Genomic DNA, 50,115 nt, shown 5'->3' on the forward strand with positions numbered 1-50,115 from the left:
CCGGGTCGGGGCGGCCGGCAACGGCGGCGCGGCAGGTGCGGTGCCGTGCGGTCAGCCGAGCAGCAGCGCGGGCACGCCGTCCGCGTCCGGCAGGTCGTCCGGCCCGGAGAGCACGGTCAGCCGCTGGGTGGCCCGGGTCAGCGCCACGTACAGCACCCGCAGGCCCGCCTCGGACTCGCCGGCGATGCCGGTCGGGTCGGCGACCACCGTGGCGTCGTACTCCAGGCCCTTCGCCTCCAGGCTGCCCAGCGCCACCGCCCGCCCGCCGAGCCCCTCGATCCACCCGGCGGCCTCCGCCCGGCGGTCCATCGGCACCACCACGGCCACCGTGCCGTCCACCTCGCCGAGCAGCCGGACCAGCTCGGCCCGCGCCGCGGCCGCGAAGGCCTCCGGCGCGGGGTCGGTGACGGCCGCGAAGCGGGGCTCCACCCCGGTCGAGCGGACCGCGCTGGGCGAGGGGGTGCCCGGCGCGGCCAGCTCCAGCACCTTGGCCGCCACCTCGGCGATCTCGGCCGGGTTGCGGTAGTTCACCGTCAGCGTGTGCCGGCGGCGCGGCTTGCCCGACAGCACCTCGTCCAGCGCCTCCTGGGCCTCCTTCGGGTGCGGCCAGGAGCTCTGGGCCGGGTCGCCGACGATGGTCCAGGTCGCCGTCCGGGCCCGGCGCCCGATCATGCGCCACTGCATCGGGGTGAGGTCCTGGGCCTCGTCCACGATGATGTGCGCGTACTCGGTGCGCTCCACCGGCAGCCGCTCGCGCTGGCGCGAGTTGCGGTCGGCGTAGGTGGTCACCTCGTCCAGCCCGCTCAGCAGGTCGACCGCGTCCACCTCGCGCACCTTCGGCCGGGCCGGCTCGCCGAGCAGCAGCTGCAGCTCGTCCACCAGCGCCACGTCGTGCGGGGAGAGCGGCCCCTCGCCGCGGTCGGTCAGCCCCCGCCAGGAGGCGGCCAGCACCCGGGCCTCCTCCGGGGTGACCGCCCGGCGGGCGATCCGGTTGGTGTGCCGGGACTGCTTGAGGGTGGCCAGCACCCGACGCGGCGTCAGCGCGGGCCACCAGGCGTCCAGGAAGTCCAGGAAGGAGGCCTCGTCCGAGACGTACTCGTCGAAGGACTCCTTCTCCTCCTGGCGCTGCTCGCGCGCGTAGTGGTCCGTCGGCCGGGGCAGGTGCCGGGTCAGCTCGGACCACAGGGCGTCCAGCAGCAGCCTGCGGGCCCGCGGGCGCAGCAGGTTGAGCGGGGTGCCGCCGGCGCCGACGACGTTGCCCCGGACGGCCTTCAGGCGGCCCGCGTCCAGCCGCAGCACCTCGCCGCGCGCGACCACCTTCAGCTCGGTCGGGGCGCCCAGCTCCAGGGCCGCCCTGGCGGCCCTGCGGAGCAGCTGGACCATCCGGGCCGAGCCCTTGATCCGGGCCGCCTCCGGCGTGTCGTAGGTGTCCGCCTCGATGCCGTCGACCAGCGAGCCGACCGCGCGGATCGCGACCTGCCCCTCCTCGCCCAGCGAGGGCAGCACGCCCTCGGTGTACGAGACCAGCAGGGCGGTCGGGCTGACCACCAGGATGCCCCCGGCGTACCGGCGGCGGTCCTGGTAGAGCAGGAAGGCCGCCCGGTGCAGGGCGACCGCGGTCTTGCCGGTGCCCGGGCCGCCGGTGACCAGGGTGGCGCCCGCGGCGGGCGCCCTGATCACCTCGTCCTGCTCCTTCTGGATCGAGGAGACGATGTCCCGCATGGAGTGGCTGCGGGCCCGGCCCAGCGAGGCCATCAGCGCGCCGTCGCCGACCACCGCGAGTTCCTCGCCGGCCAGGGTCGGGGTCAGGTCGGGACGCAACAGGTCGTCCTCGACGCCGATCACCTTGCGGCCCTTGGACCGGATCACCCGGCGGCGGATCACCCGGCCCGGCTCCAGCGGGGTGGAGCGGTAGAACGGCGCGGCGGCCGGGGCACGCCAGTCGATCACCAGCGGGCCGTACTCGGCGTCCAGCACCCCGAGCCGCCCGATGTGCAGCGTCTCGGCGACGGCCGGGTCGGCCGGGTCGAGCGGGGTGTTGGAGGGGATGCCGTGTTCCTCCGGGGCGTCCGGCCGCTGGAGGTCGATGCGCCCGAAGAGGAAGTCCTCGAACTCGTTGTTCAGCCGCTGGAGGTGCGCCCCGGCCCGGTAGACCTGGGCGTCGCGCTCGGCGAGCGCGCCGGGAGTACCGACCTGGACCCGCTTGGCGGCGTCCTCAAGGATGTACTCGGCCTCGGCGAGCTTCTCCTCCAACCGGTGGTAGACGTTGTCCAGGTGGCGCTGTTCCCCGGCGATCTCGCGGTCGCGGACGGTGTCGATCTCAGTGTTGCTCTGCATGGCCTCGGTGGTTGCGGCGGTGTACTGGGTTGAGCCGTGCGCGCCCAAGGAGCCCCCTGACGTACATCCTGCGGTGGTCGTCCGCCTCGGGAATGAGCGGACAGAAGATCCTACGCCCGAGGCACCCGTCACCGCCGCACCACCTGCCGTTCAGACCCGTACGGCGGCCACCCCGTACTTCCCCTCCGGGTCGGGCGCGGGGCCCGCCGCGGGGTCGACCGCCAGCCGGTAGCCGCGTTTGACCACGGTCGCGACCAGCCTGGGCGCCCCCAGCGCGGCCCGCAGCCGGGCCATCGCCGTCTCCACCGCGTGCTCGTCGTCGCCGCTGCCGGGCAGCGCCCGCAGCAGTTCGGCGCGCGGGACGACCCAGCCGGGGCGGCGGGCCAGCGCCCGCAGCAGGGCCATCCCGGCCGGCGAGACCGGCCGCAGGCCGCCGTCGACCAGCGCGGCCTGGCCGCGCAGCTCCAGCCGGTGCCCGGCCACGGACAGCTGCCGGGAGCGCTCGGGCAGCTCGGCGGTGAGGGTCTGCACCATGGCGCCGAGCCGCATCCGCTCGGGCCACACGGTGGGGACGTCCAGCTCCTCCAGCGGCACGGCGGTGATCGGGCCGACGCAGACCGGCAGGACGTCCCGGCGCAGGGCGTGCAGCAGGTCGGCGGTCAGGCCGCGCTGCTCGGCCCGGCCGAGCAGGCCCAGCACGGCCGGGGCACTGGTGAAGGTGACGGCGTCGAGGGCGCCGCCGCAGCAGGCGTCCAGCAGCCGGTCCAGCGGGGCCAGGTCGGCGGGCGGCAGCCAGCGGTAGACGGGCACCTCGACCACCTCGGCGCCGGCCGCCCGCAGCGAGTCCACGAAGTCCCGCAGCGGGGCGCCGTGCAGCTGGACGGCGATCCGGCGGCCCTCCACGCCCTGGTCCAGCAGGCGCTCCAGCACCTCGACCGAGGACTCGGAGCGGGCCGACCACTCCTCGCGCAGGCCGGCCGCCCGGATCGCGCCCTTGGCCTTGGGCCCGCGGGCCAGCAGGGCGGCCTTGCCGAGGCACTCGGTGAGCTCGTCGAACAGGCCCCAGCCCTCGGCGGCCTCGATCCAGCCGCGGAAGCCGATGCCGGTGGTGGCGACCGCGATGTCGGGCGGGTCGTTGATCAGGGTGTGGGTGGCGGCTAGCAGGTCCGCGTCGTCGGGCAGCGGCACGATCCGCAGGGCGGGGGCCCGCACGACGGCGGCCCCCCTGCGCTGGAGCAGGGCGGCGAGTTCGTCGGCCCGGCGGGCCGCGGTGATGCCGATGGTGAAGCCTGCCAGGGGCGGTACGGCTGCCGGCGGCGACTCGGTCTCGTCGTCCGGCCCGCGGCCGGTCGTCTGGTCGTCCATGGTGCAGGTCCTTCGTCGGGTGGACCAAAATCGTCCCCCGGGGCGGTGTCGCCCCGGGGTCCGGGTGGTTTCCGCAGCGTTTCCTCGTCCGCGGGCTACTGTCGGGTTGTCGGGTTCGCGTCGGTCCTGACCAGGTCAGACTTCGGCGAGGGCGGGGCGCTTGGCCTCGGTGGGGGCGGCCGAGGGGCGGCGCAGGTACACCGCCCAGGTGAGGGCGAAGCAGACCCCGTACGCCGCCAGGAAGGAGACGAAGGCGGGCGTTCCGCTCTTGGCGGTCAGGAAGGACTGACGGAAGGCCAGGTTGATCAGGAGGCCGCCGAGGGCGCCGACCGCCCCGATGACGCCGATCGCGGCGCCGGACATCCGCCGCGACCACGCGGCGGCCTGCTCCGCGGTGTCGCCGTGGACGGCGATCCGGTCCTGGGCCTTGGCGTCGAAGATGCCGGGGATCATCTTGTAGGTGGAGCCGTTGCCGAGCCCGGCGAAGACGAAGAGGCCGATGAAGCCGACCAGGAAGACCGGCAGCGACTTCACGGACGAGGCGTAGACGACCACGCAGGTGGCGGCGGCCATCGCGACGAAGTTCCAGAAGGTGATCCGGGAGCCTCCGAAGCGGTCGGCCAGCTTTCCGCCGATCGGCCGGATCAGCGAGCCGAGCAGCGGGCCGATGAAGGTCAGCTGGGCGGCCTGCAGCGGGGTGCGGCCGAACTGGTTCTGCAGGACCAGGCCGAAGGCGAAGCTGAAGCCGATGAAGGACCCGAAGCTGCCGATGTACAGGACGGACATCAGCCAGGTGTGCTTCTCCTTGATCACCGCGGCGAGCGCGCCGGTGTCGGACTTCATCGGCGCCAGGTTGTCCATGAAGAGGGCGGCGCAGACCGCGGCGACGATGATCAGCGGCAGGTAGATGCCGAGCACGATCCGCGGGTGCGTGGCGCCGGCCCAGGTGATCACGGCGAGCGCGATCAGCTGGATCACCGGGACGCCGATGTTGCCGCCGCCCGCGTTGAGGCCCAGCGCCCAGCCCTTGCGGCGCATCGGGAAGAAGGCGTTGATGTTGGTCATCGAGGAGGCGAAGTTGCCGCCGCCGAGGCCGGTGAGCGCCGCGACGAGCATGAAGGTGGTGTAGGAGGTGCCCGGGTGCATGACGTACGCGGCCGCGAGGGTCGGCAGCAGCAGCAGGAGGGCGGAGACCACCGTCCAGTTGCGGCCGCCGAAGCGGGCCACCGCGACGGTGTACGGGATCCGGACGAAGGCGCCGACCAGGGTCGGCATCGCCACCAGGAAGAACTTTCCGGCCGGGTCCACGTGGTACTTGGGACCCATGAAGAGGACCATGACCGACCAGAGGCTCCAGATCGAGAAGCCGATGTGTTCGGAAAGGACCGAGAAGATCAGGTTGCGGTTGGCGGTGCGCTTTCCGGTGCTCTCCCAGAAGCCCTCGTCCTCCGGGTCCCACTGCTGGATCCAGCGGCCGCCAGTTCTCGACGTACCTGCCGTGCTCGTGCTCATCGCTCTCCCCTTGCCTGCCGGCTCCTGTCCCAACTGACGCTAGGAGGCGGTAGTTTCCGCCTCGTTGTCTCCTGTGACGGCTACGGAACCGTCCTCTCACCCAGTCCGCGGGGTAGGTGTGAGGGATCCGGAACACACGAAAGCCGCCCTCCGCTGGGCGGAGAACGGCTTTCGGGCTGGATCTTCAACATGGGGTGGTGGAGATGCCGGGAATCGAACCCGGGTCCAGTGGAGTGGATTCAGGACTTCTCCGAGCGCAGTCCGCTGTGCTTTTCTCGGCCCTGGCGGTCACGCGGACAAGCCGCCAACAGGCCCAGCTACTGTTTGATTTCCCGTCCGCCCTCGTAGCCCGGGCGGACGGTTGAGTTCCCTAGATTATGCCAGGATCCGGGTCGGGAACTCCCCGGGCTGACACCCTTGCGCTATCGCTGCTTAATTAGGCAGCGAGAGCGAACTGGGAATCGCGCTTAGTGTTGGCGATTATTTTTTTGCGACAGATGGTTAACGAGATCATTGCCGCGTTCCTCGGCTCGCTTCTCCTGTTTCGACGTCCCCTGTCGAAACCGATCATCCCCATGTTTATTTGACAAACATCTACTACGACGAGCAGCTTCCTGCTCCGCAGTGCCCGGTCGGTCGCCCTCCCGGTGATGCAGGAGCCATGGTACGCGGTCGGTCTGTCGGCGGTCCAGCTCATTACGGCCGGGTGGCCCGCGGGGGCGGCGGACGGGTCAGCGCTGGCGCCGGCGGGCCGCCGCCACCGCGCGGGCCGTCTCCCGGGTGTCCTGCTTCTCCCGCAGGGTCTGCCGCTTGTCGTACAGCTTCTTGCCGATCGCGAGCGCGACCTCGATCTTCACCCGCCCGTCCTTGAAGTAGAGCGAGAGCGGGACGAGGGTGTGGCCCGCGTCGCTGAGCTTCGACTCGATCTTCCGGATCTCCATCCGGTGCAGCAGCAGCTTGCGCTTGCGCCGCGCCGAGTGGTTGGTCCAGGTCCCCTGGGTGTACTCGGGGATGAAGACGTTGTCGACCCAGACCTCGTGGTTCTGGATGTAGGCGTACCCGTCGACCAGGTTCGCCCGGCCCTCCCGCAGTGACTTCACCTCGGTGCCGGTGAGCACCATGCCGCACTCGTAGGTGTCGAGAATCGTGTACTCGTGCCGCGCCTTCTTGTTCTGCGCGATCAGCTTGTTTCCGGTTTCCTTTGCCATAGCGCCGATCATTCTCGCACTCCGCGGCCGCGCCCGGCAGCCCCTTTACGCCCGACGGCGGGTCACACCCCGGCCGCGGGTCGCGCCGGCGCCGGTGCCCGCGGCGCCGGCGGGCGTCACGCCTGCCGGCCCAGCCCGGCCAGCACCCGCAGGGCCAGCGCGGGGGCGCCCTCGGCGTCCGGGGCCGGCACGTCGGGGGTCAGGCCGGTGCCCTCCGGGGAGCGGCCGGACGGCGTGTAGTACCGGCCGACGGTGAGTTCCAGCACGGAGCCGTCGGCGAGCCGGCTGGGCTGCTGCACGGTGCCCTTGCCGAAGGTGCGGGCGCCCACCACGACGGCGCGGCAGCGGTCCTGCAGCGCGCCGGTGAGCAGTTCCGCGGCGCTCATGGTGCCGCCGTCCACCAGGACGACCAGCGGGGTGCGGGTGTCGCCGCCGCGGCCGGCGGTCAGCTCCCGCCGCTCGGCGCGGTCCTGGTAGGAGGCGACCGGGCCACCGTCCAGGAAGACCGAGGCGGTGCCGACGGCCTCCTCGACCAGCCCGCCCGAGTTGCCGCGCAGGTCGAGCACCACACCGGCGCGCGCGCCGCGCACGGCGGCGCGCACCTGCTCGGCCACGCCGCTGGTGAAGGCCCGCACCGCGATCCGCACGACCCCGTCGGCGGTCCGGTCCACGGCGACCTGCCGGCTCTCCAGCAGGGCCCGGCGCAGGGCCACCTCCCGGACCTCGCCGTCCCGGCGCTGGACGGCGACGGTGACGCTGGAGCCGACCCGGCGGTCCCCCTCCAGCCCGCGCAGCCGGGCCACCACCTCGGTGACCGGCAGGCGGTCGGCCTGCTCCGGGCCGATCTTCAGCAGCCGGTCGCCGGGGGCGATCCCGGCCGCCGCGGCGGGCCCCTCGGCCTGCACCTGGGACACCGCGGTCACGCCGTCCTGGCCGCGGCCCACCGAGAGGCCCACCCCGAGGTAGCGGCCGTCCAGGCCCTGGCTGAAGTCGGCGTACTCCTGCGCGCTGTAGTAGGCCCCCCAGCGGTCGCCGTTGGCACCGAGCAGGCCCTCGGCCTGCTGCGGGGAGAGCGCCGCGCCGGCCGGGTCCTGGCCGGCCGCCGGCACGGGGGCGGCGTCGGCCGAGACCGGCGGCGGGGCGGCGGGCGGGTCGCCCCACGCCCCGGTCGCGGCACCGGCCAGCAGCACCGCGCCCAGCACCAGGCTGAGCGTGCTCGAATGCCGCAGCACGGTACCGCTGTGGCGGCGCGGAGTTTCTGACATGGCATCGGAGTCTAGGCGCAGCTTCGCCGGCCGGGGGCGGAACCGGCCGCCCGGCCGGGTCGCCGGGAACGGGACGACCCCGGACGGCGCAGTGCCGTCCGGGGTCGTCCGGGGTGGTGCAGTGATCCGCGTCTCAGACCTTGAGGTACTTGCGCAGGGTGAAGAAGGCAGCGATGGCGGCCATCCCCATACCGACCACCACCAGCAGCGGGATCACCGCCAGCACCGAGGAGAGCCCGATGAAGTGGATGAACTGCACCCGGTCGGCGAGCCAGTTCTGGACGAAGAAGTGCCCGCCCAGCAGCAGGCCGGAGGCCATCGCCGCACCGAGCAGCGCGGCGAACGCGGCCTCGGCGATGAACGGCATCTGGACGTAGAAGTTCGAGGCACCGACCAGGCGCATGATGCCGGTCTCGCGCCGTCGGCTGAAGGCCGACACCCGGACGGTGTTGACGATCAGCAGCAGGGCCACGAAGAGCATCAGCACCATGATCACGAACGCGGCCGTCTGCAGGCCGTTGAGCAGCCCGAAGAGGTTCTCCAGGATCTTGCGCTGGTCCTCGACCGACTTCACGCCGGGCTTGCCGGCGAAGGCGCTCTGGATCACGTCGTACTTGGTCGGGTCGACCAGCTTCACCCGCCAGGACTGCGGGATGGCCTCCGGCCCGAGGACGGAGATGAGCGGGTTGTCCGGGTTCATCTCCTTCCAGTGCTTGTAGGCGTCGGCGGAGTTCTCGAACGCCGAGGTCTGCACCACCTGCATCTTGTCCAACGCCGTCTTGACGTCGGCGATCTGCTGGTCGGTGGCGGCGCCGTTCACGCACTGCGGCGAGTGCGCGGCGTCGGCCTTGGTGCAGAAGTAGATGCTCACCTCGACCTTGTCGTACCAGTAACCCTTCATCGAGTTGACCTGGTCACGGACGAGGAGGCTGGCTCCGGCGAGGGCGAGCGAGAGCGCGACGCTGACGACGACGGCGATGGTCATCGTCAGGTTGCGGCGGAGACCGACGCCGATCTCCGACAGGACGAACTGGGCGCGCATGCGTTTCCAACTCCAGGGTCAAGGCTGGTCGGGCGACTTGGGCCGGCGGCCTACGGGATCAGTGCTGGTACCCGTAGACGCCGCGGGCCTGGTCGCGGACCAGCAGCCCCTTGTCGAGTTCGATGACGCGCTTGCGCATCTGGTCGACGATGGCCTGGTCGTGCGTGGCCATCAGCACCGTCGTGCCGGTCCGGTTGATCCGGTCGAGCAGCTTCATGATGCCGACGGAGTTCTGCGGGTCGAGGTTTCCGGTCGGCTCGTCCGCGATGAGCAGCATCGGACGGTTGACGAAGGCCCGGGCGATCGCCACCCGCTGCTGCTCACCGCCGGAGAGCTCGCCGGGCATGCGGTCCTCCTTGCCGCCGAGGCCGACCAGGTCCAGCACCTCGGGCACCACCTTGTTGATGGCGCTCTTGGGCTTGCCGATCACCTCAAGGGCGAAGGCCACGTTCTGCGCGACCGTCTTGTTGGGGAGCAGGCGGAAGTCCTGGAAGACGGTGCCCAGCTGGCGGCGCATGTGCGGCACCTTCCAGTTGGACAGCTTGCCGAGGTCCTTGCCCAGGACGTGCACCTCGCCGGTGCTCGGCCGCTCCTCGCGCAGGCACAGGCGCAGGAAGGTGGACTTCCCCGAGCCGGAGGAGCCGACCAGGAAGACGAACTCGCCCTTCTCGATCTCTAGCGAGACGTCCGACAGGGCGGGACGGTTCTGCTTGGGATAGGTCTTGGAGACGTTGTCGAATCGGATCACGGCTGCATCACGGAGGCCATCCTAGGTGGAATGACGACCTGCTCTGCCGGGCCTCCGGATCCCGGGCTGCGGGGCCGGAGGACGCGACCCTGCGGCGCCGTTCCTCGGTCGGTACCACCCCCGGCGTCCGGCCCGGGGCGGGCGGCGGGAGTGCGGTACGCCACTCCCTCGGCTTGGGACCATACGCGAAGCGCCCGCGGGCCCGCAGGGCAGCCCGGGACACAGCCGGAGAATTGGTGGAGAATGTCCGGCTATACCCCGAAAATTGCGAGCGATCTCACAGCCCGGGGGCCTTCCCGCCAGGAACCTGGCAGAGTGGAGGCAGCGGCCGCGGTTGGCCGCTACCCCGTACAGGGCACGATGAGGAACCAAAGCCCCGTCCGGCGCGTTGGCTGTAGCAGCGAGGAGGAGATCGCATGACCTGCGACCATCTGGTGTGCGCCAACTGCAACGGCCGCGTGAGCGACGGCCGCTGCCCGGTCTGCCGCGCCAACCGGGCCCGGCTGCAGGAGCAGCAGGGGCCGCTGGCCGCGCTCTCCCCGGCGATGCTGCTCGCCCTGATCGCGGGCCTGCTCGCGGTGGCTTTCATCGCCCGGCAGGCACTGGCCTGACCGGTCCGGCCGCGACCGGACGGCCCGGAAGGCCGGGACATCCCGCCCGAAGGGGCCGCCGGACCCGGCCCGGACGGGCAGCACGGCACCGGGACGGCACCGGCACCGCTACGACGAGAGGGCCCCGACGGCATCGCCGTCGGGGCCCTCTCGTCGGCCGCGGACCCGGTCCGCGGCCGGAGGTCACCGCTCCGCGGTCTACTCCGCGGTCTCCCGCTGCTTGCGCCAGCGGATGCCGGCCTCGATGAAGCCGTCGATGTCACCGTCCAGGACGGCCTGCGGGTTGCCGACCTCGAACTCGGTCCGGACGTCCTTGACCATCTGGTACGGGTGCAGCACGTACGAGCGCATCTGGTTGCCCCAGGAGCTGCCGCTGTCCTTGAGGGCGTCCATCGCGGCCCGCTCCTCCTTGCGGCGCAGCTCCAGCAGCTTGGCCTGGAGGACGTTCATCGCCGAGGCCTTGTTCTGGATCTGCGAGCGCTCGTTCTGGCAGGAGACCACGGTGCCGGTCGGCAGGTGGGTGATGCGCACCGCCGAGTCGGTGGTGTTGACGCCCTGGCCGCCGGGGCCGGACGCGCGGTACACGTCCACCCGCAGCTCGGTCTCGTCGATCTCCACGTGGTCGCTCGTCTCGACGACCGGCAGCACCTCGACGCCCGCGAAGGAGGTCTGGCGGCGGCCCTGGTTGTCGAACGGCGAGATGCGCACCAGGCGGTGGGTGCCCTGCTCGACCGAGAGGGTGCCGTAGGCGTACGGCGCCTTCACGGTGAAGGTCGCGGACTTGATGCCGGCCTCCTCCGCGTACGAGGTGTCGTAGACCTCGGTCGGGTAGCCGTGCCGCTCGGCCCAGCGCAGGTACATCCGCATCAGCTGCTCGGCGAAGTCGGCGGCGTCCACGCCACCGGCCTCGGCCCGGATGTTGATCAGCGCCTCACGGGCGTCGTACTCGCCGGACAGGAGGGTGCGGACCTCCAGCTCCTCGACGGCCTTCTTCACCGAGGCGAGCTCGGCCTCGGCCTCGGTGCGGGTGTCCGCGTCGTTCTCGGCCTCGGCCAGCTCGAACAGCACCGCCAGGTCGTCGACCCGGCTGTGCAGGCTGTCCACCCGGCGCAGCTCGCCCTGGAGGAAGGAGAGCCGGCTGGTGATCTTCTGCGCGTTGGCCAGGTCGTCCCACAGGTTCGGGGCGGCTGCCTCCTCCTCCAGACGCGCGATGTCGGCCCGGATCTTCTCCAGGTCGAGGACGGCCTCGATGGACCCCATGGTCGTTTCGAGGGACTTGATTTCTTCGGAAGGATCGACGGCTGCCACGCCACCAGCCTAATGGTTAGCGGGGGGCGTTCGACGACACCGGGGGCTGCGGGCCTCCCGGCCGCGCTCCGGCATGCGTCCCGGCGCCCCCGCCCGCACCCGCGCCGGGCCCCGCGGGGGGCTCGGCGGCGAAGGCCGTCCAGGCCGCCGCGGCGCCGGCCAGCAGCAGGACCACGGCCAGCAGCACGGCCAGCAGCCGGCGCCGGCGCACCAGCGCGCGGCGGCCCTTGCGGTGCCCGGCGGGGACGGCCGCGGTGCGCTGGGCCCGGGACTCGGCGGCGTACGAGGCGAGCTCCTGCGGGGACGGCCGGCGCAGGCTGGTGTGGGTGTCCCGGGTGGAGTCGGGGGACGGGCCGGGCACCAGCGGGACGGCCGGGCCGCGCCGGCGCTTGTGGGTGCCGGGGCCGGCGTCCACCTCCGCGTACACCGCCTCGGCGGGCGTCAGCGCCTCCTCGGCCGGCGCCCGGCCCTGGGCGGGCACCACGATGCCGGGCAGGCCGGCCAGCGCGGGCAGCTGCTCGCGCAGCCGCTCGGCCAGCTCGGCGGCGCGCAGCCGGGAGGCCGGGGCCTTGGCCAGGCACTCGGCGATGATCCGCCACAGGCCGTCCGGCAGGCCCGGGACGGGCGGCACGCTCTCGGTGACGTGCCGGCGCAGCACCGCGCCGGTGTGCCCGCCGCCGAACGGCGTGAAGCCGGCCAGCAGCTCGTACAGGACGGTCGCCAGGGCGTAGATGTCGACGGCGGCGCGCGGTTCCAGGCCCTCGATGATCTCCGGGGCGAGGTAGTCCGGGGTGCCGATGATCCGGGTCGCCCTGGTCCGGCGCGGGGCGTCGACCAGCCGGGCGATGCCGAAGTCGGTGAGCTTGGCGCGCGGGGCGCCGCCGGGGCCGGGCGGGGCGGCGAGGTCGAGCAGCACGTTCTCCGGCTTGACGTCCCGGTGGACGATCCCGGCGGCGTGGGCGGCGGCCAGGCCGTCGGCCACGTCCGCGATCACCGAGACGGCGGCCTGCGGCGGCAGCACGCCGTCGCGCTCCAGCCGGGAGCGCAGGTCGGTGCCCTGGACGAGTTCCATCACCAGGGCCAGGTCGTCGCCGTCCACGACCATGTCGCGCACGCCGACCACCCGGGGGTGGTCGAGGCCGGTGAGGGCGGCCCGCTCCTGGACGAAGCGGCCGACCAGCACCTGGTCGGAGGCCAGGTCCTCGCGCAGCAGCTTGACCGCCACCGGGCCGTCCGGGCCTTCGCCGAGCCAGACCGTCCCGGCCGAGCCCCGGCCGATCACCTGGTGGACGGTGTACCGGCTGCCGATCTTGCGTGCCAATGCTGCTCCGTGGGCGGCGGGAGCGCACGGAGGGACGCTGTGCGCTCGGTAGGTCGGTGCGTCAGCGACCAACCTACGCGTCCGGACCGCCGCCGGGGGACGCCGCGGGCGTTCCGGCAGGCGGTACTTGGCGGGAAATATCGTGAAGTGTCGACATGTCGGCATTGCCGGCTCTTTCCCGGACGGTCCACGAACCGCTCCCCGCCGTTGTCCGGGGCGCCTCGCGGAGCCCGTCCCGGCACCGCCGGCGGGCCCGGGACGGACGGCGGCAGCGGGCCCGGGACGGCCGGCGGCGGGACGGTCCGGCTGGTCCGGCGGACCCGGGCGCTCGGGTCCGCCGGACCAGCCGGATCAGCCGGACCAGCCGGATCAGCCGGATCCGCCGCCGAGCGACTTCCAGGTGGTGCTGACCCAGTCGCTGGCGTCCCCGAACCAGGTCTGGACGTTCGCCCAGTAGTCGGGCAGCGGGGTGAAGTTCCACAGCGCGGCCGCCCCCAGGGCGAGCACCACCAGCACCATCAGACAGCCCTTGAGGCAGCCGAGGCCCGGGATGTACATCCGGTTGCGGCTGCGCCGGCGCGGCTCCCGCTCCGGCGCCGGCTCGCGGACCGGGGGCTCGCGCCGGGCCGGCGGCTGCTCCCGCCGCTGCGGGGCCGGCGGCTCGGCCCGGCGCGGCACCGCGGGCGGGGCCGGCGGCTGCGCGCCCTGGCCGCCCTGCGGCGGGGCCTGGTAGCCGCCCTGCGGCGCCCGGGACTGCTGCTGTCCGGCGTCCGGCCGGCCGTACCCCTGCGGCCGGCCCTGCTGGGGGCCCTGCGGCTGCTGGTACTGCGAAGGCTGTTGGTACTGCTGAGGCTGCTGGTACTGCTGGGGCTGTTGGTACTGCGGCTGACCGCCCTGCGGCGGGCGGCCCGGCTGGTACGCCTGGTAGGGCGGGGGCGCCACCGGCGGGCGCTGGGCATAACCGCCCTGGGGACGGCCCTGCCCGCCGCCCTGGCGCGGGTCCTGCCCGTGGCCCGGCTGCTGCCCCTGGCCCGGCGGTGGGCCGTACTGGCCGCCCGGCGGCGGCTGCTGCCCGCGGCCCGCCTGGTACGGCTGCGGCGCGACCTGGGGCGCCTGCAGCTCCTCCGGGTCCAGGTAGCCGATCTCGGTCTGCTGGTTGCGGTCGCGGGCGGCGCGCAGCTGGGTCTGCCACGGGTGCGGGTTCTCCGGCCCCTGGCCGGGCGCGGGCGGCCCGGCCGGCGGCTCCAGCGGCGGCATCATCCGGGTCCGGTCGGCCGACCCGTACCCGCCGGCGGGCGGCAGCACCTGGGTCGCGGCCGAACCGCCGTCGCCGGCGCCGAACGCCCCGGCCGGCAGCACCTGGGTGGCGTCGGCCGACCCGGCCGGCACCGGCGGCGGCAGGAAGGGCGCGGCGGGGGCGCCCGGCAGGCCGGGCACCGTGACGTCCCCGCCGGTCACCGGGGCGGGCTGCGGGTCCGGCAGCAGCAGGGCGCCGACCGCGAGGGCCTGGTCCACCGCCGCCGGGGAGGCGTGCACGCCGATCCCGGCCGCGACCACCCGCAGCGCGCGGGCCAGCGAGGTGGCGCTCGGCCGCTGCGCGGGGTCCTTGCGCAGGCAGCGCTCGATCACCGTCCAGAGCGGCTCGGGCATGGTCGAGGGGCGCTGCGGCTCCTGGGCGAGGTGCGCCTGCAGGATCGCCAGCGGGCCGTCGCCCTGGAACGGCGGACGGCCGGTGACCAGCTCGAACAGCATGATCCCGGCGCCGTAGACGTCCACCGCCGAGGTCTGCGGGCGGCCCCCGGCGGACTCCGGCGCGACGTACGCCGGGGTCCCGACGAACTCGTGGGTCCGGGTGATCCCCGGGGAGTCCGCGAGCCGGGCGATGCCGAAGTCGGTGAGCATCGGGTGCATCTGCTCGGCGCCGTCGACCCGGACGGTGGCCAGCAGGACGTTCGCGGGCTTGAGGTCGCGGTGCACCACGCCGTCGGCGTGGCTGGCCGCCAGCGCGTCGGCGATCTGGGCCATCAGGAGCGCGCCGGCGATCGGGCTGAAGGGCCCGTTGCCGCGCAGGTAGTGGAACAGGTCCGGGCCCTCGACCAGGTCCATCACCAGGGCCAGCAGCTCGCCCTCCACCACCAGGTCGCGGACCCGGACGATGTTGGGGTGGCTGAGCCGCACCAGGACGGACCGCTCCCGCAGGAAGCGCATCACGACGTCCGGGTCGGCCGCCAGCTCCTCCCGGAGCACCTTGATCGCGACCAGCTGGCCCGGCTCGCTGCCGGGCACCACGGCGTCCTCGCGCACCCGGGCACGCCACACGGTTCCGGTGGCCCCCCGTCCGAGGGTCTCCTCAAGCAGATACTTGCTGCCGACTGGCCGCACCTGTCGCACTCCTCGCCGTGCCGCTCGCCGCGGGGCGCTCCCCGCCGGTGCGGTGAGCCTGCCGGGCCCGTGTTCCGGCCACTCTAACGGTGTCCGATCGTGTTTCCGATGTGTCCGGACCGCCCGCCACGCGGGGCCCGGGGACATCCCGTGGGGGTCGTCCCGCGGGCCCGCCGACGGGCGCCTCCACCGGTGAGGACGCCCCGGGGGCCCCGGCGGTTGACCTGACTGCCCGTCGCCTCCACCATGGCGATGATCGCAAGATCGTCAAATCCGGTACCGTGCGCGGACTGTCGGTGATGGATGGCAGGATGAGCTGACCACTCTTGTGGCCCAAAGGCCGGCGCGGCCGCCCGTACCGACGGCGGCGGCGCCACCGGGACCGGCCCACGGCCGGGACCAGGCACGACGGCACCGGGCGGGTCAGCACGACAGCAGGCAGGCAGCAGACCTCCGGCGGCCCGCCGGGCGGACGGCAGCCCGCATTCGGCACCAGGCGTCAGTACCAGCAGAAGGGACCGCGGGCGAGATGCAGATCCGGCTGACCGTCCTCCGACCGCGCAGCGGCCCGGCAGTCGCCGGGTCCGCCATTCCCTCCGTGGACGTGCTGGTCACCGCCCCCGTCGGCACGGCGCTCGGCGCCGTCGCGGGCGCTCTCGCGGGCGCCGTGGGCGTACGCGGCCCGCGCGCCGCCACCCATGTGCACCTGTACGCCGGGGCGCGCCGGGTGGACGAGCACGCCCTGATCGGCCACCCCCCGCTGCTCGACGGCGCCGTCCTCAGCCTGGGCGAACCCGACCCGACCGCCGACGACGACGCGCCCGACCCGGCCGCCGCCGAGCTGCGGGTCACCGGCGGCCCGGACGCCGGCGGCGTCCACCGGCTGCACGGCCGCGAGATCACGGTGGGCCGCTCCAGCGAGGCCGACGTCCCGCTCGACGACCCGGACGTCTCCCGGCTGCACCTCGCCCTGCACCTGGAGACCGACGGCACGGTCACCGTCCGCGACCTCGGCTCCACCAACGGCACCACCCTGGACGGCCGCTTCATCAGCCCCGAGGAGGCCGTCCCGCTGGGCGAGCCCGGCCTGCTGCGGCTCGGCGAGTCCACCCTCCAGGTCAGCACCGCCGGGGCGGACACCGGGGAAGGCCCCGGCCTCCCCGCCCGGTCCGCCCTCCCGGACGGCCTCGGGCACCTCCAGCTCTCCGCGCCGATGGCCGCCCAACCCGTGCAGCCCGCCCCCGAGCCGCCGGCCGCCCCCGAGGCGCCCGCCGCCGGCCGGGCCCGCGCCCTGCTCTCCCGCCGCCTCGGCCTCGGCTCCGCCCCCGCCGACGCCGGCCGCGACAGCGCCGCCCAGCAGCACAGCGCCGCCCGCACCCGGCAGGCCGCCAACCAGCGCGAACGCTGGCCCGACCCGGCCACCCTGCTGCTCAACGCGCTCGGCCCGGGCCCCCGGCTCTGGGAGCGCGGCCCGACCCACCCCGACGCGCTCACGCTGCGCCTGGGCACCGGCGACCGGCCGGGCGGCCCCGGCACCGCGCCCGGCACCCTGCTGCCCGCCGTCCCCGTCACCCTCGACCTGCAGACGGCCGGCAGCCTCGGCCTGGCCGGCCCGCGCGCCCGCCTCGACGCGCTCACCCGGGCCGTGGTCGCCCAGCTCGCCGCGCTGCACCCGCCGACCGGCCTCAGCCTGGTGGTGGTCGACGCCGACGCCGCCCGCCCGCCGCAGGAGCGCGCCGACACCTGGGCCTGGTCCCTGTGGCTGCCGCACCTGCGCCCCCAGCACGGACAGGACTGCCGGCTGCTGCTCGGCCTCGACGACGACCAGGCCACCGCCCGCCTGACCGAGCTGACCGCCCGCCTCTCCGCCCCCGACAGCGCCGCCGGCCTGCCCGCCACCGTCGTGCTGGTGGACGGCCGGCCCGGCACCGAGGCCGCCCGGCAGGCCCTGGAGCTGCTGCTGCGGCAGGGCCCCGGCGTCGGCGTGTTCCCGGTCTGCCTGGCCGAGCGGCCCGAGCTGCTGCCCGCCGGCCTGGGCGCCACCGCGGTGATCACCGGCGAGGTCGGCACCCACCTGACCGTCGACCGGCCGGTGGCCGGCGGCCGCGAGAGCGTCCAGGACGTCTCCTTGGACGCCGTCTCCGACCCGTGGGCGGAGCGCCTCGCCCGCGTCCTCGCCCCGCTGCGGGAGGCCACCCCCGCCACCCGCGGCCCGCTCCCCGAGTCCCTGCGGCTGCTGGACCTGCTCCAGCTCGACAGCGTCACCCCCGCCAAGCTCTCCGCCCGCTGGCAGGCGCTGCCCACCGGCATCGCCACCGCGACCGCCCTGATCGGCACCACCCGCGACGAGCTCTGCGCCGTCGACCTCGCCGACCCGGAGCTGACCCTGCCCTCCCCCGACCCGGGCGGCCCGCACCTGCTGGCCGGCGGTGCCAGGGGCGCGGGCAAGACGGAGCTGCTGCGCTCCCTGATCGCCTCGCTCGCGGTCTCCGAGCGCCCCGACCGGCTCACCGTGACGGTGATCGAGGGCCGCGCCCCCGCCGACGGCGACGAGCAGTCCGGACTGCGCGGCTGCACCGAGCTGCCGCACGTCACGGCCCATGTGAACGCGGCCGCCGACCCCCGGCAGGCGCTGCTGACCGCCGAGGCGCTGCTCGACGAGCTGAGCCTGCGCGAGCAGCTCTTCGACGGCCTCGACTTCGCCTCCTGGCACGCCGCCCGCATCCTGGACGCCCGTGCCCTGGAGGCCGAGGTCCTGACCGGGCAGGGCGCGGGCGGGCCCAGCGGGCACGAGCACGGGGCCGGCCCGGACGAGGACACCGACCGGACCGCCCCCGTCCCCGCCCTGAGCACCGCCGCCCTGAGCGGCGCGGCCCTGAGCCCCGCCGCCGTCGGCGCCGCCACCTCCCCCGCGTCCTTCCCGGCCGGCGGCGAGCCCGGCGTCAAGGTCGGCCGCCCCCGCAACGGCTCGGCCCGGCCCGCCGCCGGCGGGCCCGCCGCACCGCCGGCCCGGCTGATCGTCGCGGTCGACGACTACGACGCGCTGCTCGCCCCCACCTCCCCCGCCGGCCGGCCGCTCGCCCGGGCCCTGGCCGCGGTCGCCCGGCGCGGCGGCCCGCTCGGCGTCCACCTGGTGGTCACCACCGGGCAGCCCGAGGAGACGGCGGGCACCGAGGTGGACGAGGCCGCACTGCTGCGGATCGCCCTGCGCACCGAGTACCCGTCCGACTCCGACCTGCTGATCCACCTCGGCGACGCCGCCGCGCTCGACGAGGACACCCCGGGCCGGGGCTACCTGCGGCTGCCGGACGGCGGGGTGTCGGCCTTCCAGACCGCCCGGATCAGCGGCCGCATCCCCCGGACGGCCACCCTGCGGCCCACCGTGGTCGCGATAGACCCGGCCCAGCTCGGCGCCCCGCCGGCCCGCCGGCCCGTCCGGGAGCTTGGCAACGGCCCGACCGACCTGGCCCTGCTGGCCAGCGCCCTGCAACGGGCCGCCGCCCGCTGAGCCCTGCCCCGGCCGTACCCGGCGGCCGGCGAACAGGGCACGACGGGGCACGCGCAGCAGGCCCGGACGGACGCGACGGCGGGGCGGGCGCGGCCCCCCTCCGGCCGCGCCCGCCCCGCCCTCACCCGGTCAGCTCCGGCCCTGGTCCCCCGGCTTGCCGGGGACGTCCCCGGCCTTGTCGACGACGGCGCGCACCTCGACCGAGCTCGGCGCCACCGCGTCGCCCTTCCTGCCGAGCGGGCCGTCCTTCAGCAGCACCTGCCGCACCCCGAGCAGCTCGTAGCCACCGGGCTCGACGATCCACTCGATCCGGCTGTCGCCGACCGCGAAGCCGACCGCCACCCCGTGCCGGCCCGCCGCGTCCGCCGCGTCGGGGGTCAGCGTCACCCCCGGGATCTTCGCGGCGGCCTGGTAGAGCGCCGACCGGACGGCCGGCGGGGTGATCTGCTCCATCAGCAGTTCGCCGATCATCTTGAAGGCCAGGCTGTCGGCGTGCTCGGGGCTCTTCCCGGGCCCGCTCGCCTCCCGGATCTGCTTCAGCAGCGCGTCGGCGTCGGTGGGCAGCTTCTCCAGGAAGCGGTAGGTCGGCGCGTCGAGGCTCGGGTGCGCGACCGGCGGCAGCTCCAAGCCGCCGTCCGGGCGGCCCGGCTTGCCGTCCTTGCCCGCGGCCGGGTGCCCCTGCTCCACCAGCAGCCCCGGCTTGCTGCCGTCCACCGAGAGCCAGATCTCCCGGGGGTGCAGCGGGCGCACCGTCGCCACCGAGCCGTCCGGTCCGCTGTACTCGACACCGGAGACCAGCGTCCTGACGTAGACGAACTGGCCGTCCTTCACCTGGTCGGCCGGCTTCTTCGCGGCGGCCTGCGCCGCCTGGCCCAGCAGTTCCACCGCGCTCGCCGGCACGGCGTTCAGGACCGGCGCCTTCGCGCCGCCGGACTGCCCGGCGCCGTCCGGCTGCACAGCGGCCGACTGCGTCGCGCCCGCCGCCTGCCCCGGGGTGGCGCCGTTGCCGCCGGTGCCCAGCACCAGCGCCAGTGCCAGCCCGCCGACCATCGCGGGCATGGCGATCCAGCCGAGCTTGCGGTGGCGGCGCACGGCCGGGACCGGGCGCGCGGCGTCGGTGATCTCGTTCATCAGGTGTCCCCTCAACAGCTGGTGACGGTCCGCGGTGAGTTCCGGCTGCGCCGGGGCCGGCAACAGGCTGCTCAGCTCCGCGCGCCCGTCGGTGTCGCGCTTGGCGTTCATCGGCTCTTCTCCCGCATCGACCGGGCCGCTTCGGTGCGGCCACCCTGTACCTGTCCGCTGCCGTCACCGGGTTCCGTCCGGATCCGCGCCCCGGCCAATTCCTCCTGCGCCAGCTTCCGCAGCCGGGTCCGCGCCCTCGACAACCGCGAGCGCACCGTCCCCACCGGAACCCCCAGCGCCTGCGCCGCCCCGGCGTAGTCCAGCCCGGCCCAGACGCAGAGCGTGAACACCTCCCGCTCCCCGCGCCGCAGCCTGGCCAGCGCCCGGTGCGCCGCCGCCAGCTCCGCGCTGTCGTCGAGCCGGGACACCAGCTCGTCCGCGAAGTCGGGCACCACCTCCCGGGCCGGCATCCGCGCCAGCGCCGCCTGGTGCCGCCGGGCCGTCCGCGCGGTGTTGCGCAGCACGTTCGCCGCGATCCCGAACAGCCAGGGCCGTACGCTCTCCCCCTCCTCGCGCAGTTTCCCGCGCAGTCGCCAGGCCTCCAGGAAGGTCAGGGAGACGATGTCCTCGGCCATCGTCCAGTCCCCCGACGCCCGCACCGCGTAGCGGTACAGGTCCCGGGCCTGCTCGTCGAACAGTTCCCCCAGCGCGCTCTGGTCCCCGGCTCGCAGCCGGGACCGTAGTGACAGTTCCACACCCCTACCTGTCCGCCCGGGCGGGCGGGTTCCCTGTGACCCGGGTCACCTCGACCGCTCCGGCGGGCACCCCGTCCGCCCGCGATCCCCGGGACATCGTGGCGGGTCCGGCCCGGGCGGGCCGCGCCGGGAGGGGCCGGGGACGCGGAAAAGGGTGAGGGCGGGACCGCAGTGCGGTCCCGCCCTCACCCGTCGGACCCGTCGCCGGGCCTCACGCCGTCAGCCTCAGCGCATCGAACCGGTGCGCAGCAGCGTGCGGATCACCCGCATCGCGACCGAGAGGCTGGACAGCTCGTAGTTGTCCGAACCCCTTATGTCGTCGAGGGTGCTCTTGGCGCGGTTGAGCAGGGTGGCGTTCAGCTCGGCCCAGGCGGTGTAGCGCTCCTCGGGGGTCGCGCCCTCGCCGCCGCAGGCCAGGATGTCGGCCGTGAGCGCCGCGTGGGCCGCGAAGAGGTCCTCGCGGATGGCCGCGCGGGCCATCGAGGACCAGCGGTCGACCCGCGGGAGCTCGATGATGCGGTCCAGCAGGTGGGTGATCTGCAGGCGGTCGGCGAGGTCGTAGTAGAGGTCGGCGACCTCGGCCACGTCCTTGCCCGAGCGGTCCGCGACCTCGGTGATGTCGAGGGTCGGGAAGGTCGAGGACAGGCCCGCGATCCGGGTGGCCAGGCCCTCCGGGACGCCGGCCCCGGCCAGCTCGTCGTAGACGTGCTCGAACCAGACCAGGTCCTCGCCGCGCAGCGGCTTGGGGAGCGAGCCCCAGACCTGGTTCACCCGGTCGTGGAAGAACTCGATGGTGCCGGCGATGTCCAGCGGCTGGCGGCGGTTGTTGAGCATCCACCGGGTGGCGCGCTCGACCAGGCGGCGCGAGTGCAGGCGCATCCGGGTCTGCGCCCGGGCGGAGACCTTGGTGTCCAGGCCCTCGATCTCGGCCCAGATGTCCTCCAGGCCGAACACGGCGCGGGCCGCGGTGTGGGTCCGGGCGATCTCCTCGTACGTCGCGCCGGTCTCCTCGCGGAGGCGGAACGCGAAGGTGCAGCCGCCGCGGTTGATCGTGTCGTTGACGATCAGGGTGGTGATGATCTCCCGGCGCAGGGCGTGGGCGTCGATCGCGTCGCCGAAGCGGGCCCGCAGGGCGCTGGGGAAGTACTCCTGGAGGGCGGTGCGGAAGTACGGGTCGTCGGGCAGCTCGGTGGCGAGCAGCTCGTCGGCCAGGGTGATCTTGGTGTAGGCGAGCAGGACGGACAGCTCGGGCTGGGAGAGCCCGCGGCCGTTCTGCTGGCGCTCGCGGATCTGGCGCTCGGCGGGCAGGAACTCCAGGGCCCGGTCGAGCTGCCCGTCGGCCTCCAGCCGGTTGATCATCCGGGAGTGGACGTTCACCATGCTGACGGCCTGCGCGACGGCGTTGGCCAGCACCACGTTCTGCGCGTAGTTGTTGCGCAGCACCAGGTGGCCGACCTCGTCGGTCATCTCGGCGAGCAGCTTGTTGCGCTGCTTGACCGTCATGTCGCCGTCGGCGACGACCTGGTTGAGCAGGATCTTGATGTTGACCTCGTGGTCCGAGGTGTCGACGCCGGCCGAGTTGTCGATGGCGTCGGTGTTGATCCAGCCGCCGGTGGCCTCGGGGCCGCCGCTCGCCGCGTACTCGATCCGGCCGAGTTGGGTGCAGCCGAGGTTGCCGCCCTCGCCGACCACCCGGGCCCGCACGTCGCTGCCGTTGACCCGGATCGCGTCGTTGGCCTTGTCGCCGACCTCGGCGTTGGTCTCGGTGGAGGCCTTGACGTAGGTGCCGATGCCGCCGTTCCAGAACAGGTCGACGGGCGACTGCAGGATGGCCTTCATCAGCTCGGCCGGGGTCAGCCGGGCCTGCTCGATGCCGAGCACCGCCCGCGCCTGGGAGCTGAGCTGGATCGACTTGGCGCTCCGCGGGAAGACGCCGCCGCCGGTGGAGATCAGCGACTTGTCGTAGTCGTCCCAGGAGCTGCGGGGCAGGTCGAAGAGCCGGCGGCGCTCGGCGTACGAGACGGCGGCGTCCGGGTTCGGGTCGAGGAAGATGTGCCGGTGGTCGAAGGCGGCGACCAGGCGGATGTGCTCGCTGAGCAGCATGCCGTTGCCGAACACGTCACCGGACATGTCGCCGATGCCGACGACGGTGAAGTCCTCGCTCTGGGTGTCGTGGCCCAGCTCGCGGAAGTTGCGCTTGACCGACTCCCAGGCGCCGCGGGCGGTGATGCCCATGCCCTTGTGGTCGTAGCCGGCCGAACCGCCGGAGGCGAACGCGTCGCCCAGCCAGAAGCCGTAGGACTCGGCGACGCCGTTGGCGATGTCCGAGAAGGTGGCGGTGCCCTTGTCGGCGGCGACCACCAGGTAGGTGTCGTCCTCGTCGTGGCGGACCACGTCCTGCGGGTGGACGACCTCGCCGGCCTTCAGGTTGTCGGTGATGTCGAGCAGCGCCGAGATGAAGGTCTTGTACGAGGAGATGCCCTCGGCCAGCCAGGCGTCGCGGTCCACCGACGGGTCGGGCAGCTGCTTGGCGACGAAGCCGCCCTTGGCGCCGACCGGGACGATGACGGTGTTCTTCACCATCTGGGCCTTGACCAGGCCGAGGATCTCGGTCCGGAAGTCCTCGCGCCGGTCGGACCAGCGCAGCCCGCCGCGGGCGACCTTGCCGAAGCGCAGGTGCACGCCCTCGACCTGCGGGGAGTAGACCCAGATCTCGAACGCGGGGCGCGGGGCCGGCAGGTCCGGGATGGCCTGGGGGTCGAACTTCATCGAGACGTAGCGGTGCCAGTCGCCGGTCTCGGAGGAGTGCTGGAAGAAGTTGGTCCGCAGGGTCGCCTGGATGAGGTGCAGGAAGGAGCGCAGGATGCGGTCCTCGTCCAGCGAGACGACCTCGTCGAGGGCGCCGGAGAGCTCCTCGACGATGCCCTCGGTCAGCTCCAGCGCGCCCAGCTGGTGGCTGGGGCTCAGGCGGGCCTCGAAGAGGTTGACCAGCAGGCGGGTGGTGTGGGCGTTGTTGCGGAGCGCGTCCTCCATGTAGTCCTGGGAGAACGTGCTGCCCGCCTGGCGCAGGTACTTGGCGTAGGCGCGCAGCATCATCGCCTGGCGCCAGGTCAGCCCGGCGGTCAGGACCAGGCCGTTGAAGCCGTCGTTCTCGGCCTGGCCGGTCCAAGTGGCCGCGAAGGCCTCCTGGACGCGCTCGCGGGCCTCGTCGGTCAGCTCGGTGCCCTCGCGCAGCCGCAGGCCGAAGTCGTAGACCCAGGCGGTGCTGTGGTCCGAGCGGGTCAGCGCGTACGGGTGCTCGTCGAGCACCTCGACGCCGAGCCGCTGCAGGACGGGCAGGACCTCGGTCAGCGAGATCGGGCCGCCGACCCGGTAGATCTTGAAGCGGCGCTCGTCGTCGCCCGCGCCGACCGGCTGGTACAGGTTCAGGCGGAAGTCGCCCTCGCCGGCCAGCGACTCGATCTGCTTGAGGTCGGCGACGGCGGTGCGGGCGGTGAAGTCGGCGCGGTAGCCGTCGGGGAACGCGTTGGCGTACCGGCGGGACAGGTCGGCGGCCCGCTCCTCGCCCAGCTCGATGTGCAGCTGGTCGTTGAAGCCGTCCATCCAGAACCGGGCGGCCTCGGCGAGCTTGCCCTCGATCCGCTCGACCTCGGCGTCCGACAGGTGCGGCAGCTCGCTGCCGGGGGTGACCCGGACGACGAAGTGCAGGCGGGTCAGCACCGACTCGGTGGCGTACACCGTGTAGTCGATCGCGGCGCCGTTGAGCTCCTGCATCAGGATGTCCATCAGGCGCAGCCTGATGCGGGTGGTGTAGCGGTCGCGCGGCAGGTAGACCAGCGCGGAGAAGTAGCGCCCGTACTCGTCCTGGCGCAGGAACAGCCGCAGCCGGCGGCGCTCCTGGAGGTAGAGCACGCTGGTGGCGATCTGGAGCAGTTCCTCGGCGGGGGTCTGGAAGATCTCGTCCCGGGGGAAGGTCTCCAGGATCTGCAGCAGGTCGCGGCCGTCGTGGCTCTCGCTGGAGAAGCCGGAGGCGTTCAGCACGTCCTGCACCTTGCGGCGGACCACCGGGATGCGGGAGACCGACTCGGTGTACGCGGCGGCGGAGAACAGGCCGAGGAAGCGGCGCTCGCCGATCACCTCGCCGTTGGCGTCGAACCGCTTCACGCCGACGTAGTCGAGGTAGGCCGGGCGGTGCACGGTCGCCCGGCTGTTGGCCTTGGTGAGGACCAGCAGCTTCTTCTCGTGCGCCTTGGCGCGCACCGGCGCGGAGAGCCGGCCGAAGGCCTCGCTGACCGGGTGGTGGTCGGTGTCGTGGCTGAGCGGGTCGGAGCGCAGGATGCCGAGGCCGGTGCCGGCGACGGCGCGCAGCACCTCCTCGCCCTCGTGCTCGACCAGGTCGTACTCGCGGTAGCCGAGGAAGGTGAAGTGGTCGTCGGCGAGCCAGCGCATCAGCTCCCAGGCCTCGCCGACCTCCTGCTCGGGCAGGTGGGCCGGGGGCTGCTCGGCGAGCTCGTCGGCCAGTCGCAGCGCGGACTCGCGCATCTTCGACCAGTCCTCGACGACCTCGCGGACGTCACCGAGGACGCGGCGCAGGTCGGACTCGATGGCGCGGAGGTCCTCGCGGTCCGTCTCGCGGTCGATCTCGATGTGCATCCAGGACTCGACCACGGCGTCGGCGGGCCATTCGGCGCCGGCGGCCTGGCTGCGCGAGCAGGCGTCGATGTCCAGGATCTCCAGCAGCTTGCCGGTGATGTCACGGCGGACGACCAGCTGGGGGTGGATCACGATGTGGATCGCGCGGTCCTGGCGGGACAGCTCGTTGGTGACCGAGTCGACCAGGAAGGACATGTCGTCGGTGACGACCTCGACCACCGTGTGGCCGCAGGACCAGCCGTTCTCCTCGACGCTCGGGGTGTGCACCCGGACCTCGGCGGTGCCCTGGGGCCGCTTGAGGCCGAGACGGTAGTGCGAGGCGGCGGCCCCGTACACGTCGACCGGGTCCCGGCTGATCAGGTCCTCGGGGGCGGTGTGGAGGTAGTAGTGGTGCAGGTACGCGGTCAGAGCACCGTTGCTCAGACCCTCCCCTGGCGCCGCTCCCCCCACCTGGCTGTTCTCAGCGGCTGCTGCTGCCTTGGTGAGCAGTTCGGCCTTGGCTGCGTCCAGCTTGGTCTGCATGGCTGTTTGGCTCCTGTCGCGCGCCGTTGCGTGACTCGGTGGTGTGTGGGTGTGCACCGCCGGGTCTCCCGCAATCCTGCCGCACCGTCCGGCCGAAAGGCTTCCATGGCACGCATGAAATGCCCTTGTAACGGGTAAGAGACGATGTTTTGGCCTGCGGAGCCAACCCGACGACGTCAGCCAGCCTAACGGGAGGAAACGAAGGTGTCAGGGGACAGGGAGGCACAAACCCGCAGGAAGATCGGTCCGTCCTGGACACCTTGTCCAAAGCCGGGCCGCCGCCGTGCGCCGGTGCGGCAGGCCGTCACCGCGGGTTCGGCCGCCCGCCGTCCGGCGCTCAGCCCATGGACGGGTACCGGTACGCGGACGGCGGCACGAAGGTCTCCTTGATCGACCGGGCCGAGGTCCAGCGCAGCAGGTTCTGGGCCGCGCCGGCCTTGTCGTTGGTGCCGGACGCCCGCCCGCCGCCGAAGGGCTGCTGCCCGACCACCGCGCCGGTCGGCTTGTCGTTGATGTAGAAGTTGCCCGCCGCGAACCGCAGCTCCTCCACCGCCTGCGCGACGGCGTACCTGTCCCGCGCCATCACCGCGCCGGTCAGCCCGTACGGCGAGCCCGCGTCGACCCGGCGCAGCACGTCGTCCCAGCGGGCGTCCTCGTAGACGTGCACGGCGAGGATGGGCCCGAAGTACTCGGTGCGGAAGATCTCGTTGCGGTGGTCCCCGCAGACCAGCACCGTCGGCCGGACGAACCAGCCGATGGCGTCGTCGTACTGGCCGCCGGCCGCCAGCTCCACGGTCGGGTCCTGGACGGCCCGGTCGACGGCGGCCTGGTTCTTGCGGAAGGCCCGCCGGTCGATCAGCGCGCCCATGAAGTTGCTGAAGTCGGAGACGTCGCCGACGGTGATCGCGTCCACCTCGGCCAGGAACTCGTCCTTGATCTTCTGCCAGAGGCTGCGCGGCAGGTAGGCCCGGGAGAGCGCGGAGCACTTCTGGCCCTGGTACTCGAAGGCGCCGCGGACCAGCGCCGTCCGCAGGCTGTCCGGGTCGGCCGAGCGGTGGGCGAGCAGGAAGTCCTTGCCGCCGGTCTCGCCGACGATCCGCGGGTAGCCGCGGTAGCTGCCGATGTTGGCGCCGACGGTCTTCCACAGCGACTGGAAGGTGGCGGTGGAGCCGGTGAAGTGCAGCCCGGCCAGGGCGGGGTTGGTGAGGGCCACCTGGGACAGCTGGAGGCCGTCGCCGGTCACCATGTTGATCACCCCGGGCGGCAGTCCGGCCTCCTCCAGCACCCGCATCAGGTAGTGGGCGGAGAGCGTCTGGGCGGGGGACGGCTTCCACACCACGGTGTTGCCCATCAGCGCGGGCGCGGTCGGCAGGTTGCCGGCGATCGCGGTGAAGTTGAAGGGCGTGACGGCGTAGACGAAGCCCTCCAGCGGCCGGTGGTCGGTGCGGTTCCACACCCCCGGCGAGGAGAGCGGCTGGTCGGCCAGGATCTGCCGGGCGAAGTGCACGTTGAAGCGCCAGAAGTCGACCAGCTCGCAGGAGGAGTCGATCTCGGCCTGCTGGGCGGTCTTGGACTGCCCGAGCATGGTGGCCGCCGCGAGCGTCTCGCGCCACGGCCCGGCCAGCAGGTCGGCCGCGCGCAGGAACACCGCCGCCCGGTCGTCGAAGGAGAGCGAGCGCCAGGCCGGGCCGGCCGCCAGCGCGGCGTCGACCGCGAGCTGGGAGTCCTCGCGGGTGGCGTTGCCGAGCACACCGAGCTTGGCGGCGTGGTGGTGGGGCTGGACGACGTCGATCCGCTCGCCGCCGCCGAAGCGCTGCTCGCCGGCGATGGTCATCGGCAGCGGGACGGTCTCGGCGGCGAGTTCGTCGAGCTTGCGCTCCAGCCGGGCCCGCTCGGGGCTGCCCGGCGCGTAGCCGCGCACCGGTTCGTTGACCGGGGTCGGGACCTGGGTCACTGCGTCGATGGGCATGGTGGCTCCGCTCGCTCTGGTGCGCGCCGGGGGTGGCGTCAAACCAGATTGACCAGTTCCGCACCGTTCGGCCCGGTCTGACACGCCCTCGGACGCGTGGCACCGGACACGCCGTCAGGCGCGCGGGCTGCCGGGCGGCCCGGCCCGCACCGGACCGGCCGGCCGCCGTCGCCCCCGGCTCAGGCCGCCAGCCGGCCGGCCAGCTCCACGGCCTCCGCCAGGCTGTCCACCACCGGCACCCCGACCGGCTCCAGCTTCTCCCGGGTGTGCGAGCCGCCGGTGTAGAGCACGGCGTGCGCCCCGACGCTCAGCGCGGCCAGCGCGTCGTCGGCGGCGTCCCCGATCAGCACCGTGCGGGCCGGGTCGACCCGCTCGCCCAGCGCGGCCAGGTGCCGCGACAGGTAGGTGGCCTTCTGCCCGCCGGACGGGCCGCTGCGGCCGTCGACCCGGACGAAGTGCCCGCTGATCCCGAACCGCTCGACCACCGGGACCAGCCGGTCGTGCTCGTACATCGACAGCAGCGACTGGCTGTGGCCGGACTCGCCCCAGGCGCTCAGCAGCCCGAGCGCGCCCTCGGTCAGCCCGCACGCCGGGCTGAGCTCGTGGTACCGGTCGTGGAACGCGTCGTCTAGGAGGATCCACTCGGCCTCGCTGGGCAGCCGGCCGAGCAGCCGCTGGTAGAACCGCGGGATCGGGATCTCGTACTGCTCCCGGTACTCCTGCAGGCTCAGCGGGGCGATGCCGAGGGTCGCGAAAGCGGCGTTGCTCGCGCCGAGCACCGCCTCCATGTCGTGGAAGAGCGTGCCGTTCCAGTCCCAGACGATATGAGTTCGCACCTCGGAACGGTAACCGGAGCACCCGGCGGACCGGAAGTGACGGGTGCGGGCACCCGTGCCGGGCCCGCCGCGGACACCGCCGCCGGGGTCGGTCCCCGCCGCGGTCAGGCCGCCGGGGTCAGGCCAGCAGCGACGCGATCTCCTGGGTGGCGAACCAGAGCAGGTCGTGGTCCTCGGCGCCGTCCACGGTGAACTGGGCGTCCTGGTCGCCGGCGTCGGCGGCCGTGATCGCCGCCACCGCCGCCGCGACGTCCTCGACCACGTCCTGGTCCGCCAGGTCCGCGTGCACGGCGGCGGCCTTCGCCAGCGGCACCGGGCCGGCCAGCACGACCTGGCCGAGCGAGGCCTGGTCCTGGTACTCGTCGCCGGCGAACGGCCGGACGGCCGAGTCCGGCACGTCCAGCGCCAGCACCACGCGCCGGCGCGGGGCCCCGGGGTCGGCGGCGAGCAGGCGCAGCGAGGACTGGGCGGCCCGGTTCAGTGCCGCGTACTCCAGCTCCTCCAGGTCGTCGCTGACGTACCACTCGCGCAGCGCGGGCGTCACGGCGTAGGCCGCCGACTGCTCCAACGCGCCGCCCGGGTGCGCCGCCGCCAGGCCGTTCAAGGTGGTGGGCACGTACACGCGCATCGGGGCACTCTCCAGGTCTTCGTACAGCACGGCTCTCGGACGGCTGGGACGGAACGGCTAGACAGAGAATACGGCGCGGGTGATCGCCGCTACATCCCGTTCGTGCCCGCCGCTCACCACCGCCGCCGCGCCCGGGGCGCCCGGGCCGGGGCGTGAGGGCCCGCGCGGGGCCCGCCCGCCGGGCGCCGGGGGCTCAGCGCACGCCGGCCAGCGCGGCCCGGCTGGTGCGCAGCGCGGTCTCCAGCACCTCACCGCGACGGGCCGGGTCCATCATGTTGGGCCCCATCACCGCCAGGTCCTCCAGGGTCGGCGCGAGCAGCTGCACCCGGACGCCGGTGGCCCGCAGCAGCCTGGCCTCGCGCAGCATCTGCCGGGTCACCGAGCGCCGGTAGCGGCTGACCAGCTGGGCCAGCACGCCCCGGGGGCGGTCCCGCTCGCGCCACTCCCGCAGGGCGGCCAGCGTGCCCCGGCCGGGCTCCGCGCGGCCGCGCGGGTGCAGCCGCAGCGCCATCGGGGCGAGCACGTAGACCTCGTCCAGGCCGCGGCCGAGCATCAGGTCCGCGTTGGTGGCCGACCAGCAGCCGCCGTCCACGTAGGGGCCGCCGGCCACCTCCACCGGGGCGAACCAGCCGGGGATCGCGCAGGAGGCCATCACCGCCTCGGCGTACTCGGCGGGGGGAGCGCCCTGGTCCCCGAAGACGACCCGGCGGCCGGTGCGGTAGTCCACCGCCACCACCCGCAGCGGTGAGCCCTCCGCCGGGCCGTCCAGGCCGGGCAGGGAGCGGATCAGCTCGCCGACCGGGGCCACCGAGCCGCGTCCGGGTGGCACCACCGCCGACACCATGGTCAGCCAGGGGTACTCGCGCGGGTGGCGGACGGCGTCCCGCAGCAGGCCCGGCGAGCCGATGCCGGGCCGGGGCCGCAGCGGCACGGCGCCGCCGGCCGCCGTGTCGTAGTCGAAGTCGACGCCGGCCAGCGGGCCGGTGGTGATCGGCAGCCCGCGCTGGTGGTCCCGCAGCTCCTCGGCGCCGACGCCGCCGGCCAGCAGGGCGCCGAGGATCGCGCCGGCCGACGTCCCGAGGATCACCTCGGCCCGGCCGGGCCCGCGGCCGGTCGCCTCCTGGACGGCGCAGAGCGCGCCGATCGTCCAGGCCGCACCGAGCATGCCGCCGCCACCGAGCACCAGGCCGCGCCGCACCCCGTCCCCGGCGGGCACCGGCGTCGTCCTGCCCTCGCTCGTCGAAGCCTGCGTCACCATGGCCTGCCGCCCCTCGTCTCCCACCGGGACTCGCTGCGGGTCCCTGACCCGATCCTCGGCATTACCGACGAGTAGCATTCCCGCCACGCGCGATCGGCCGCACAGAATTAACAGGAGGGACCGTCCCCCTTCGGGGCCACTCCCCGCCCGTCGGGGCCGTCAACCGGGCTACCGGGGGCCGTGACGCACCGGCCGGGCCCGGTGGGCCGGGTCACCCGGATAGGTGACACCGGCCGGGGCCGGGCGGGCCGCCGCACGGCCGCTCGTCCCCGCGCTCCGGACGCCGATACCAGGACTGCGGCCCGCGCCGAACGGCCGCGCCCGCCGGTCCGGCCCCGCCCGGGCAGGCCCGCCCGTCCGTCCCGCCCGAACCGGGGGTACCGCGCATGATCGAGTCCTCAGCCGCCCCGCACAGCGCCGTCCGGCCGGCCCGTCCGCTCCCGCCCGCCGTCCGCGGCCCGCGGATCCGGCCGCTCGCCCGGCCGCACGAGTCCCGCCACCACGACGCCGGGGGCCGGGAGGTCGGGGGCCACGACGTCCGGGACCACGCCGTCCGGGACCACGCCGTCCGGGAGCACGACGCGGAGGGCCGCGCGTACGGGGGCCACGCTCCCGCCGGAGCCTCCGGCCACCGGCCCGCCCCGCCGCGCGCACCGGCCCGGCCGCACGGGGCCGGCCCGCACCACCCGCCCGTCGCCCGGCAGGCACCGGCCCCGCACCGGTCCGCCCCGCCGCGCCACCCCCGGCACCCCCGCGAGGCCTGCGCCCCGGCCGCCCGGGGCGGGCCGGGGCCCGGCGGCGGCACCGGTGCCGAGCGGGCCGTCCGGGCCGAGCTGGCCGGCCGCTTCGCGCTGCGGCTGGTCGAGGTGCTCACCGGCGTACGGCCGGCCGGCCAGTTGCAGCGGCACACCACCCTGGACGGCTACGGCGGGCTCACCGCCCTGGTCCGCTCCGGCCCGCTCCGCCCGCGCGGCGCCGCGACCCGCCCCCGGCTCGGCCGGGTGCACGACAGCGCGCCCTCGGCGGAGGTCGTGGAGGCGTGCGTCCGGGTCGAGCTCGGCCCCCGGCACCACATGGTGGCCTTCCGGCTGGAACGGCACCGGCGGACCGGCCAGTGGCAGTGTGCCGTCGTCGAGGCCCGCTGAGCGCGCCCGGCTCCCCCGCACGCCCCCGCACGCCCCCGGGCACGACGCAGGGCGCCGCCCCCCGAACCGGGGAGCGGCGCCCTGCGTGATCCGCGTCAGGCCTTGCGGCGGCGGCCCTTGGCCGACTTGGCGGCCTTGCGGCGCTCGGCCCGGGTGAGGCCGTCGCCCTCGTCCTCCACCAGGTCCTCGAAGTCGCCCTCGATCACGGTGTCGTCGCCGTCGACCGTCGGAGCGGTGTAGTGCAGCCGCTGCGGCTTCGGCGCCTCCAGGCCCTTGGCCTTGATCTCCGGGCGGCTCTCCTTCTCCAGCGAGATCTCGCCGTCCGCGACCGGGACCTCCTCGACCTGCTGCTCGACCTGGACCTCCAGGTTGAACAGGTAGCCGACGGACTCCTCCTTGATCCCCTCCATCATGGCGGTGAACATGTCGAAGCCCTCGCGCTGGTACTCGACCAGCGGGTCGCGCTGGGCCATCGCCCGCAGGCCGATGCCCTCCTGGAGGTAGTCCATCTCGTAGAGGTGCTCGCGCCAGCGGCGGTCCAGCACCGAGAGCACCACGCGGCGCTCCAGCTCACGCATGATCTCCGCGCCGAGCTGGTCCTCGCGGGCGCCGTACTGGGCCTGGATGTCCTCCTGGACGGCCCGGACGAGGAACTCGGAGGTCAGGCCCGCGGGGCCGCCGGCCTCCTCCTCCAGCTCCTCCAGGTCGAGGGTGACCGGGTAGAGCTGCTTGAGCGCGGTCCACAGCTTGTCGAGGTCCCAGTCGTCCTCGAAGCCCTCACCGGTCGCGGCCTTCACGTAGGCCTCGACGGTGTCGTCCATGAAGTGGCCGATCTGCTCCTGGAGGTCCTCGCCCTCCAGGACGCGGCGGCGCTCGCCGTAGATGACCTCGCGCTGGCGGTTCAGCACCTCGTCGTACTTCAGGACGTTCTTGCGGATCTCGAAGTTCTGCTGCTCGACCTGGGTCTGGGCCGAGGCGATCGCCCGGGTCACCATCTTCGACTCGATCGGCACGTCCTCCGGGACGTTCGCCATCGACAGCACGCGCTCGACCATGCCGGCCTTGAACAGGCGCATCAGGTCGTCGCCCAGCGAGAGGTAGAACCGGGACTCGCCCGGGTCGCCCTGACGGCCGGAGCGGCCGCGCAGCTGGTTGTCGATGCGGCGCGACTCGTGCCGCTCGGTGCCCAGCACGTACAGGCCGCCGGCCTCGCGGACCTCGTCCTGCTCGGCCTTGACCGAGGCCTTGGCCTTCTCCAGCGCCTCCGGGAAGGCCGCCTCGTACTCGTCCGGGGTGTCGGTCGGGGTGAGTCCGCGCTGCGCGAGCTCGGCCGCCGCCAGGTGGTCGGAGTTGCCGCCGAGCATGATGTCGGTGCCACGGCCGGCCATGTTGGTGGCGACGGTGACGGCGCCCTTGCGGCCGGCCTGCGCGACGATCTGCGCCTCGCGCTCGTGGTGCTTGGCGTTCAGCACCTCGTGCGGGATGCCGCGCTTGCGCAGCTCCTGCGACAGGTACTCGGACTTCTCGACCGAGACGGTGCCGACCAGGACGGGCTGGCCCTTCTCGTGCTTCTCGGCGATGTCCTCGACCACGGCCGCGAACTTGGCCGGCTCCGACTTGTAGATCAGGTCGGGCTGGTCGATGCGGCGCGGATCCTTGTTGGTGGGGATCGGCACCACGCCGAGCTTGTAGATCTGGTGGAACTCGGCGGCCTCGGTGGTGCCGGTACCGGTCATGCCCGAGAGCTTGTCGTACAGGCGGAAGAAGTTCTGCAGGGTGATGGTGGCCAGCGTCTGGTTCTCGTTCTGGACCTCCACCCCCTCCTTGGCCTCGATCGCCTGGTGCATGCCCTCGTTGTAGCGGCGGCCGGCCAGGATGCGGCCGGTGTGCTCGTCGACGATCATGACTTCGCCGTTCATGACGACGTAGTCCTTGTCCGCCTTGTAGAGCTCCTTGGCCTTGATGGCGTTGTTCAGGAACCCGACCAGCGGCGTGTTGACCGACTCGTAGAGGTTGTCGATGCCGAGGTAGTCCTCGACCCGCGACACGCCCTCCTCCAGGACACCGACGGTGCGCTTCTTCTCGTCGACCTCGTAGTCGCGGTCGATCTTGAGGCGCTGCACCAGCTTGGCGAAGTCGGCGTACCACTTGGTCGCCTGGTCGGCCGGGCCGGAGATGATCAGCGGCGTACGGGCCTCGTCGATCAGGATCGAGTCGACCTCGTCGACCACCGCGAAGTTGTGGCCGCGCTGGACGAGTTCGTCCTTCGACCAGGCCATGTTGTCGCGCAGGTAGTCGAAGCCGAACTCGTTGTTGGTGCCGTACGTGATGTCCATCCCGTACTGGCGCTTGCGCTCCGCGGGGGTCATGTTGCCCAGCACCACGCCGACCTCGAGGCCGAGGAAGCGGTGCACCCGGCCCATCCACTCCGAGTCGCGCTCGGCGAGGTAGTCGTTGGTGGTGATCAGGTGAACGCCCTTGCCGGTCAGCGCGTTCAGGTACGTCGGGAGCGTGCCGACGAGGGTCTTGCCCTCACCGGTGCGCATCTCGGCGACGTAGCCGAGGTGCAGCGCCGCGCCGCCCATGATCTGGACGTCGTAGTGCCGCTGGCCGAGCACCCGCTTGGCCGCCTCGCGGACGGTCGCGAACGCCTCGGGCAGGAGGTCGTCCAGGCTCTCACCGTCCGCCAGGCGCTGCTTGTACTCGTCGGTCAGCGCGCGCAGCTCGGCGTCGGTGAGGTTGGCGAAGTCCTCTTCGATGGAGTTGACCTGGGCAGCAATCCGCTGCAGCTTGCGAAGGATCTTGCCTTCGCCGGCGCGCAGGATCTTGTCGAAGACGGACACTAGAGCGGGCTCCTTGCCTGTATTGGCACTGGACGACTGCACGGGGGGTCCACCCCACCGCACGGGCCATCGTATGCGAGGAGTCCAATGCCCCGGGAGGTGCGTCAGCACGCTATTCCCGTGTCACCCCTGAGAGCACTTCCGCCGATAGCCCTGCCTACCGGGTCAAACCGGTCACCGGGCCGGTCCGTTGTCAGTCCCTCCCCCTACGCTGCCAGGCATGACCGTCACCACGCTGACCGCCGACGAGGCCCGCCGGATCGCCCTGCGGGCACAGGGCCTGCTGGGGGTGCCGGACCGCCGGGGCGGGGTCCGCGGGGTGCTGCGGCACCTGGGCGCCGTCCAGCTGGACACCATCTCGGTGCTGGCCCGCTCGCACGAGCTGATCCCGTACGCCCGGCTCGGCGCGGTCGGCCGGCCCGCCGTGGAGGCGGCCTACTGGGGCGGTGGCACGAGCTTCGAGTACTGGTCGCACGCGGCCTGCGTGCTGCCCGTCGAGGAGTGGCCGCTGTTCGCCTTCCGCCGCCGCAGCTACCGTGCGCGCGGCAACCTCTGGGGCCACCAGGTCACCCCCCGGACGTACCGGGGCGTGCTGGACAAGCTCCGCGCGGAGGGGCCGCTGACCTCCACCGAGCTGGGCGGCGCCAAGCGGACGGCCGAGTGGTGGGACTGGTCCGACACCAAGATCGCGGTGGAGCGGGCGCTCGCCTTCGGAGACGTGGTGTGCACCGAGCGGCGCAGCTGGAAGCGGGTCTACGAACTCGCCGAACGGGCCGTCCCGGCCGAGCTGTTCGGCCGCGACCCGGACGACCACGAGTGCCTGCGCACCCTGGTGGCGCAGTCCGGCGCCGCGCTCGGGGTCGCGACCAGGACGGACCTCACGGACTACCACCGCCTCAAGGCCGAGCAGGTGGACGCGGTGCTGGCCGACTCCGGCCTGGTGCCGGTGCGGGTCGCCGGCTGGGGCCCGCAGGGCGCTCCCGCCGACGCCTGGGCCGATCCGGCGGCGCTCGCCGCCGAGCCGCGCGGGCGGCACCGCACCACGCTGCTCTCGCCGTTCGACTCGCTGGTCTGGGACCGCGCCCGGACGGAGCGGATCTTCGGCATGGCGCACCGGCTGGAGGCGTACACGCCCCGGCACAAGCGGGTGCACGGCTACTTCGCGATGCCGCTGCTGGCCGGCGGCCGGCTGGTCGGCCGGGTGGACCCGGCCCGCGAGGGGCGCACCCTGGTGGCCCGTCAGATCTCCCTGGAGGCACCGAAGTACGTCGAGCCGCTGGCCCGCGCACTGCGCGAGGCCGCCGACTGGGTGGGCTGCGGGAGCGTCCGGGTGGAGGCCCTGGCTGACGAGTCGCTCCGGCCGGCCCTGGAGAAGCTCCTGGGCGACTGACGCCCGGGCGGCCGGACTCCCGGACGGGACGGCGGGCGCCGCCGGACGGCGGGCGCCACGGGACGGCGGGCGCCGAACCGGGCGGGCGCGCGGGCGGTCACCCTATTTCGAGGATCTTCTCCCGCATCGCGTAGACCACGGCCTCCATCCGGGAGTGCAGCTGCAGCTTCTCCAGGATGTTGCGGACGTGGTTCTTCACGGTGTTCTCGCTGATGAAGAGCTCCTTGGCGATCTCCCGGTTGTTCATCCCGGTCGCCACCAGCTTGAGCACCTCCAGCTCCCGGTCGGTCAGCCGGGGCGCGGGCACCAGGTCCCGGTCGTCGGAGCGCCGCTGGATCATCGACTTGAACTCGGTGAGCAGCTTGGAGGCCATCGAGGGGCTGATCTGCGACTGGCCGTCGGCGACCGCGCGGATGGCGGTGGCGACCTCGTCGGTGGAGATCTCCTTGAGCAGGTAGCCGGTGGCCCCCGCCTTGATGGCCTCGTAGAGGTCGGCCTCCTCGTCGCTGATCGTCAGCATGATGATCTTGGCGCTGGGCACCACGTCCTTGATCGCGGTACAGGCCTCGATCCCGCTGCGGCGCGGCATCCGGACGTCCATCAGGATGATGTCCGGCAGCAGGTCGGCGGCCTTCAGCACGGCCTCGGCGCCGTCGCCGGCCTCGCCGATGACCTTGATGTCCTCCTCCTCGGCCAGCACGATCTCCAGGCCGCGGCGGAACAGGGCGTGGTCGTCCACCACCAGGACGCGGATCGGCTCCCCCCTGCGGGGGGAGTAATCGGGCTCCAAGGCCTCCCCCGCACCCGCGGGTACCCCCGGGACCGGCCCACCGGCGGGCCCCAGCCCGAAATGATCCCCCATCCGCTCCTCCCCCGTCGCCGGTCGTCGTCGCGCCAATCATTCCACGAATGACGCGGTCCCCGATCACACTCCGAGTCGGCCCGGTTCCGCTTCGGTCACAAGGAGCGCCCCGCGCCCTCCCGCGCCCGCTCGCGGGTGACCCCGGCGGCACCGGCCGCCGGGGTCACCCGCACTTCCTTCAGAGCTGCTTCCTCCAGGGCCGCGGCCGGTCAGTCCTCGTCGTCCGGGCCACCGATCGCGCCGCCGGCGCCGCCGGCCTCACCGGCGACGGCGTTGCCGTCGGCCTTGAGGTGGATGACGCCGTAGTGGTAGCCGTGCCGGCGGTAGACCACGCTCGGCAGGCCGCTGTCCTTCTCCACGAAGAGGTAGAAGTCGTGGCCGACCAGCTCCATCTCGTAGAGCGCCTGGTCCAGCGCCATCGGCGCGGCGGGGTGCGTCTTCTCGCGGACGACGAGCGGACCGTCGCCCTCCACCTCCAGGGATCCCATCTTGGTCTTGCGGACCGCACCGTTGGCGCCGTTGTCGACCTTCTCGGTCTCGGGCAGGTTCGCGAGCGCGGCCGTCGCCTCCGCGACGCTGATCGGGGTACGGCCGTTGCCGCCCTTGTGCACGCGCCGCCGGTCGGCGGACTTGCGCAGCTGCGCGTCGAGCTTCGCCGAGGCCAGGTCGAGCGCCGCGTAGGGGTCCGCGGCGGCGGCCTCGGCCCGGATCACTGGGCCACGGGTACGGACAGTGATCTCCACCCGCTCGGACCGGTCGGCCTGGCGCGGGTTGTGTTCCTTGGACACCTCGACGTCGAGGCTGATCACCTTGCCGTCGAACTTCTGGACCTTCTCCAGCTTCTCGGCCACGTGCTCGCGGAACCTCTTGGGCACCTCGGTCTTGCGGCCCTTGACGACGATGTCCACGCAGAACTCCGATCCCTCGTGCTGACGCCGACCCGGATTGACTACCGGATCGGGCTGAGACCCAGCCGGACCAGCCCATTCTCTGCCGGCCCTCCGCGTCGCCGCGGGCGGCGAGCGCGACTGGCCCTCACCTCACTTCCTCCCCACCAGGGACGCTTGAAACCCCCTGGAGCCTCATGGAACACCTCACTCGGGGATTTCGCCTCTTCAGCGGGACGGAACGGTTCGAACCTAGCGCGGCCGGGCTGGCTGTAAAGCTGTTGCACCCTGCCTACCCTCCTGCGGGTGAAATACGGGTAAACACCTCGACAACTCCACTCGGACGGCTCATTCTGACCTCACTCTCCGTGCCTGCGAGCGGTCAGGAGGAGCAATGCCCCTGTTCAGCGCCCTGCTGGGCCTGTTGCTGCCGGCCCCCTGCGCCGGCTGCGGAGTCGGCCGGATCCCGCTGTGCCCCTCCTGCCGGGCCGCATTGGCCACCGCGAGGCCCGGTGCCACCGCCTTCACCTCCCTGCACGCCGCCGCCCCGTACACCGGCCAGGTCCGCCGGCTGCTGCTGGCCCACAAGGAACGCGGCGCCCTGCCGCTGGCGGGGCCGCTGGGCGAGGCGCTGGCCGCGGCCGTGCGCTCGGCCCTCGGCCCGGACGGCGCCGGGTGCCCGGTGCTGCTGGTCCCGGTGCCCTCGACCCGCGGGTCGGTCCGGGCGCGCGGGCACGACCCGACCCTGCGGCTGGCCCGGGCCGCCGCCCGGTCGCTGCGGCGGGACGGCCGGCCCGCCGCGGTCGCGCCGGTGCTGCGGCACACCCGCCGGGTGGCCGACCAGTCGGGGCTCTCGGCCGACGCGCGCCTGCGCAACCTGGACGGCGCGCTGTGCGTACCGGCCCGGCTGGCCGGGCGGCTGGCGCCCTGTCGGCCGACGAACGGTCACCCGGCGCCGGGTCAGCGGACGGCCGGTCAGACGGTACCGGGCGGGCCGGCGAACGGTCAGGCGGTACCGGGCCGGCCGTGGGAGGACGCCCCGAGGACGGACCGGCCGGCCCCGGGCTGCCGGCTTGTCCTGGTCGACGACCTGGTCACCACCGGTGCCAGCCTCGGCGAGGCCGCCCGCGCGCTGGCCCGGGCCGGGGCGCCGCCGAGCGCCGCCGCCACGGTGGCCGCGGCCGGCCTGCGCCGCACCGGCGCGGCCCGGCCGGCGGCCTCCGGCGCGGGCCCCTCCACCGGCGACGGGCCGGCCGACGACGCCCGCACGGGCGGCGGGCCGGCCATCGGCGGGGCGCCGGTCACCCCGGGTAGATGAACGAACTCGCGGTGTACGGCAGCACGAGCTCCCGCCACTGGTTGCCGGTCAGCCGGTAGATCTTGCTCTCGGTGGTCTGCACCGCCAGCACCGGCGGCACGCTGCCGTTCTCCCGGCCCTCCGAGGCGGCCACCGTGGCCATTCCCTCGCCGCCCTGCAGCGGGGCCTCGGTGCTCTGCGAGCCGTCCGTACTGATGTAGTACAGCTGCTGCAGGCGGTCCTTCTCCTTGCCCAGCACCAGCAGCTGGTCGGTGTCCGCCCAGGACACCGACGCCACCTCGGCCAGCAGCGGCGCGACCGTGCGCAGCCCGGTGATCCGTACCTGCTGCGCGCCCGGCGTACCGGTGTGCGTCACCACGCCCAGCGCCATGCTCCGGGCACCGGTCTCGTCCTTGAGGACGAGCGCGACCCGGACGCCGTCCGAGGAGACCTTCAGGCTCTGCACCGTCCGGCCGCCCAGGTCGTCCACCGGCACGGTGACCGTCCTGGTCTCCCGGATCATGTTCACCCGCGGGGTCGGGGCGGCGCGGTCCACCACCCAGAGGTCGCCCCGCCCGTCCCAGCTGGGCGAGGCCAGGCCGTCCTCCGGCCGGGCCGGGTGGCCGGCGCTGGTGAGCACCGCCTGGCCCAGCGCGCTGCCGTCGGTGATGTTCACGGTGAACAGCTGCTGCCCGTCGCCGCTGACGACGGCGGCCCGCTGGCCGTCCCGGCGGACGGCGATCGTCCCGAGCGGGGCGCGGCCGGGCGGCGGGACCTTGCCCAGCTCACCCGGCACCGGGGTGCCCTCGCCCTGGTCGGCGGCCGTCATCAGCTGCCCGGTCTCGTGGCGCTGGTAGTACTGCCGGGTCGCGGTGGACCCGCCGGCCAGGCTGCCCGGCGCGACCTGCTCGGCGAGCGACCTGCTGGTCGAGCAGGACCCGCTGCCGCTCCGCAGCTCCAGCCGGTCGATCTGGCCCTTGCCCTGGTCGGCCAGGGTGAAGAAGAACTGCGCGGCCATCCGCTGGCAGAACTGCGGCCGGCCGCCGAGGTCGGAGCCCTCGACCTCGACCCGGGCGACCTTGCTGTCGTCGACGGTCACCTGCTTCACCGAGACGCCTTCGAGCGTGGTGCTGACCACCGGGGCCAGCCACTCCGAGGGCCCGCCGGCCAGGGCCTTGGCGGCGGCGGCCAGCGGGTCTATTCGCCGGCGCAGGTAGATCGGGTCGGCGACCAGCACCTCGCGCGCGGTCGGCAGCGAGGGGTCGGCGCCGGTGTAGAAGAAGCGGGAGAACTGCCGGTAGCTGTTGCGGAAGTTGGTCTGGTTGACGAGCAGCCCGTCCGGCAGGCGGTCGATCCGCCACTCGCCGTTCTCCTTGACGAAGGTGAACTCCGCCTTCGTCTCGCCGTCGGCGTAGCGGTAGGTGTGCCGGGCGTCGATCTTGGCGACCTGGGTGCCCGAGGCCGTCAGGGCCGCCGTGGTGTCGCCCTCCTTGACCTCCTGGCCACCGCTGTACGTCGGGTCGCCGGCCAGCACGGTGATGCCCGCCTCGGGGTTCCACCGGCTGTGCGCGCCCTCGGTGAGGTACTTCTTGGCGGTGTCGTACCCCTCCTCGTCGGCGATCGAGGCGTCCAGGAACCCCGCCAGCAGGCGACGCGGCTCCTCGCCCTTGTAGGGGGCCACCGGAAAGACCCGGACCTGGAGGTTCTTGTCCGCGGCGCCCTGCGAGAACTCCACCTTGCTGACCGGTCCGGAGTCCGGCATGGCCGCGCAGCCGCCCAGCAGCAGCGAGGCCAGCACGGCCCCGGCCGTGGCGGCCCGGCGCGGGTCAGCGCTCCTGCTGCTGGTCCTTCGCACGCTGCGACCCCTCCGTGTCCGTGCCGGCCCTGCTGTGACTGCCCTGCGAACCGCCGTCCAGGTCCTCGTCGGCGTCCGGACCGGAGGTGCGCTGGGTCACCGAGGGCATCGCGACCGTCCGGTCGACGACGATCTGGGCGCCGGTGGCACCGTATCCCGCCCCGGCCGTGCTGACGTCCGAGGGGTCCGAGCGCGGCGCCTCGGGTGCCCGGCGGGCGCCGAGGCCGGGACCGATGCTCAGCACCCCGCCGAGGCCGCTGCCGAACCCGGTCGGCCCGCCGTCCGGCGTCTCCGGCACGACCGACGACTCGCCGGCCGCGGTCAGCGCGGTGGCCCCGGCCGGGCGGGCGGCCCGGCGGTAGGGCGTACCGGTGGAGCCCAGGCCCCGGTTGTTGCGCGAGTCCTCCGGCTCCAGCCGGAAGGGCGCGCGGTTGATCTCGCCGCCGCGGGTGCGCGGCATGGTCAGCCGGAAGTGCGAGCCGCCGCCGGGCTCGCCCCAGGCCTGCAGCCAGCCGCCGTGCAGGTGCGCGTCCTCCACCGCGATGGACAGGCCGAGGCCGGTGCCGCCGGTGGTCCGCACCCGGGAGGGGTCGGCCCGCCAGAACCGGTGGAAGACCCGGGAGGCCTCGCCGGGCTTCAGGCCGATGCCGTAGTCCCGGACGCCGACCGCGACCGCGCCCTCGGCGGAGCCGAGCCGGATCACCACGTCCCGGCCCTCGCCGTGCTCCAGCGCGTTGACCACCAGGTTGCGCAGGATGCGCTCGATCCGCCGGGAGTCCACCTCGGCCACCACCGGCTCGCCGTCACCGCGGATGACCACGGCGCTGCCCTTGGCCTGGGCGAGCGGGTCGGCGGCCTCGACCACCCGGGCGACGATGTCGCGCAGGTCGACGGGCTCGGCGTCCAGGATCGCGGCGCCGGCGTCGAACCGGCTGATCTCCAGCAGGTCGGCGAGCAGCGACTCGAAGCGGTCCAGCTGGCCCTGCAGCAGCTCCGCGGAGCGGGCGGCCATCGGGTCCAGGTCCTCGCGGCTGTCGTAGATCAGGTCGGCGGCCATCCGGACGGTGGTGAGCGGGGTGCGCAGCTCGTGCGAGACGTCCGAGACGAAGCGCCGCTGGACCCGGGACAGCTCCTCCAGCTGGCGGATCTGCGCCTGCAGGCCGTTCGCCATCCGGTTGAACGAGTCGCCGAGGCGGGCGATGTCGTCGGTGCCGGTGACCTTCATCCGTTCTTCCAGGTGCCCGGCGGCCAGCCGCTCGGAGATCCCGGCGGCCATCCGGACCGGGGTGACCACCTGGCGCACCACCAGCCAGGCGATGCCGACCAGCAGGATCACCACGAACAGCCCGGCGGTGGCCAGGGTGCCGGTGACCAGGTCGAGGGTCTTGCTCTCCTGCTCGAAGGAGAAGACGTAGTAGAGCTGGTACTCGATGTCGCCGGGGCCGGTGAACTGCTTGCCGATCGCCAGGCCGGGGTCGTGGCGCGGTTCGGAGCCGCCGTCCGCCGAGCGGTCGATGACGGTGGGCTTCTCGAAGGAGGCGCCCGGCTCGGCGGCGACCTGCTCGCGCAGGCCGGCCGGGATGCTGCTCGGCAGGATGTCGCCGGAGTAGCGGGGGCCGAGCAGGTCGGAGCTCTTGGCCGACACGTGCGCACCGGTCGAGGGCACCATCGCGATCACGGAGTAGAGGCCCTGGCCGCTGATGGCGAGGTCGGAGACCTGCTTGAGCAGCCAGGTGCCGATCTCGTCGTTGGTCGGGTCCCCGGTGCTGCCGACCTTGGACTTGAGGGCGACCGCCTCGTTGATCTTCTTCTGCTCGCTCTGGAACCCGCCGCCGGCCTGGCTGCGGGCGGAGAGCTTCTTGGTGTCCAGCAGCCCGGCCCGGACCTGGGCGACCACCACGACGCCGAGCACCAGCACCACGGTCACGGAGAGCAGCAGGGTCGCCGCGACCACCCGCAGCTGGATGGAGCGCCGGTAGAGCGCGGTCACCCGCATCAGCGGGCGGCGCAGCTGACGCGCCACCATCGCGAGCAGGGCGGCCGGACCCCGCCGGGGGCGGCGGCCCTCGGTGGTGGAGCTCAGCACGTCCCCGCGCACGGCGGCCTCCCCGTCGGCGTCCGTGCCCGGCGGGGAGTTGTCAGCCTCGTACCTCACGTCAGCTGGGCCCGGCCTTGTAGCCGACGCCCCGCACCGTCACCACGATCTCGGGCCGCTCGGGGTCCTTCTCGATCTTGGAGCGGAGTCGCTGGACGTGGACGTTCACCAATCGGGTGTCGGCCGCGTGCCGGTAGCCCCAGACCTGCTCCAGCAGCACCTCGCGGGTGAACACCTGCCAGGGCTTGCGGGCCAGCGCGACCAGCAGGTCGAACTCCAGCGGGGTCAGCGGGATGCCCCGCCCGTCCCGCTTGACCGAGTGCCCGGCCACGTCGATCACCAGATCGCCGATGGTGAGCTGCTCCGGGGTCGGCTCCTCGGCCCGCCGCAGCCGCGCCCGCACGCGGGCCACCAGCTCCTTGGGCTTGAACGGCTTGACGACGTAGTCGTCGGCGCCGGACTCCAGGCCCACCACGATGTCGACCGTGTCGGTCTTCGCGGTGAGCATGACGATCGGGACCCCGGACTCGGCCCTGATCTGCCGGGCGACGTCGATGCCGTCACGGCCGGGCAGCATCAGGTCGAGCAGGACCAGATCGGGCTTGGTCTCCCGGAACGCGGCTAGCGCCTTGTCCCCATCGGCGACGAAAAACGGCTCAAAACCTTCACCACGCAACACAATGCCGAGCATCTCGGCCAGTGCGGAGTCGTCATCAACGACGAGGACGCGTCCCTTCATGCGTCCATCTTCTCATTACCGGAATGTGACCTGGAGCACAGTGGTCCCATATCTCGCCTTCTCCTCCACCGAAACACGTCCAAACCGGACGAATGGCGACAGCGCACCCGTCCCGGGCGGCCTGTTGTCGATCAGCAACCGGATACCCCTGGGGCGTCCGCACCCACCATGGCACGATGGGCGGCACAGGACGCCGATCCGGCCTGTGAACCGAGCCCCCTCCCAGGAGCAAGTGATGACCGACACCCCGGGCTGGGCACCGCCCAGCTCGTCCGAGCAGCCCGGCGAGGAAGGCCGGCCGCCGGCCGGCGCACCCACCGTGCCCGGGCAGTCGTCACCGATCGGGAGCACCCCGCCGCCCTGGGGCGGCGGCTACGGCGGCCCGCCGCCCGGCGGCCGGCAGCCGTGGGGCGGCGCACCCGGCGGACAGCCCTGGGGCGGACAGCCGTGGGGCTGGCCGCAGAGCCCCAAGCCGGGCGTCATCCCGCTGCGCCCGCTGGGCGTCGGCGAGATCCTGGACGGCGCCTTCTCCACCGTCCGCCGGCACTGGCGCACCACGCTCGGCATCTCGCTCGGCCTCGCCGTCCTGCAGCAGACCGTCGTGGTGCTCGTCCAGTGGCAGTCCTACGAGAACCCGGACAGCGTGCTGCCGGCGGTGTCCGCCCTCGTCTCGCTGCCGCTGAACCTGCTGATCGGGGTGGTCGCCACCGCGCTGCTCACCATGGTGGTCAGCAGGGCCATCCTGGGCCGGCCGGTCACCGTCGGCGAGGCCTGGCGCGACTCCCGGCCCCGGGTCCTCCAACTGGTCGGGCTGACCCTGCTCAACCTCCTGATCGTGCTCGGGTTCGCCGTGGTCGCCCTCGGGCCGCTGTTCGGCTACCTGCTCGCCACCGGGTCGGACCGCAACCCGGGCCTCGTCGGGCTGCTCGTCCTGTTCGCCGTCGCCGTCGTGGCGGCGGCCTTCTGGATCCTCATCCAGCTGAGCCTCGCCGCCCCCGCCCTGATGCTGGAGAAGCAGGGCATCCGGGCCGCCTTCTCCCGCTCCCGGCGGCTGGTCCGGGGCTCCTGGTGGCGGGTCTGCGGCATCTCCGTGCTCGGCACCGTCCTGGTCAGCATCATCGCCGGGATCATCGAGATCCCGTTCAGCCTGGTCGGCGTGGTGATGGCCGGGGACGAACTCCTCGGGGACTCCCTGACGTCCGGTCTCGACCCCGCGCTGCCGCTCGGCGCCCTGGTCGTGATCGCCGTCGGCGGCGTGCTCGGCGGAGCCGTCACCATCCCGGCCGGCGCCGCCATCAACGTGCTGATCTACGTGGACCAGCGGATCCGCCGCGAGGCGCTCGACATCGAGCTGACCCGGGCGGCCGGCCTGGCCGAGCCCGGCCCCTCGGGCCCCGCCGAGCCCGGCCCCACCGGTCCGGCCGCCCCGGCCGCCCCGGCCGACGGCGGCGACCCGGCAGCGGCGAGGCCCTGACCGGATGACCACCTGGGGGGAAGGGGCGCTGCTGGCCGGCGGCGCCCCGGTCACCGTCCCGCGCGACCCGGCCCGCGACGCCGCCCGGCAGGAACTGCTCAACCCCGCCTACCACCGGCACGACCCGAGCCTGCTGGAGCGGATCTCCGACTGGTTCTGGGAGCAGATCTCCAAGGCGCTGGAGGGCGTCGGCAGCGCCACCGGCGGAACCACCGGCCTGATCCTCTTCCTGGTCGTCGCCCTGGTGATCGTCGCCGCCGTCTGGTGGCGGCTCGGCGCCCCCGCCCGCGCGGCCCGCACCACCACCGGGCTCTTCGACGAGCGGGGCCCGCGCGGCGCGGCCCAGTACCGGGCCGAGGCCCGGGCGCACGCGGCCGCCGGACGCTGGACCGAAGCCGTCCGGGAGCAGATGCGTGCGCTGGTCCGCTCCCTCGAAGAGCGCACCCTGCTGGACCCGCGCCCCGGACGCACCGCCGACGAGGCGGCCGCCGAGGCCGGCCGCGCCCTGCCCGCGCACGCCGCAGCGCTCGCCGCGGCCGCCCGCACCTTCGACGCCATCGCCTACGGCGACCGGGCCGCCGACCAGGGCGCCTACCAGCTGCTGAGCGACCTCGACCAGGCGCTGGAGCGCACCCGTCCCACCCTCGCCCCGGCCCCGGAGGGCGCGGTATGACCAGCACCGGCACGCCCACGCCGGCCACCGGACCGCACGTCCCGCCGGCCCGCCAGGCCCCGCAAGCCGCTCAGCCCCCTCAGACCCCGCTGACCCCGCCGCCTGCCCCCGCGGCACCGGGCCTGCCGGTGGACCTGGCGGACGGCACCGCGGACGGCGGTACCGGCGCGAACGGTCCCGGCACCAGCCTGACGCCGACCCCCCGCGCCCTCTGGCTGCGCTCCCGCTGGTTCCTGCTCGCCGGCGCCGTCCTGCTGGTCACCGGCCTGCTGCTGGCCGGCCTCAAGGGCGAGGACAGCTACCCCCCGCTCGACCCGCGCTCGACCGACCCGGGCGGCACCCACGCCGTCGTCCGGCTGCTGGAGCAGCAGGGGCTCAGCACCGGCACCACCACCGACCCGGCGGCCCCGACCGCGGGCGCCGAGACCTTCGTCGTGCCGGAGCCCGACCTGCTCACCCCCGAGCAGCTGCGCGCCCTCGCCGCCGCCCGGCACTCCCGGCTGGTGCTGATCGCCCCCGGCAGCGAGACCCTCGACGTCCTGGCCCCCACCGTCAGCCAGGCCGGCCAGGGCGACCTCCAGGACTACGCGGCCCCCGCGACCACCTCGGCGGCCTGCTCGCTGCCCGACGCCGTGCGGGCCGGCAGCGCCCAGCTCGGCGGCCTGCTCTACCGGCCCGGCCCGAAGGGCGCCGGCTGCTACCCGCGGCACAACGCGTACCCGCTGGTCCAGGAGCCCACCGGCGCCGGCACGGACGTGGTCGTCCTCGGCAGCGGCACCTTCCTGACCAACGACAAGATCGACGAGGAGGGCAACGCCTCCCTCGCCCTCGGCCTGCTCGGCTCCCGCCCCCGGCTCACCTGGCTGCTGCCCGACTACAGCGCCCCCGCCCCGGCCGACCGGCGCAAGGAGCTCACCGACTTCATCCCCGCGGGCTGGTACTGGGCGGGCCTGCAGCTCGCCGTCGCCGCGCTGCTCGCCGCCGCCTGGCGCGGGCGCCGGCTCGGCCCGGTGGTCGCCGAGAACCTGCCGGTCGTGGTCCGGGCCGCCGAGACCACCGAGGGCCGGGCCAGGCTCTACCGGCGGGCCAAGGCGCGCGGACGCGCCGCGGACGCGCTGCGGCGGGCCGCCTGCACCCGGCTGGCGCCGGTCCTGGGCGTCCCGCTCCTCAACGGCGCCCCCGACCCCGTCGCGCTCTGCGCGGCCGTCGCCGACCGGCTGGCCGGCGACAGCACCGCCGCGGCCGTCCAGTTCCTGCTGTACGGCCCGGCCCCCACCGACGACGCCGCGTTGCTGCGGCTCGCCGACGACCTGGACGCCCTTGAAAGGCAGGTACGACAGCCGTGACCGAGCAGGCCACCGCCACCACCCCCCTCACCGCCACCGGCACGGCGGGCGACGACCCGCGCCAGGCGCTCACCGCCCTGCGCACCGAGATCGCCAAGGCCGTGGTCGGCAACGACGCGGCCGTCACGGGCCTGGTCGTCGCCCTGCTCTGCGGCGGCCACGTCCTGCTGGAGGGCGTCCCCGGCGTCGCGAAGACCCTGCTGATCCGCACCCTCTCCACCGCGCTCAGTCTGGAGACGAAGCGGATCCAGTTCACCCCGGACCTGATGCCCGGCGACGTCACCGGCTCGCTCGTCTACGACGCCCGCACCGCCGAGTTCTCCTTCCAGCCCGGCCCGGTCTTCACCAACCTGCTGCTCGCGGACGAGATCAACCGCACCCCGCCCAAGACCCAGGCCGCGCTGCTGGAGGCGATGGAGGAGCGCCAGGTGACGGTGGACGGCCTCCCGCGGGCACTGCCGGTGCCGTTCCTGGTCGCCGCCACCCAGAACCCGGTGGAGTACGAGGGCACCTATCCGCTCCCCGAGGCCCAGCTCGACCGCTTCCTGCTGAAGCTGATCCTGCCGCTGCCCTCCCGGGACCAGGAGTTCCAGGTGCTGGCGCGGCACGCCGCCGGCTTCGACCCGCGGGACCTCGCCGCCGCCGGCGTCCGCCCGGTCGCGGGCCCCGCCGACCTGGTCGCCGCCCAGGCCCGGATCGCGAAGGTCACCGTCTCCCCCGAGGTGCTCGCGTACATCGTCGACCTGTGCCGGGCCACCCGGCAGTCGCCGTCCCTGTCGATGGGTGTCTCCCCGCGTGGTGCCACCGCCCTGCTGGGCGCCTCCCGCGCCTGGGCCTGGCTGGCGGGCCGTGACTTCGTCACCCCCGACGACGTCAAGGCGCTCGCGCTGCCCGCGCTGCGGCACCGGGTCCAGCTGCGCGCCGAGGCCGAGATGGAGGGTGTCACCGCCGACTCGGTGATCCAGGCCGTCCTGGCCCAGACGCCCGCACCGCGCTGACCCGCCACCACCTCACCACCTGTTAGGGAGTCCCCGCATGGCCGTCACCGGGCGCACCGCCCTGCTCGCCGCACTCGGCGCGCTCGTCGTCGGCCTGGTGCTGCCGTCCTGGGCGGGGATCGGGGCGGTCACCGGTGCCCTGTTCGTGGCGGTGCTGGCCGATCTGCTGCTGGCCGCGCCGGTCCGCACGCTCCGGATCGGCCGCGGCGGCGACACCGCCGTCCGGCTGGGTGAGCCGGCCAGCGTCGAACTCACCGTCACCAACCCTTCGGGGCGCCCGCTCCGGGCCACCGTCCGGGACGCCTGGCCGCCGTCGGCCTGGCATCCGGGCACCGCGCTCACGGCCTCCCGGCACTCCCTGCTGGTGCCGGCCGGCGAACGGCGCCGGGCCGGCACGCTGCTGACGCCCACCCGGCGCGGCGACCACCACGCGTACCGGGTGACGGTCCGCTCGCTGGGCCCGCTCGGACTGGCCGGGCGGCAGGGCTCCCACCTGGCGCCCTGGACGGTCCGCGCGCTCCCGCCGTTCAACAGCCGCAAGCACCTGCCGTCCCGGCTGGCCCGGCTGCGCGAACTGGACGGCCGCACCTCGGTGCTGACCCGGGGCCAGGGCACCGAGTTCGACTCCCTGCGCGAGTACCTGCCCGGCGACGACGTCCGCTCGATCGACTGGCGGGCCAGCGCCCGCCGCAGCACCGTGGCCGTCCGCACCTGGCGGCCCGAGCGCGACCGGCACATCCTGATCGCCCTGGACACCGGCCGCACCTCGGCCGGCCGGGTCGGTGACGCCCCGCGGCTGGACGCCTCGCTGGACGCCGCCCTGCTCCTCACCGCCCTGGCCACCAAGGCCGGCGACCGGGTGGACCTGCTCGCCCAGGACGTCCGCCGGCGGGCTTCGGTGGCCGGCCGCTCGCCGTCCGAGATCCTGCCGGCCTTCACCCACGCGATGGCCGTGCTGGAGCCCGCCCTCTTCGAGACCGACATGCGTTCGCTGGTCTCCACGGCCCTGCGGATGGCCCCGCACCGGTCGCTGATCGTCATCCTCACCGGCCTGGACGCGGCGCCGGTCGAGGACGGCCTGCTCCCTCTGCTGCCGCTGCTCACCAAGCGCCACGAGGTCGTGCTGGCCTCGGTCGCCGACCCGCACCTGGACGAGCTGGCCGCCGGCCGGGGCACCCTGGACGCCGTCTACGCGGCGGCGGCCGCCGAGCAGACCCGCGCCGACCGGCGCCACACCGCGGAACGGCTGACCCGGCTCGGCGCGACGGTGCTGGACGCTCCGCCGACCGCACTGGCCCCGGCCCTGGCCGACGCCTACCTGGCCCTGAAGGCGGCCGGCCGGCTGTAGCCGGGGGCAGCGGGCTCGCCCTCCGGCCCGCCCGGAGCATGCCCGCCTAGTAGCGCGGCTTCACCCAGACGTGGACGCCGGTGTTGCCGTCCTCCTCGTCCCCGCCGACCTGCCCGGCACGCTCCCGCCAGTCGGCCACACCCTGCGCCAGCGCGGTCGCCGAGGACTTGTCCCCGTGGAAGCCCTCACGCGCGGCCTGATAGGCGAACCAGCGCTCGACGTGCGCCAGCCACGCGGCCTCGTCCGGGGCGAAGTGCATGGTGAACCGGGGGTGCACCCGCAGCCAGTTGATGACCGTCGGCGACTTGTGGGTGAAGTAGTTGTCGCAGATCAGGTGGACCTCGCCGCCCTCGGGCAGCTCCTTGTCGAGCCGGGCCAGGTACTGCCGGAAGGCGACACCGCGGCGACGGCGGTGCAGCGTGCCGGAGACCGTGTCACTGGTGCTGTCCAGACTGGCGAGCAGGTCCGTGACGGCGGCCGGCAGCGGCTCGTCCTTCAAGGTCTCCAACGCCGTGCGGAGCTTGGGCCGCAGCAGCGTCTCCGCATCCACGTGCAGGGCGAGGACCCGCTCCGGCGGTGCCAGGTACAGGCCGGCGACCTCGTGCGAGGTCTCCAGGGCGAAGGGGTCGGTCGACAAGCTGAAGGGCTCGGTACGCGGCTGGGGTTCGGGGTGGGCCTTGGGGCCAGGTCGTGCCATACCGCGATCGTATCCCGCACAAACGCAAAGAACCCCCACCCGGAATCGGGTGGGGGTTCTTCACAATGATTGTTCGGCGGCGTCCTACTCTCCCACAGGGTCCCCCCTGCAGTACC

34 protein-coding genes and 1 other RNA gene are annotated in these 50,115 nt (G+C 73.9%); 10 read left to right on the forward strand and 25 right to left on the reverse strand.

Translation table 11 applies throughout. The annotated features are described in order from the left end of the window. Positions 1 to 51 precede the first annotated feature (51 nt). The 8 genes from IE329_RS34505 to ftsE all read right to left on the reverse strand — a co-directional run bounded on the left by IE329_RS34505 (position 52) and on the right by ftsE (position 9,477). Positions 52 to 2,337, reverse strand: coding sequence for a HelD family protein (locus tag IE329_RS34505; RefSeq protein ID WP_190214982.1), 2,286 nt, complete (start codon positions 2,335 to 2,337; stop codon positions 52 to 54). Between the two features lie 150 nt (positions 2,338 to 2,487). Next, positions 2,488 to 3,702: a uroporphyrinogen-III synthase gene (locus tag IE329_RS34510; RefSeq protein WP_190214983.1), complete on the reverse strand. Its 1,215-nt coding sequence runs from the start codon at positions 3,700 to 3,702 to the stop codon at positions 2,488 to 2,490. A gap of 135 nt (positions 3,703 to 3,837) precedes the next feature. Further along, positions 3,838 to 5,214: a nitrate/nitrite transporter gene (locus IE329_RS34515; protein ID WP_190214984.1), complete on the reverse strand. Its 1,377-nt coding sequence runs from the start codon at positions 5,212 to 5,214 to the stop codon at positions 3,838 to 3,840. 195 nt (positions 5,215 to 5,409) lie between these two features. Next, positions 5,410 to 5,789, reverse strand: a transfer-messenger RNA (tmRNA) gene (gene ssrA / locus IE329_RS34520). Between the two features lie 156 nt (positions 5,790 to 5,945). Further along, positions 5,946 to 6,422: an SsrA-binding protein SmpB gene (smpB, locus tag IE329_RS34525; protein WP_073923016.1), complete on the reverse strand. Its 477-nt coding sequence runs from the start codon at positions 6,420 to 6,422 to the stop codon at positions 5,946 to 5,948. Positions 6,423 to 6,538: 116 nt separating this feature from the next. Further along, complete coding sequence (locus IE329_RS34530) at positions 6,539 to 7,687, reverse strand: S41 family peptidase (protein WP_190214985.1); 1,149 nt, start codon at positions 7,685 to 7,687, stop codon at positions 6,539 to 6,541. Positions 7,688 to 7,820: 133 nt separating this feature from the next. Beyond that, complete coding sequence (gene ftsX / locus IE329_RS34535) at positions 7,821 to 8,729, reverse strand: permease-like cell division protein FtsX (protein WP_190214986.1); 909 nt, start codon at positions 8,727 to 8,729, stop codon at positions 7,821 to 7,823. A gap of 58 nt (positions 8,730 to 8,787) precedes the next feature. Continuing rightward, a complete protein-coding gene (gene ftsE / locus IE329_RS34540) occupies positions 8,788 to 9,477 on the reverse strand; it encodes a cell division ATP-binding protein FtsE (RefSeq protein WP_073923013.1) in 690 nt (229 codons plus the stop codon). A gap of 416 nt (positions 9,478 to 9,893) precedes the next feature. Here ftsE and IE329_RS34545 point away from each other — a divergent pair, with 416 nt between their 5' ends. Then, positions 9,894 to 10,088, forward strand: a complete 195-nt coding sequence (locus IE329_RS34545) for a hypothetical protein (RefSeq protein WP_073923012.1) — start codon at positions 9,894 to 9,896, stop codon at positions 10,086 to 10,088. A 198-nt stretch (positions 10,089 to 10,286) separates the two neighbouring features. Here the strand turns inward: IE329_RS34545 and prfB are convergent, their stop codons facing one another. From prfB to IE329_RS34560, 3 genes are all read right to left on the reverse strand, one after another. After that, entirely contained in the window at positions 10,287 to 11,396 is a 1,110-nt protein-coding gene (prfB, locus tag IE329_RS34550; protein ID WP_190214987.1) for a peptide chain release factor 2, read from the reverse strand. A gap of 16 nt (positions 11,397 to 11,412) precedes the next feature. Then, a complete protein-coding gene (locus IE329_RS34555; RefSeq protein WP_190214988.1) occupies positions 11,413 to 12,717 on the reverse strand; it encodes a serine/threonine-protein kinase in 1,305 nt (434 codons plus the stop codon). Between the two features lie 369 nt (positions 12,718 to 13,086). Further along, on the reverse strand, positions 13,087 to 15,099 hold the full coding sequence (locus IE329_RS34560; RefSeq protein ID WP_190214989.1) for a serine/threonine-protein kinase: 2,013 nt from the start codon (positions 15,097 to 15,099) through the stop codon (positions 13,087 to 13,089). Positions 15,100 to 15,628: 529 nt separating this feature from the next. On the opposite strand from IE329_RS34560, the gene IE329_RS34565 reads away from it, so the two are divergent. Beyond that, positions 15,629 to 18,607 (forward strand): FHA domain-containing protein, encoded by a 2,979-nt coding sequence (locus IE329_RS34565; RefSeq protein WP_190214990.1) that lies wholly within the window; start codon positions 15,629 to 15,631, stop codon positions 18,605 to 18,607. 129 nt (positions 18,608 to 18,736) lie between these two features. Here IE329_RS34565 and IE329_RS34570 read toward each other — a convergent pair whose 3' ends face one another. From IE329_RS34570 to IE329_RS34600, 7 genes are all read right to left on the reverse strand, one after another. After that, positions 18,737 to 19,849, reverse strand: a complete 1,113-nt coding sequence (locus IE329_RS34570; protein ID WP_190214991.1) for a CU044_5270 family protein — start codon at positions 19,847 to 19,849, stop codon at positions 18,737 to 18,739. After that, on the reverse strand, positions 19,846 to 20,484 hold the full coding sequence (locus IE329_RS34575; protein ID WP_190214992.1) for an RNA polymerase sigma factor: 639 nt from the start codon (positions 20,482 to 20,484) through the stop codon (positions 19,846 to 19,848). Before IE329_RS34575 ends, IE329_RS34570 begins: the two co-directional genes overlap by 4 nt. 225 nt (positions 20,485 to 20,709) lie before the next feature. Beyond that, complete coding sequence (locus IE329_RS34580) at positions 20,710 to 25,659, reverse strand: NAD-glutamate dehydrogenase (protein WP_190214993.1); 4,950 nt, start codon at positions 25,657 to 25,659, stop codon at positions 20,710 to 20,712. A 337-nt stretch (positions 25,660 to 25,996) separates the two neighbouring features. After that, positions 25,997 to 27,622, reverse strand: a complete 1,626-nt coding sequence (gene pruA / locus IE329_RS34585) for an L-glutamate gamma-semialdehyde dehydrogenase (protein WP_190215007.1) — start codon at positions 27,620 to 27,622, stop codon at positions 25,997 to 25,999. A gap of 185 nt (positions 27,623 to 27,807) precedes the next feature. Then, a complete protein-coding gene (locus tag IE329_RS34590) occupies positions 27,808 to 28,464 on the reverse strand; it encodes an HAD family hydrolase (RefSeq protein ID WP_190214994.1) in 657 nt (218 codons plus the stop codon). 118 nt (positions 28,465 to 28,582) lie between these two features. Continuing rightward, on the reverse strand, positions 28,583 to 29,092 hold the full coding sequence (locus tag IE329_RS34595) for a DUF6912 family protein (protein WP_190214995.1): 510 nt from the start codon (positions 29,090 to 29,092) through the stop codon (positions 28,583 to 28,585). 193 nt (positions 29,093 to 29,285) lie between these two features. Continuing rightward, a complete protein-coding gene (locus IE329_RS34600; protein WP_190214996.1) occupies positions 29,286 to 30,350 on the reverse strand; it encodes a patatin-like phospholipase family protein in 1,065 nt (354 codons plus the stop codon). 386 nt (positions 30,351 to 30,736) lie between these two features. Between IE329_RS34600 and IE329_RS34605 the strand changes: the two genes are divergently transcribed. Beyond that, positions 30,737 to 31,495: an Rv3235 family protein gene (locus IE329_RS34605; RefSeq protein ID WP_190214997.1), complete on the forward strand. Its 759-nt coding sequence runs from the start codon at positions 30,737 to 30,739 to the stop codon at positions 31,493 to 31,495. A 95-nt stretch (positions 31,496 to 31,590) separates the two neighbouring features. On the opposite strand, the gene secA is transcribed toward IE329_RS34605, so the two are convergent. Beyond that, complete coding sequence (gene secA / locus IE329_RS34610; RefSeq protein ID WP_190214998.1) at positions 31,591 to 34,338, reverse strand: preprotein translocase subunit SecA; 2,748 nt, start codon at positions 34,336 to 34,338, stop codon at positions 31,591 to 31,593. A 220-nt stretch (positions 34,339 to 34,558) separates the two neighbouring features. On the opposite strand from secA, the gene IE329_RS34615 reads away from it, so the two are divergent. Beyond that, on the forward strand, positions 34,559 to 35,728 hold the full coding sequence (locus tag IE329_RS34615) for a winged helix-turn-helix domain-containing protein (protein ID WP_190214999.1): 1,170 nt from the start codon (positions 34,559 to 34,561) through the stop codon (positions 35,726 to 35,728). A gap of 97 nt (positions 35,729 to 35,825) precedes the next feature. Here the strand turns inward: IE329_RS34615 and IE329_RS34620 are convergent, their stop codons facing one another. Both IE329_RS34620 and hpf read right to left on the reverse strand, forming a co-directional pair. Continuing rightward, entirely contained in the window at positions 35,826 to 36,590 is a 765-nt protein-coding gene (locus IE329_RS34620) for a response regulator (RefSeq protein WP_073922999.1), read from the reverse strand. Between the two features lie 209 nt (positions 36,591 to 36,799). After that, entirely contained in the window at positions 36,800 to 37,498 is a 699-nt protein-coding gene (hpf, locus tag IE329_RS34625; protein ID WP_190215000.1) for a ribosome hibernation-promoting factor, HPF/YfiA family, read from the reverse strand. A 373-nt stretch (positions 37,499 to 37,871) separates the two neighbouring features. Between hpf and IE329_RS34630 the strand changes: the two genes are divergently transcribed. Further along, complete coding sequence (locus IE329_RS34630; protein WP_190215001.1) at positions 37,872 to 38,795, forward strand: ComF family protein; 924 nt, start codon at positions 37,872 to 37,874, stop codon at positions 38,793 to 38,795. On the opposite strand, the gene IE329_RS34635 is transcribed toward IE329_RS34630, so the two are convergent. From IE329_RS34635 to mtrA, 3 genes are all read right to left on the reverse strand, one after another. Further along, a complete protein-coding gene (locus IE329_RS34635; protein WP_190215002.1) occupies positions 38,779 to 40,629 on the reverse strand; it encodes an LpqB family beta-propeller domain-containing protein in 1,851 nt (616 codons plus the stop codon). The genes IE329_RS34630 and IE329_RS34635 overlap by 17 nt on opposite strands. Further along, positions 40,601 to 42,655 carry an MtrAB system histidine kinase MtrB gene (gene mtrB / locus IE329_RS34640; protein ID WP_190215008.1) on the reverse strand — a complete coding sequence of 685 codons (2,055 nt, stop codon included), beginning with the start codon at positions 42,653 to 42,655 and terminating at the stop codon, positions 40,601 to 40,603. Before mtrB ends, IE329_RS34635 begins: the two co-directional genes overlap by 29 nt. A gap of 130 nt (positions 42,656 to 42,785) precedes the next feature. After that, entirely contained in the window at positions 42,786 to 43,463 is a 678-nt protein-coding gene (mtrA, locus tag IE329_RS34645; RefSeq protein WP_073922994.1) for an MtrAB system response regulator MtrA, read from the reverse strand. Between the two features lie 235 nt (positions 43,464 to 43,698). Between mtrA and IE329_RS34650 the strand changes: the two genes are divergently transcribed. The 5 genes from IE329_RS34650 (at position 43,699) to IE329_RS34670 (ending at position 49,302) form a co-directional block, all read left to right on the forward strand. Further along, positions 43,699 to 44,937, forward strand: a complete 1,239-nt coding sequence (locus IE329_RS34650) for a DUF7544 domain-containing protein (protein WP_229927997.1) — start codon at positions 43,699 to 43,701, stop codon at positions 44,935 to 44,937. A 4-nt stretch (positions 44,938 to 44,941) separates the two neighbouring features. Further along, positions 44,942 to 45,610: a DUF4129 domain-containing protein gene (locus IE329_RS34655; protein WP_190215003.1), complete on the forward strand. Its 669-nt coding sequence runs from the start codon at positions 44,942 to 44,944 to the stop codon at positions 45,608 to 45,610. Then, positions 45,607 to 46,956 (forward strand): DUF4350 domain-containing protein, encoded by a 1,350-nt coding sequence (locus IE329_RS34660; protein WP_229927998.1) that lies wholly within the window; start codon positions 45,607 to 45,609, stop codon positions 46,954 to 46,956. Before IE329_RS34655 ends, IE329_RS34660 begins: the two co-directional genes overlap by 4 nt. A 77-nt stretch (positions 46,957 to 47,033) precedes the next feature. Further along, positions 47,034 to 47,954: an AAA family ATPase gene (locus IE329_RS34665; RefSeq protein WP_229928000.1), complete on the forward strand. Its 921-nt coding sequence runs from the start codon at positions 47,034 to 47,036 to the stop codon at positions 47,952 to 47,954. 37 nt (positions 47,955 to 47,991) lie between these two features. Further along, on the forward strand, positions 47,992 to 49,302 hold the full coding sequence (locus IE329_RS34670; protein ID WP_190215005.1) for a DUF58 domain-containing protein: 1,311 nt from the start codon (positions 47,992 to 47,994) through the stop codon (positions 49,300 to 49,302). A gap of 46 nt (positions 49,303 to 49,348) precedes the next feature. Here the strand turns inward: IE329_RS34670 and IE329_RS34675 are convergent, their stop codons facing one another. Further along, positions 49,349 to 49,999, reverse strand: coding sequence for a transposase (locus tag IE329_RS34675; protein WP_190215006.1), 651 nt, complete (start codon positions 49,997 to 49,999; stop codon positions 49,349 to 49,351). Positions 50,000 to 50,115 lie beyond the last annotated feature (116 nt).

The sequence above is a fragment of the Kitasatospora indigofera genome, assembly GCF_014655955.1.
GTDB classification, from domain to species: domain Bacteria; phylum Actinomycetota; class Actinomycetes; order Streptomycetales; family Streptomycetaceae; genus Kitasatospora; species Kitasatospora indigofera.

What these genes read in the sequence shown, in the direction of transcription:
- IE329_RS34505 (WP_190214982.1), bottom strand. Translation starts at nt 2,337, where the DNA reads ATGCAGAGCAACACTGAGATCGACACCGTCCGCGACCGCGAGATCGCC.
- IE329_RS34510 (WP_190214983.1), bottom strand. Translation starts at nt 3,702, where the DNA reads ATGGACGACCAGACGACCGGCCGCGGGCCGGACGACGAGACCGAGTCG.
- IE329_RS34515 (WP_190214984.1), bottom strand. Translation starts at nt 5,214, where the DNA reads ATGAGCACGAGCACGGCAGGTACGTCGAGAACTGGCGGCCGCTGGATC.
- smpB (WP_073923016.1), bottom strand. Translation starts at nt 6,422, where the DNA reads ATGGCAAAGGAAACCGGAAACAAGCTGATCGCGCAGAACAAGAAGGCG.
- IE329_RS34530 (WP_190214985.1), bottom strand. Translation starts at nt 7,687, where the DNA reads ATGTCAGAAACTCCGCGCCGCCACAGCGGTACCGTGCTGCGGCATTCG.
- ftsX (WP_190214986.1), bottom strand. Translation starts at nt 8,729, where the DNA reads ATGCGCGCCCAGTTCGTCCTGTCGGAGATCGGCGTCGGTCTCCGCCGC.
- IE329_RS34545 (WP_073923012.1), top strand. Translation starts at nt 9,894, where the DNA reads ATGACCTGCGACCATCTGGTGTGCGCCAACTGCAACGGCCGCGTGAGC.
- IE329_RS34565 (WP_190214990.1), top strand. Translation starts at nt 15,629, where the DNA reads ATGCAGATCCGGCTGACCGTCCTCCGACCGCGCAGCGGCCCGGCAGTC.
- IE329_RS34570 (WP_190214991.1), bottom strand. Translation starts at nt 19,849, where the DNA reads ATGAACGCCAAGCGCGACACCGACGGGCGCGCGGAGCTGAGCAGCCTG.
- IE329_RS34580 (WP_190214993.1), bottom strand. Translation starts at nt 25,659, where the DNA reads ATGCAGACCAAGCTGGACGCAGCCAAGGCCGAACTGCTCACCAAGGCA.
- IE329_RS34595 (WP_190214995.1), bottom strand. Translation starts at nt 29,092, where the DNA reads ATGCGCGTGTACGTGCCCACCACCTTGAACGGCCTGGCGGCGGCGCAC.
- IE329_RS34600 (WP_190214996.1), bottom strand. Translation starts at nt 30,350, where the DNA reads ATGGTGACGCAGGCTTCGACGAGCGAGGGCAGGACGACGCCGGTGCCC.
- IE329_RS34605 (WP_190214997.1), top strand. Translation starts at nt 30,737, where the DNA reads ATGATCGAGTCCTCAGCCGCCCCGCACAGCGCCGTCCGGCCGGCCCGT.
- IE329_RS34615 (WP_190214999.1), top strand. Translation starts at nt 34,559, where the DNA reads ATGACCGTCACCACGCTGACCGCCGACGAGGCCCGCCGGATCGCCCTG.
- IE329_RS34620 (WP_073922999.1), bottom strand. Translation starts at nt 36,590, where the DNA reads ATGGGGGATCATTTCGGGCTGGGGCCCGCCGGTGGGCCGGTCCCGGGG.
- IE329_RS34630 (WP_190215001.1), top strand. Translation starts at nt 37,872, where the DNA reads ATGCCCCTGTTCAGCGCCCTGCTGGGCCTGTTGCTGCCGGCCCCCTGC.
- mtrB (WP_190215008.1), bottom strand. Translation starts at nt 42,655, where the DNA reads ATGGTGGCGCGTCAGCTGCGCCGCCCGCTGATGCGGGTGACCGCGCTC.
- mtrA (WP_073922994.1), bottom strand. Translation starts at nt 43,463, where the DNA reads ATGAAGGGACGCGTCCTCGTCGTTGATGACGACTCCGCACTGGCCGAG.
- IE329_RS34650 (WP_229927997.1), top strand. Translation starts at nt 43,699, where the DNA reads ATGACCGACACCCCGGGCTGGGCACCGCCCAGCTCGTCCGAGCAGCCC.
- IE329_RS34655 (WP_190215003.1), top strand. Translation starts at nt 44,942, where the DNA reads ATGACCACCTGGGGGGAAGGGGCGCTGCTGGCCGGCGGCGCCCCGGTC.
- IE329_RS34660 (WP_229927998.1), top strand. Translation starts at nt 45,607, where the DNA reads ATGACCAGCACCGGCACGCCCACGCCGGCCACCGGACCGCACGTCCCG.
- IE329_RS34670 (WP_190215005.1), top strand. Translation starts at nt 47,992, where the DNA reads ATGGCCGTCACCGGGCGCACCGCCCTGCTCGCCGCACTCGGCGCGCTC.
- IE329_RS34675 (WP_190215006.1), bottom strand. Translation starts at nt 49,999, where the DNA reads ATGGCACGACCTGGCCCCAAGGCCCACCCCGAACCCCAGCCGCGTACC.